At 44.8% G+C, this 56,535-nt stretch carries 67 protein-coding genes and 1 pseudogene (1 of these 68 only partly in view); 48 read left to right on the top strand and 20 right to left on the bottom strand.

The window, feature by feature from the left end:
- Positions 1-266, bottom strand: partial view of an aminodeoxychorismate synthase component 1 gene (gene pabB / locus R7R24_RS16855; protein WP_033905626.1) — the 5' end (the start) only. It extends 1,099 nt beyond the left edge of the window; only the first 266 of its 1,365 coding nucleotides appear in the window; its start codon is at positions 264-266; its stop codon lies off the left edge, out of view.
- A 270-nt stretch (positions 267-536) separates the two neighbouring features.
- Here pabB and R7R24_RS16850 point away from each other — a divergent pair, with 270 nt between their 5' ends.
- From R7R24_RS16850 to R7R24_RS16800, 10 genes are all read left to right on the top strand, one after another.
- Positions 537-2,054, top strand: coding sequence for a fumarate hydratase (locus R7R24_RS16850; protein WP_274059668.1), 1,518 nt, complete (start codon positions 537-539; stop codon positions 2,052-2,054).
- A gap of 174 nt (positions 2,055-2,228) precedes the next feature.
- Positions 2,229-2,414 (top strand): hypothetical protein, encoded by a 186-nt coding sequence (locus R7R24_RS16845; RefSeq protein ID WP_005376906.1) that lies wholly within the window; start codon positions 2,229-2,231, stop codon positions 2,412-2,414.
- A gap of 255 nt (positions 2,415-2,669) precedes the next feature.
- Positions 2,670-4,046 carry a YcjX family protein gene (locus tag R7R24_RS16840; protein ID WP_033905625.1) on the top strand — a complete coding sequence of 459 codons (1,377 nt, stop codon included), beginning with the start codon at positions 2,670-2,672 and terminating at the stop codon, positions 4,044-4,046.
- On the top strand, positions 4,043-5,083 hold the full coding sequence (locus R7R24_RS16835) for a YcjF family protein (protein WP_005388274.1): 1,041 nt from the start codon (positions 4,043-4,045) through the stop codon (positions 5,081-5,083). Before R7R24_RS16840 ends, R7R24_RS16835 begins: the two co-directional genes overlap by 4 nt.
- 100 nt (positions 5,084-5,183) lie before the next feature.
- Positions 5,184-6,728: a transcriptional regulator TyrR gene (tyrR, locus tag R7R24_RS16830; protein WP_017820442.1), complete on the top strand. Its 1,545-nt coding sequence runs from the start codon at positions 5,184-5,186 to the stop codon at positions 6,726-6,728.
- Between the two features lie 36 nt (positions 6,729-6,764).
- Positions 6,765-7,349: a ribosomal protein S5-alanine N-acetyltransferase gene (gene rimJ / locus R7R24_RS16825; RefSeq protein ID WP_054577703.1), complete on the top strand. Its 585-nt coding sequence runs from the start codon at positions 6,765-6,767 to the stop codon at positions 7,347-7,349.
- 1 nt (position 7,350) lies between these two features.
- The gene (locus R7R24_RS16820) at positions 7,351-7,938 is read left to right on the top strand and encodes an HD domain-containing protein (RefSeq protein ID WP_054577704.1); all 588 of its coding nucleotides are present in this window, start codon (positions 7,351-7,353) and stop codon (positions 7,936-7,938) included.
- A gap of 13 nt (positions 7,939-7,951) precedes the next feature.
- Complete coding sequence (locus tag R7R24_RS16815; RefSeq protein ID WP_054577705.1) at positions 7,952-8,425, top strand: DUF2947 domain-containing protein; 474 nt, start codon at positions 7,952-7,954, stop codon at positions 8,423-8,425.
- A 692-nt stretch (positions 8,426-9,117) separates the two neighbouring features.
- Positions 9,118-9,327: a cold-shock protein gene (locus R7R24_RS16805; protein WP_024703843.1), complete on the top strand. Its 210-nt coding sequence runs from the start codon at positions 9,118-9,120 to the stop codon at positions 9,325-9,327.
- A gap of 201 nt (positions 9,328-9,528) precedes the next feature.
- The gene (locus R7R24_RS16800) at positions 9,529-9,684 is read left to right on the top strand and encodes a hypothetical protein (RefSeq protein ID WP_180766682.1); all 156 of its coding nucleotides are present in this window, start codon (positions 9,529-9,531) and stop codon (positions 9,682-9,684) included.
- 824 nt (positions 9,685-10,508) lie between these two features.
- Here the strand turns inward: R7R24_RS16800 and R7R24_RS16795 are convergent.
- The 16 genes from R7R24_RS16795 to R7R24_RS16720 all read right to left on the bottom strand — a co-directional run bounded on the left by R7R24_RS16795 (position 10,509) and on the right by R7R24_RS16720 (position 23,464).
- Positions 10,509-10,667, bottom strand: coding sequence for a hypothetical protein (locus tag R7R24_RS16795; RefSeq protein ID WP_213883707.1), 159 nt, complete (start codon positions 10,665-10,667; stop codon positions 10,509-10,511).
- 65 nt (positions 10,668-10,732) lie between these two features.
- Positions 10,733-10,933, bottom strand: coding sequence for a hypothetical protein (locus R7R24_RS16790; protein ID WP_213883709.1), 201 nt, complete (start codon positions 10,931-10,933; stop codon positions 10,733-10,735).
- 119 nt (positions 10,934-11,052) lie between these two features.
- Positions 11,053-11,265: a cold-shock protein gene (locus R7R24_RS16785; RefSeq protein WP_024703846.1), complete on the bottom strand. Its 213-nt coding sequence runs from the start codon at positions 11,263-11,265 to the stop codon at positions 11,053-11,055.
- Positions 11,266-11,705: 440 nt separating this feature from the next.
- Positions 11,706-12,887, bottom strand: a complete 1,182-nt coding sequence (locus R7R24_RS16780; protein ID WP_213883711.1) for a hypothetical protein — start codon at positions 12,885-12,887, stop codon at positions 11,706-11,708.
- Between the two features lie 72 nt (positions 12,888-12,959).
- Positions 12,960-13,835 (bottom strand): abortive infection family protein, encoded by an 876-nt coding sequence (locus R7R24_RS16775; RefSeq protein ID WP_213883713.1) that lies wholly within the window; start codon positions 13,833-13,835, stop codon positions 12,960-12,962.
- A 383-nt stretch (positions 13,836-14,218) separates the two neighbouring features.
- Entirely contained in the window at positions 14,219-15,199 is a 981-nt protein-coding gene (gene hemB, locus R7R24_RS16770; protein WP_203498726.1) for a porphobilinogen synthase, read from the bottom strand.
- A 464-nt stretch (positions 15,200-15,663) separates the two neighbouring features.
- Complete coding sequence (locus R7R24_RS16765) at positions 15,664-17,046, bottom strand: LAGLIDADG family homing endonuclease (RefSeq protein ID WP_213883715.1); 1,383 nt, start codon at positions 17,044-17,046, stop codon at positions 15,664-15,666.
- Between the two features lie 464 nt (positions 17,047-17,510).
- Complete coding sequence (locus R7R24_RS16760; protein WP_213883717.1) at positions 17,511-18,746, bottom strand: site-specific integrase; 1,236 nt, start codon at positions 18,744-18,746, stop codon at positions 17,511-17,513.
- Complete coding sequence (gene xisR, locus R7R24_RS16755; protein WP_005376928.1) at positions 18,746-18,976, bottom strand: excisionase family protein; 231 nt, start codon at positions 18,974-18,976, stop codon at positions 18,746-18,748. Before xisR ends, R7R24_RS16760 begins: the two co-directional genes overlap by 1 nt.
- Positions 18,977-19,100: 124 nt before the next feature.
- Entirely contained in the window at positions 19,101-19,364 is a 264-nt protein-coding gene (locus R7R24_RS16750; protein WP_005376929.1) for a hypothetical protein, read from the bottom strand.
- A 10-nt stretch (positions 19,365-19,374) separates the two neighbouring features.
- A complete protein-coding gene (locus R7R24_RS16745; protein ID WP_140131135.1) occupies positions 19,375-19,587 on the bottom strand; it encodes a hypothetical protein in 213 nt (70 codons plus the stop codon).
- A gap of 52 nt (positions 19,588-19,639) precedes the next feature.
- The gene (locus R7R24_RS16740) at positions 19,640-20,458 is read right to left on the bottom strand and encodes a DUF2303 family protein (protein WP_213883719.1); all 819 of its coding nucleotides are present in this window, start codon (positions 20,456-20,458) and stop codon (positions 19,640-19,642) included.
- 40 nt (positions 20,459-20,498) lie between these two features.
- A complete protein-coding gene (locus R7R24_RS16735; RefSeq protein ID WP_172563576.1) occupies positions 20,499-20,894 on the bottom strand; it encodes a hypothetical protein in 396 nt (131 codons plus the stop codon).
- Positions 20,895-21,039: 145 nt separating this feature from the next.
- Positions 21,040-22,173, bottom strand: coding sequence for a hypothetical protein (locus R7R24_RS16730; RefSeq protein WP_213883721.1), 1,134 nt, complete (start codon positions 22,171-22,173; stop codon positions 21,040-21,042).
- Entirely contained in the window at positions 22,166-22,720 is a 555-nt protein-coding gene (locus R7R24_RS16725) for a DUF4365 domain-containing protein (protein ID WP_213883722.1), read from the bottom strand. The genes R7R24_RS16730 and R7R24_RS16725 overlap by 8 nt, the downstream gene beginning before the upstream one ends.
- Before the next feature lie 21 nt (positions 22,721-22,741).
- Positions 22,742-23,464, bottom strand: coding sequence for an XRE family transcriptional regulator (locus R7R24_RS16720; RefSeq protein ID WP_213883724.1), 723 nt, complete (start codon positions 23,462-23,464; stop codon positions 22,742-22,744).
- A 97-nt stretch (positions 23,465-23,561) separates the two neighbouring features.
- On the opposite strand from R7R24_RS16720, the gene R7R24_RS16715 reads away from it, so the two are divergent.
- From R7R24_RS16715 to R7R24_RS16660, 12 genes are all read left to right on the top strand, one after another.
- The gene (locus R7R24_RS16715) at positions 23,562-23,828 is read left to right on the top strand and encodes a helix-turn-helix transcriptional regulator (RefSeq protein ID WP_213883726.1); all 267 of its coding nucleotides are present in this window, start codon (positions 23,562-23,564) and stop codon (positions 23,826-23,828) included.
- Positions 23,818-24,270, top strand: coding sequence for a YmfL family putative regulatory protein (locus R7R24_RS16710; RefSeq protein ID WP_025501770.1), 453 nt, complete (start codon positions 23,818-23,820; stop codon positions 24,268-24,270). The genes R7R24_RS16715 and R7R24_RS16710 overlap by 11 nt, the downstream gene beginning before the upstream one ends.
- Positions 24,267-24,536, top strand: coding sequence for a hypothetical protein (locus R7R24_RS16705; RefSeq protein ID WP_140087547.1), 270 nt, complete (start codon positions 24,267-24,269; stop codon positions 24,534-24,536). Before R7R24_RS16710 ends, R7R24_RS16705 begins: the two co-directional genes overlap by 4 nt.
- Before the next feature lie 157 nt (positions 24,537-24,693).
- On the top strand, positions 24,694-24,894 hold the full coding sequence (locus tag R7R24_RS16700) for a hypothetical protein (RefSeq protein WP_318096920.1): 201 nt from the start codon (positions 24,694-24,696) through the stop codon (positions 24,892-24,894).
- Positions 24,891-25,184, top strand: a complete 294-nt coding sequence (locus tag R7R24_RS16695) for a hypothetical protein (RefSeq protein ID WP_047104228.1) — start codon at positions 24,891-24,893, stop codon at positions 25,182-25,184. Before R7R24_RS16700 ends, R7R24_RS16695 begins: the two co-directional genes overlap by 4 nt.
- A complete protein-coding gene (locus R7R24_RS16690; RefSeq protein ID WP_140087550.1) occupies positions 25,184-26,140 on the top strand; it encodes a helix-turn-helix domain-containing protein in 957 nt (318 codons plus the stop codon). Before R7R24_RS16695 ends, R7R24_RS16690 begins: the two co-directional genes overlap by 1 nt.
- A gap of 10 nt (positions 26,141-26,150) precedes the next feature.
- Positions 26,151-26,363 carry a hypothetical protein gene (locus R7R24_RS16685; protein WP_005376941.1) on the top strand — a complete coding sequence of 71 codons (213 nt, stop codon included), beginning with the start codon at positions 26,151-26,153 and terminating at the stop codon, positions 26,361-26,363.
- On the top strand, positions 26,357-27,052 hold the full coding sequence (locus R7R24_RS16680) for a phage antirepressor KilAC domain-containing protein (RefSeq protein ID WP_213883728.1): 696 nt from the start codon (positions 26,357-26,359) through the stop codon (positions 27,050-27,052). Before R7R24_RS16685 ends, R7R24_RS16680 begins: the two co-directional genes overlap by 7 nt.
- A complete protein-coding gene (locus tag R7R24_RS16675) occupies positions 27,049-27,360 on the top strand; it encodes an endonuclease domain-containing protein (RefSeq protein ID WP_213883730.1) in 312 nt (103 codons plus the stop codon). Before R7R24_RS16680 ends, R7R24_RS16675 begins: the two co-directional genes overlap by 4 nt.
- Positions 27,353-28,324: a DUF968 domain-containing protein gene (locus R7R24_RS16670; RefSeq protein ID WP_213883731.1), complete on the top strand. Its 972-nt coding sequence runs from the start codon at positions 27,353-27,355 to the stop codon at positions 28,322-28,324. The genes R7R24_RS16675 and R7R24_RS16670 overlap by 8 nt, the downstream gene beginning before the upstream one ends.
- Positions 28,325-28,609: 285 nt before the next feature.
- The gene (locus tag R7R24_RS16665; RefSeq protein ID WP_172563580.1) at positions 28,610-28,990 is read left to right on the top strand and encodes a hypothetical protein; all 381 of its coding nucleotides are present in this window, start codon (positions 28,610-28,612) and stop codon (positions 28,988-28,990) included.
- A 497-nt stretch (positions 28,991-29,487) separates the two neighbouring features.
- Complete coding sequence (locus R7R24_RS16660) at positions 29,488-30,195, top strand: hypothetical protein (protein ID WP_172563581.1); 708 nt, start codon at positions 29,488-29,490, stop codon at positions 30,193-30,195.
- Positions 30,196-30,202: 7 nt separating this feature from the next.
- Here R7R24_RS16660 and R7R24_RS16655 read toward each other — a convergent pair whose 3' ends face one another.
- A complete protein-coding gene (locus tag R7R24_RS16655) occupies positions 30,203-30,577 on the bottom strand; it encodes a hypothetical protein (protein ID WP_238966189.1) in 375 nt (124 codons plus the stop codon).
- A gap of 81 nt (positions 30,578-30,658) precedes the next feature.
- Between R7R24_RS16655 and R7R24_RS16650 the strand changes: the two genes are divergently transcribed.
- From R7R24_RS16650 to R7R24_RS16525, 26 genes and pseudogenes are all read left to right on the top strand, one after another.
- A complete protein-coding gene (locus R7R24_RS16650) occupies positions 30,659-31,327 on the top strand; it encodes a hypothetical protein (RefSeq protein WP_213883733.1) in 669 nt (222 codons plus the stop codon).
- A 155-nt stretch (positions 31,328-31,482) separates the two neighbouring features.
- Positions 31,483-31,674, top strand: coding sequence for a hypothetical protein (locus tag R7R24_RS16645; protein WP_213874744.1), 192 nt, complete (start codon positions 31,483-31,485; stop codon positions 31,672-31,674).
- Positions 31,661-32,140 (top strand): lysozyme, encoded by a 480-nt coding sequence (locus R7R24_RS16640; protein WP_213883735.1) that lies wholly within the window; start codon positions 31,661-31,663, stop codon positions 32,138-32,140. The genes R7R24_RS16645 and R7R24_RS16640 overlap by 14 nt, the downstream gene beginning before the upstream one ends.
- Entirely contained in the window at positions 32,122-32,604 is a 483-nt protein-coding gene (locus tag R7R24_RS16635) for a lysis protein (RefSeq protein WP_213883737.1), read from the top strand. The genes R7R24_RS16640 and R7R24_RS16635 overlap by 19 nt, the downstream gene beginning before the upstream one ends.
- Before the next feature lie 114 nt (positions 32,605-32,718).
- Positions 32,719-33,321 (top strand): terminase small subunit, encoded by a 603-nt coding sequence (locus R7R24_RS16630; protein WP_213883739.1) that lies wholly within the window; start codon positions 32,719-32,721, stop codon positions 33,319-33,321.
- Positions 33,209-35,185 carry a terminase gpA endonuclease subunit gene (locus R7R24_RS16625; RefSeq protein ID WP_005424533.1) on the top strand — a complete coding sequence of 659 codons (1,977 nt, stop codon included), beginning with the start codon at positions 33,209-33,211 and terminating at the stop codon, positions 35,183-35,185. The genes R7R24_RS16630 and R7R24_RS16625 overlap by 113 nt, the downstream gene beginning before the upstream one ends.
- Positions 35,182-35,391, top strand: a complete 210-nt coding sequence (gpW, locus tag R7R24_RS16620; protein ID WP_005424556.1) for a gpW family head-tail joining protein — start codon at positions 35,182-35,184, stop codon at positions 35,389-35,391. Before R7R24_RS16625 ends, gpW begins: the two co-directional genes overlap by 4 nt.
- Positions 35,391-36,947 carry a phage portal protein gene (locus R7R24_RS16615; RefSeq protein ID WP_005376956.1) on the top strand — a complete coding sequence of 519 codons (1,557 nt, stop codon included), beginning with the start codon at positions 35,391-35,393 and terminating at the stop codon, positions 36,945-36,947. The genes gpW and R7R24_RS16615 overlap by 1 nt, the downstream gene beginning before the upstream one ends.
- Complete coding sequence (locus R7R24_RS16610; RefSeq protein ID WP_213883741.1) at positions 36,940-38,292, top strand: S49 family peptidase; 1,353 nt, start codon at positions 36,940-36,942, stop codon at positions 38,290-38,292. Before R7R24_RS16615 ends, R7R24_RS16610 begins: the two co-directional genes overlap by 8 nt.
- A gap of 13 nt (positions 38,293-38,305) precedes the next feature.
- Positions 38,306-38,647, top strand: coding sequence for a head decoration protein (locus tag R7R24_RS16605; protein WP_005376958.1), 342 nt, complete (start codon positions 38,306-38,308; stop codon positions 38,645-38,647).
- A 40-nt stretch (positions 38,648-38,687) separates the two neighbouring features.
- Positions 38,688-39,725 carry a major capsid protein gene (locus tag R7R24_RS16600; protein WP_025500506.1) on the top strand — a complete coding sequence of 346 codons (1,038 nt, stop codon included), beginning with the start codon at positions 38,688-38,690 and terminating at the stop codon, positions 39,723-39,725.
- A gap of 64 nt (positions 39,726-39,789) precedes the next feature.
- Positions 39,790-40,281, top strand: coding sequence for a hypothetical protein (locus tag R7R24_RS16595; protein WP_193263088.1), 492 nt, complete (start codon positions 39,790-39,792; stop codon positions 40,279-40,281).
- Between the two features lie 8 nt (positions 40,282-40,289).
- On the top strand, positions 40,290-40,580 hold the full coding sequence (locus R7R24_RS16590; protein ID WP_213883743.1) for a hypothetical protein: 291 nt from the start codon (positions 40,290-40,292) through the stop codon (positions 40,578-40,580).
- Positions 40,577-41,209, top strand: coding sequence for a phage tail protein (locus tag R7R24_RS16585; RefSeq protein WP_171343091.1), 633 nt, complete (start codon positions 40,577-40,579; stop codon positions 41,207-41,209). Before R7R24_RS16590 ends, R7R24_RS16585 begins: the two co-directional genes overlap by 4 nt.
- Positions 41,199-41,648 (top strand): phage tail terminator protein, encoded by a 450-nt coding sequence (gene gpU / locus R7R24_RS16580; protein ID WP_140333131.1) that lies wholly within the window; start codon positions 41,199-41,201, stop codon positions 41,646-41,648. The genes R7R24_RS16585 and gpU overlap by 11 nt, the downstream gene beginning before the upstream one ends.
- A 2-nt stretch (positions 41,649-41,650) precedes the next feature.
- On the top strand, positions 41,651-42,154 hold the full coding sequence (locus R7R24_RS16575; RefSeq protein ID WP_140390455.1) for a phage tail tube protein: 504 nt from the start codon (positions 41,651-41,653) through the stop codon (positions 42,152-42,154).
- Between the two features lie 3 nt (positions 42,155-42,157).
- The gene (locus R7R24_RS16570; RefSeq protein ID WP_213883746.1) at positions 42,158-42,628 is read left to right on the top strand and encodes a phage minor tail protein G; all 471 of its coding nucleotides are present in this window, start codon (positions 42,158-42,160) and stop codon (positions 42,626-42,628) included.
- Between the two features lie 23 nt (positions 42,629-42,651).
- The gene (locus tag R7R24_RS16565) at positions 42,652-42,984 is read left to right on the top strand and encodes a phage tail assembly protein T (protein WP_054729851.1); all 333 of its coding nucleotides are present in this window, start codon (positions 42,652-42,654) and stop codon (positions 42,982-42,984) included.
- Positions 42,965-45,196, top strand: a complete 2,232-nt coding sequence (locus tag R7R24_RS16560) for a hypothetical protein (RefSeq protein ID WP_213883748.1) — start codon at positions 42,965-42,967, stop codon at positions 45,194-45,196. Before R7R24_RS16565 ends, R7R24_RS16560 begins: the two co-directional genes overlap by 20 nt.
- Positions 45,196-45,747: a hypothetical protein gene (locus R7R24_RS16555; RefSeq protein WP_213883750.1), complete on the top strand. Its 552-nt coding sequence runs from the start codon at positions 45,196-45,198 to the stop codon at positions 45,745-45,747. The genes R7R24_RS16560 and R7R24_RS16555 overlap by 1 nt, the downstream gene beginning before the upstream one ends.
- Before the next feature lie 10 nt (positions 45,748-45,757).
- The gene (locus R7R24_RS16550; RefSeq protein WP_225472820.1) at positions 45,758-46,210 is read left to right on the top strand and encodes a DUF1833 family protein; all 453 of its coding nucleotides are present in this window, start codon (positions 45,758-45,760) and stop codon (positions 46,208-46,210) included.
- Positions 46,207-46,629: a hypothetical protein gene (locus tag R7R24_RS16545; protein ID WP_229636717.1), complete on the top strand. Its 423-nt coding sequence runs from the start codon at positions 46,207-46,209 to the stop codon at positions 46,627-46,629. Before R7R24_RS16550 ends, R7R24_RS16545 begins: the two co-directional genes overlap by 4 nt.
- Positions 46,586-49,345, top strand: a complete 2,760-nt coding sequence (locus R7R24_RS16540) for a host specificity factor TipJ family phage tail protein (RefSeq protein WP_213883752.1) — start codon at positions 46,586-46,588, stop codon at positions 49,343-49,345. The genes R7R24_RS16545 and R7R24_RS16540 overlap by 44 nt, the downstream gene beginning before the upstream one ends.
- A gap of 54 nt (positions 49,346-49,399) precedes the next feature.
- On the top strand, positions 49,400-52,240 hold the full coding sequence (locus R7R24_RS16535; RefSeq protein ID WP_213883754.1) for a hypothetical protein: 2,841 nt from the start codon (positions 49,400-49,402) through the stop codon (positions 52,238-52,240).
- Positions 52,241-52,269: 29 nt separating this feature from the next.
- A complete protein-coding gene (locus tag R7R24_RS16530) occupies positions 52,270-52,416 on the top strand; it encodes a hypothetical protein (RefSeq protein WP_213883756.1) in 147 nt (48 codons plus the stop codon).
- A 39-nt stretch (positions 52,417-52,455) separates the two neighbouring features.
- Positions 52,456-52,850, top strand: a pseudogene (locus tag R7R24_RS16525) (VOC family protein).
- Between the two features lie 454 nt (positions 52,851-53,304).
- Here R7R24_RS16525 and R7R24_RS16520 read toward each other — a convergent pair.
- Both R7R24_RS16520 and R7R24_RS16515 read right to left on the bottom strand, forming a co-directional pair.
- A complete protein-coding gene (locus tag R7R24_RS16520; protein ID WP_213883758.1) occupies positions 53,305-54,558 on the bottom strand; it encodes a hypothetical protein in 1,254 nt (417 codons plus the stop codon).
- A gap of 717 nt (positions 54,559-55,275) precedes the next feature.
- Positions 55,276-56,247 carry an integron integrase gene (locus tag R7R24_RS16515; RefSeq protein ID WP_213883760.1) on the bottom strand — a complete coding sequence of 324 codons (972 nt, stop codon included), beginning with the start codon at positions 56,245-56,247 and terminating at the stop codon, positions 55,276-55,278.
- Between the last annotated feature and the right edge of the window lie 288 nt (positions 56,248-56,535).

Raw genomic sequence — 56,535 nt, 5'->3', positions numbered from 1 at the left:
TGTTCTTGCAACTGATGAAGCAGCGCAAATGGGTCATCTTGAGTTGAATAGGCATTCGATGGTGTTTCAACTTGTGTGTTGTCGGCAGTGGTTTCTAACGTTGCAATTGGGTTGGCAACCAATACATCGAAGCGGCTATCGATATGCGTTTTTGATGCAGAACGCAGCAACATCGCCCAAGGTAGGTGTTGAATGCGAGAAAAAAGGTGAAGAGCAAACTCTGGTGCGTATTCCAGCGCTTTAAAATCAATGAATTGATTGTCCATGTTGTTCATTTGTGTAATTTGTGACAAAGAGATCGTTCACTGCATGGCATGTCATGGGCAGCAAGAGTATCATATTCCTCTGTATAGCCAAACTCCCTCTATTCATAGGGTTTTGAGATGGTTTACAAGTAGGCAACTTCAGCGTTTCGTGTGTCGATATCAGCCGTTCGACAATTGTTTATAAAAAACGAAGCTCAAAAGAGCAATAAGCTCAACAAACACGATTGAAGCCAAGCCAATAATGGAAGCATAACTATAACGAGGCATGTAATGACGGTAATACGCAAGCAGGATGTGATCAGCAGTGTCGCTGATGCGCTACAGTATATTTCTTACTACCACCCGCTAGACTTTGTTCAAGCTCTTGAAAAAGCCTATCACCGCGAAGAGAGTCAAGCCGCGAAAGACGCGATTGCTCAGATCCTAATTAACTCCCGAATGTCCGCAGAAGGTCACCGTCCAATTTGTCAGGATACTGGTATTGTGACGTGTTTCGTCAACATCGGTATGGGCGTGCAATGGGATTCGACCGACATGACGGTTCAGCAGATGGTAGATGAAGGTGTTCGACAAGCGTACACGAACCCTGATAACCCGTTGCGTGCGTCAGTACTTATGGACCCTGCTGGTAAACGTATTAATACCAAAGACAACACGCCTGCCGTCGTACATATCAACATGGTTCCGGGCGATAAAGTTGAAATTCAGATCGCTGCGAAGGGCGGCGGTAGCGAAAACAAAACTAAGATGGTGATGCTAAACCCATCTGACGATATTGCTGAGTGGGTAGAAAAAACGCTACCAACAATGGGGGCGGGCTGGTGTCCTCCTGGCATGCTTGGCATTGGTATCGGCGGTACGGCTGAAAAAGCAGCGGTATTGGCAAAAGAATCTCTAATGGAACACATCGATATTCAAGAGCTTATTAACCGTGGCCCACAAAACGCAGAAGAAGAGCTTCGTTTGGATATCTTCAATCGCGTGAACAAACTTGGTATCGGTGCGCAAGGTCTTGGCGGTTTGACGACTGTTGTCGACGTTAAAATCAAAACTGCGCCAACGCACGCGGCTTCTAAGCCTGTTTGTTTGATCCCGAACTGTGCGGCGACTCGTCACGTACACTTCACGCTTGATGGTAGCGGCCCAGCAGAGCTAACACCACCTAAACTAGAAGATTGGCCAGATATCACTTGGGAAGCGGGCGAAAATACGCGTCGCGTAAACTTAGACACAATTACTAAAGAAGAAGTACAAGAGTGGAAGACAGGCGAAACGGTTCTTCTATCAGGTAAAATTCTGACTGGTCGTGATGCTGCGCATAAACGTATTCAAGGCATGCTAGATAACGGTGAAGGTCTACCTGAAGGCGTAGATCTCAACGGTAAGTTCATTTACTACGTAGGCCCTGTCGATGCAGTTGGTGATGAAGTCGTTGGTCCTGCTGGCCCAACAACATCAACGCGTATGGATAAATTCACCGACATGATGCTAGAAAAGACCGGCATCATGGGCATGATCGGTAAAGCTGAGCGTGGCCCTGCAACGGTTGAATCTATCAAGAATCACAAAGCGGTTTACCTAATGGCTGTAGGTGGCGCTGCGTACTTGGTGGCGAAAGCAATCAAGAAAGCTCGCGTTGTCGCATTTGAAGATTTAGGTATGGAAGCGATTTACGAATTTGAAGTTGAAGATATGCCAGTAACAGTGGCCGTCGACTCAAATGGTGTTAACGCGCACCAAATTGGTCCAGACACTTGGAAAGTGAAAATTCAAGAGATGGAAGCATAAGGCAAAGGGCAATCTTGCTGCGTCTCAGTAGAGAGAATGTGACAAGGTGCTGATTTACCTAGCAAACAATTGACAAAAGTGCAGCGAAACCTGCACTTTTTGTCTATATAATTAAGGATATAAACCTTTAGGCATAGCAATCAAACGTTATGCGAACAATAATTAGGAGACGGCATGCCTCGTTTTATTCAGATTCTACAAATTATTCTTGCTGTAGTGATAGGTGGCTTTGTTGGCTATGACTTGATTCTTCACGGTATCAGCATCTTTGATGAAAAGTACGTGACCATCACATGTGTGTTGTGGTTGATTTTGGAAATCGCTCTATTTGTTATCTATAAGTTAATCGAAGACGACTAGGCTTAAAGAAAGCGGGTTCCTGTTTAACATAGTAATCAGCGCATATAGAGTTACTAATGCTGTAGATTAAGTAAGCCTCTGAACCACTCAGGGGCTTTTCTTTTTTAACACAGCATTAAGCCGGATGTTTTGTTCATCTTTTATTAAGGTATATAAAGTTAAACTCATAGAATTCGGGATAGAACAGTATTCATAGATCGAAATTCGAAGTCGCTGACAACGTTGTTTTAAAGTGGAGTAAGATAAAGAAGCGTAATGAAGAGAATAAAGAAAGAAGTTAATGACTTTATCAACAGAGGTATGGACTCTAATGTTCGAATTGCTGTCACCGGACTTTCTCGTGCCGGTAAGACGGCATTCATCACGTCATTAGTGAATCAGCTTCTTCATACTGCAACCCATGACAATTTGCCTCTTTTGACTGCGGCTAGAGATAAGCGCCTTATTGGGGCGAAGCGTGAGCCTCAATCGAATATGATGGTGCCACGCTTTGCTTACGATGAGGCGATGAGCCAAATTCATGCCACTCCACCTCAGTGGCCAGTACCGACACGTGATGTGAGTGAGATTCGCTTAGCGCTCAAGTACAAACCAAATAAAACTACGAAAAAGCTGTTGAGTAAAACCGCAATTTTAAATGTTGATATTATCGACTATCCAGGAGAGTGGTTGCTCGACCTGCCTTTATTGGACATGGACTTTGCAACGTGGTCGCAAACTCAGTTTGATGCACTTAAAGGCCAGCGTGGCGATTTAGCCAAAGCTTGGCTTTCTGAACTGGAGAAAGTGGATCTCTTTGCAGAAGTGAATGAGAAACTACTTGAGAAAGTTGCACACACATACACCGAGTACCTTCATGCCTGTAAAGACGCTGGCCTTCATTGGGTTCAGCCTGGCCGCTTTGTATTACCTGGTGAGCTAGCAGGCGCGCCGGTGCTACAGTTTTTTCCGTGTCGTGTTGATTCGGAAAGCAAAGCGTCCAAGGGCAGTAACTTAGCGATGTTAGAAGCCCGTTTTCAGGAATACCAACAGAAAGTCGTGAAAGCGTTTTATAAGCATCATTTTGCGACCTTCGATCGCCAGATTGTACTGGTGGATTGTTTGCAGCCTCTCAATGCCGGTGATGAAGCGTTTTACGACATGCGCCAAGCGCTAGAACAGATCATGCATAGCTTCCGCTATGGTCGTAGTAGCTTTTTGCGTCGTTTGTTCTCACCAAAAATCGACAAAGTGTTGTTTGCTGCTACAAAAGCGGATCATATCACGCCCGATCAGCACCCAAATTTGGTGTCTCTGCTCCAACAAATGGTGCATCCAGCATGGCAAACGGCAGCCTACGAGAATATTGAGATGAGCTGCATGAGTATCGCTTCCATCCAAGCAACCACGACGGGGTTTATTTCCTCTGGAGATAAGACCATCCCGGCGTTACAAGGAACAACATTGGGTGGTGAGCCGATGACTATGTTTCCCGGAGAGGTGCCGAAAAAGCTACCAAATGCAGCGTATTGGCAAAACAACGGGTTTGATTTTACGTCGTTTCGTCCGATGCCCTTACCGAATGATGAGCCAGTGAAGCACATACGCTTAGACAAAGCATTGGATTACCTGATTGGAGATAAATTGAAATGAGTGAGTTGAAGCAAAAACAAGTTTTCTCTGAAAAGGTAATGGAAAAAGAGCAGCAATCGAATCAACCGGAATTGACGGCGCAGCAAACATTCGGCGAAAAAGAAACATTTGTACCTGTTGAAGTTAAAGAAGCGCACCAGGAGACCGAACAGGAATTGCAACTCGAGCATGTCATTCGTCCAAAATCGGGCAGAAAATGGCTCGCGACTGGCGCATTTGCAACTTTTGCTGGTCTGGTTGGCTGGCAAGCGGTGGACTCGGTTATAACCGCAATTCAGGCTTCTGATTGGCTAGCCTTAAGCTGGACGGGGTTTATTGCTGCGATCGCTTCGCTTGGTTTAGGAGCTATGGGTAAAGAGCTTTGGAAACTGCGAAAACTACGAAATCATTTTAGTGTTCAAGAAGAAGCAGAAGCACTTGTTAATAGTGAGAGCGTTGGGAAAGGGAAAGCCTTTTGCGAAACCGTAGCAGAACAAAGTGGTGTGATGGCAGAGAATCCGGGCTTTGATCGTTGGCAGAACAGTATTAACCCTGCTCATAGTGACGCTGAAATTCTTGATATGTATGACTCGATGGTTGTGAGCCAACAAGACAAGTTGGCAACGAAAATCGTATCACAGCACGCAACCGAGTGTGCGGCCCTAGTCGCCGTGAGCCCTCTGGCTGCCGCTGATATGTTGCTGGTGGCTTGGCGAAATTTCAAAATGATCGACAACCTCTCCAAGGTATATGGGGTAGAGCTAGGTTATGCATCTCGCATCAAGTTACTAAGAGCGGTATTTGTCAATATGGCGGCGGCTGGTGCCAGTGAGCTCGCTATTGATGCCAGTATGGATTTGATGTCGATGGATCTTGCTGGCAAAGTTTCTGCTCGTGCGGGGCAGGGACTAGGTGTTGGTATTCTAACGGCACGTTTGGGCTTGAAAGCGATGACCTTATTGCGTCCACTACCCTGGTATCCTGACCGTCAGGTTAAGTTGGGCACCATACGCAAGGCAGTGGCGGCGAAAGTTGCATCAATTACGATGAAACCGTAACGAATATCAACTTTGATGGATAGGATTGCTTGACGCCATTCCAAGCATGATAGAAACTACTGTCAACTTTTCCTGACAGTTGTGAATTGGGATATTTTAAGTGCGTCTTGAAGTCTTATGTGAAGACAGACTCGGCTTGACCCGAGAACTGCTCGATATTTTAGCGTCTAAAAGCATCGACTTGCGTGGTATCGAAATCGATATTAGCGGTATTATCTATTTGAATTGCCCAGATATTGATTTTGATACGTTTAGTGAGCTGATGGCTGAAATCCGCCGTATTCCGGGGGTGAAAGACGTACGTAAAATCCAGTTTATGCCGATGGAGCGCCACAATACGGAGCTGCTCTCGTTAGTTGATAACTTGCCCGATCCTGTTTTTGCCATTGATCTTAAAGGTGCCGTAGACATGGCAAACATGTCTGCACTTTCATTGCTTGGCCTTCACAAGCAAGAAGTGATTGGTACTCAAATCGGTGCTTTGTTACCAAGTGTTCGTTTCTCTCGTTGGTCTGAAGGTGTTAATGGTCGAACGCGGGAAAACCTTGTGATTGATGGCTTGGACTATGTTCTAGAGTTGATGCCCGTTTATATCCGAGACGAAGCGCAAAACTCGACTCTAGCGAGTACTCTAATGACGATTCGCTCTAGTCAGCAAGTTGCCAGAATTGAAGAAGCACTACCGCTGCATAATCCTCTGGGTTTTGAGCACTTTGTTGGTATATCGAACCGTCATAAAGCACTAATGAACCAAGCTAAAAAGCTGTCTGTGCTTGACCAACCATTGTTGATTGAGGGCGAAACGGGGACTGGTAAAGAAATGCTTGCTAAAGCTTGCCACAGCCGTTCTAGCCGCGCGAGCAAGCCATTCCTAGTTTTGAGTTGTGCTTCGATGCCTGACGATGTAGCAGAAACCGAACTTTTTGGTCATGCGCCGGGTTCATTCAATCATGAACAAGGCCACAAAGGCATCTTTGAGCAAGCAAATGGCGGCACGGTATTTCTTGATGAAATCGGTGAAATGAGTTCGCACCTTCAAATCAAGCTGTTACGTTTTCTACAGGATGGTAATTTCCGTCGTGTCGGTGCAGAAGATGAGATGCATGTCGATGTTCGTATCATCGCTTCAACAAAACATAACCTTGCCGAGCTTTCTGAAGCAGGAATGTTCCGTGAAGATTTGTATTATCGTCTCAACGTACTTACGCTCAGCATTCCTCCGTTACGTAAGCGCTCAAACGACGTTGCACCATTGCTTGAGTTGTTTGTGGCGAAACATGCTCAACAGCTTGGGATTGATAAGCCAGAGTTTGATGATGGTCTAGTTGATGCCCTTGCAAATTATCAGTGGCCAGGAAACATGCGCCAGCTGGATAATATGGTTCTTCGAGCGCTCACGGAAATGGATGGTGATATACTAAACGCGGATCACTTCAATTTACCTCAGCCTCAGTCAGTCGGCGCTGGTAGTGCAACGCTTAACATCGACGGTTCTTTGGATGAGATCATGCGTGATTATGAATCTCAAGTTCTGGAACGTTTGTATCAGTCATTCCCATCAAGCCGCAAGCTTGCTAAGCGCTTAAATGTATCGCATACCTCAATCGCTAATAAACTGCGTGATTACGGTATCCGTAAGAATTAATCGAATTGAACGAAAAGACGGAATTAATCATTTGTAATGGAAGATAACAGCTCATCTATCGCCGTTCATATGTTGGACGGTGACTTGCTTCTTCGTACCGCTGAAATCGGTGACGCAGATATGATTGCCGAATATTTTCAAGCGAACCGAGAATACCTGAAACCGTTTGAACCGAAACGTGAAGAGGCTTTTTTCTCAGTGAACGGTTGGTTGCAAAAGCTTATCAAGCTCAATGAGCTGCATCGAATGGGATTGGGGTATTATTGCCTTTTAGTCAGAGCCTCTTCGGGTGAAATGCTAGGTACGATATCCTTTAGTAGTTTGAGTCGTTTTCCTTTTTATTCTTGTAACGTCGGATATTCTCTCGCTGAAAAAGCGCAAGGGCATGGTTATATGCGTCGTGGATTAACCATGGCTTGCGACTACATGTTTAACGTTCAGAAACTGCATCGTATTCAAGCTGGCTACATGCCTCACAATAAACGCAGTGAATCTGTGCTAGAGCATGTCGGTTTCAACCGAGAAGGGTATGCAAAAGATTACCTTTTGATTAATGGTGAGTGGCAAGACCACGTTCTAACGTCGCTTATTAATCCGAATTGGCAGCCAGAAGGGCGATAGTATGGAACGATTGGAAAAGCAGTTAGCACTTGTAATCGAGTTCGATAAACTCAAAAGCATTTTGCGCCGAACTCGAGTTAAAAGTGCTGAAGGGCGCCTCGAAAATAGTGGTGAGCATAGTTGGCATGTCGCACTGATGGCAATATTGATGGAAGAGCATGCGAATGCACCTGTTGATATTTGCCGAGTGATGAAAATGTTATTGACACATGACGTAGTAGAGATCGACGCGGGCGATACCTTTGTTTATGATACTGCTGCGTCTCAAGAGCAAGCAGAAAAAGAAATCAGAGCCGCAGAGCGCTTGTTTGGTATGTTACCCAGCGATCAGGAGCAAGAGCTATTGGCGCTTTGGCATGAATTTGAAGCCGCGCAGACCGATGATGCTAAGTATGCAAAAGCACTCGATCGGTTAATTCCAATGCTCTTGAACTACCATAATAATGGTCAGAGTTGGAAGGAACATGGTGTCTCACGCGAACAAGCACTTACCATTAATAAACGAATTGAATTTGGCTCTGTTACCTTATGGGACAAAGCGAAAGAGTTGATTGAAGAAGCCACAGAGAAAGGTTGGCTGAAATCGTAATAAAGGAGACTGAATGTCTTATTTGCCTTTGGACGAATACCAAAGAAAATGGATTTTTACGCATCAGTCGATGCCTGTGCCAGAAGAAGATTTGGCTTTTATTAAGCCGATGAGCCAAGCCCGTTCAGCACAATTTTGGAAAGAAAATATCAGTGCTCAAAGCCCTGATATGGATAGACTTAGTTCCCAAGACTGGCCAATGAATGAGGCGAATTGGTCTGAAACTGTGGATTGGATGGTTGCGTGGGAGTCGGATGATCCTGACATGCCAGCGGAAGCTGAGGCACATATCGATTGGCAAGACGATGTAACCGTTTACTTTTGCTACGAGAAGTACAATGTCATCGAAACGAAATGGTCTATTTTTAAAAAGCACTGGAAGAACTTTCTCTTTTATGACGATGGTCCGATACTAATAGGACGTCGCCGTTCGCAAGCACTTTGGTTTGATTCAAAAGGTAATGTGAAACTCGGTGTTCGTCAATAACGAGTTGTAAAGCAAAGCCACCTTTCGAGGTGGCTTTGTTTTTCTAAAGGCTGGATAATGGACTCAACACACCGCCAGCCCCGCGCTCGATAACGTGAGTATAGATTTGCGTGGTATATACACCCACGCTATAAGTGATTGTTTTTATTGGTAGCTATCACGCCCCAACAGAAATGGGGCGCTGGTGGGACAATTCAGAATTATTTATGGTTATATGGATTAAAGTTTGCGTGTGAATCTTTGAGCATTAATTGTAGTAACTCATACTTGATACACTTCCACTGGCGAGTCACGACTGGGTCTTACTGTAAATCGCTGGTATTGCAACTCACAATTGGACAAAGGCGAGTTTGACAGCCGCAAGCAAGTCTCTCTCAAAAAAAGTCGTTTGGCGGTATTGGCTTATTGGTTAATGTTCCCAACTGTAAAACGCCGGAATCAAGATGAACCCTTTGTGATAAAATGCGTGTGAATAGATGATATAAAAATTAATTTAAAATAAAGGTATATTTTTTTTAATTAATCTGTATAGTGGTCTTTGCTCTGACACAGAGTTGTTTCAAGATAAAATATAAAGAAAGTTTTCCAGCGTCATCCCTAGCAAGTTTATCTCTGTAATCTCCTTAATGCTCTATCCTAAAATAATACCTATGTTCAGTGCACCTTAATTTTAATTTTATAAGGGGCATAATATGTCTAATCAAGTAATTGGTACAGTAAAGTGGTTTAACGAAACTAAAGGTTTTGGTTTTATTTCTCAAGCAAATGGCGATGATTTATTTGTTCATTTCAGGAGCATTTTAGGTGATGGCTTTAAGAAGCTTATTGAAGGCGAACAGGTTTCCTTTACTGTAGGTAAGGGTCCTAAAGGCCTTCAAGCAGAAAATGTAACGACTATTTAGCCTTACAATTGAATTTACACTGCCTCGTCATACGCCTGGCGAGGTAGTTGCTCTGACAAAGATTTGTTTCAAGATAAAATATAAAGATAGTTTTCCAGCGTAATCCCTAGCAAGTTTCTCTCTGTAATCTCCTTAATTACCTATCCTAAAAATACTTATGTTCAGTGCACCTTAATTATAATTTTTATAAAGGGGCATAATATGTCTAATCAAATATTTAATAATGAGAATAGAAATAATAAAAACAAATCTATTCAAAATAAAGAAACATCAATACATAAAAAAACAAAGATGAATAGTCTTCTCCAAAGGATTGCTAATGGTGAGACTGGTGTTGTTTTGGAGGAATTACTTTGAAAAAGCATGGTAGAAAGAAGATCTGGTTTAAGTTAAAAAAGTGCGAATCATACACTAAAAAAATTTTATCATATTGAATGTAAGGTTTGTAAAAGGTTGCTCATAGAAAGACTATGCTCTTCAACAGATGAGCTTTGGGAATAGCAACCACGAAATATCTGGGGCACACATCATATTATGACAAGTGGAACGTTAAGTTGCTTAAACTGTAGGGAGCGATGAAACATACTCGTAGTGCTCAGGCTTGTGAGATGAGGTAATAACCATTCTGTGATGGGTTTTTGCCGTCCATACTCCTTGATAATCAGTTGCTTGCCTAGTCAGCTTTTAGGGAGAAACCAAATCAGTTCGAACGTTTAAGCGTGAAACAATGTTATATTGAAAGCGTCACACCACTACGTCTCCTCAAAAGGAATAGGACCATGCCGACCTAAGTCACTTACTTCAACGCGAAACACACCGTGATGGATAGCGAAGCTATCTTCATGAAAAGTCTAACGAACGCCAAGCGCTCAGCTGAACATCATGCGCCAGAGGGTGCAATACTAATTGAGATTAGAGATTTAATGGATCAGATGCTAAGTCGAATGACGCTTGATGCTTGATGATAGCTGGGTAGATAGCTGTGAAGGCTGACGTTGGTTAGCAATCATGATTCGTTTTTCGTAGTAGCCTTTGACACAGTTTGGCTTGTTTGTCTGACAAGACTTGCTCACGATTAAGTTGATCTCGTAAACCTGTCAGCATGTCTCGGTCCAAGTTGCTCAGCTTTTCGGAATGTAAGAGGAGTGTCGTATTGATAAGCTCAGAGAGGTTTCGTGAACTCATAGTCCCCACTCTTTATCCCACTTTTTTTGTTCTTCAATCTCTTCTATGCGTTTGCGAACACCCATTTTTTTCAACTCTTCTGGTATCCGTTTAATCCCTTTCTGATTAATACTAAATTGCTTCTGCTTTTGTGTCAGTTTAGGTAACTTGCTCATATATCATCCTATTGATGCTAAGAAAGATGATTTTACTCAGATTAGAATAAAGCCATCTCAATTCATTATCTCTTATTAATGTATCGTTCCGCGTTTGCAAAAAGCTTATCGCATGCTTTTTTCTGTGCTAAATATTCTGATGAACCTTCAGTCATAGACTCGAGAATTTCTTTCGCTTCTTGATATTCTTTTACCATCGCAGAGAATCGTTCTTCGAAGTTGTTTTTCTGTGTTTTCTTGCTTGATTTTCTTACTGGTTTTCTCATATTGCTTCTTATCTTATCGATCCCAACATTTATTTTAATTCGTATTTCGAACGTTCAGAATCTTTATTAAACATAAAGTAAAAAAGTCTCCTCGACAGAAGAGACTTTTTGGAAATATCTTACACTAACGTAACATTATCCGCTTGAGGGCCTTTGTTACCTTGTTCAACAACAAAAGAAACCTTTTGACCTTCAGATAATGTTTTGAAGCCTTCACTAACAATTGATTTAAAGTGAACAAATAGGTCAGAACCACCGTTATCAGGGGTGATAAATCCAAAACCTTTGGATTCATTAAACCATTTTACTAAGCCTGTTGATTTATTTGACATAATATATCTCGATACATTGATTAAGTTAAAAAGAAAGCTACTAAATAAGGAATGAAGAAAAAGGTATCGCAGGATAAATATGACGAATTTAATCGAATAAAAACTGAGAAGATCTTGAACTAAATATTTTACTAATAGCTCACCGTTTGAGCTTCTGACACTATACACTATATGAACATAATAGATATCTATTTCTTGATTGATTTTTATTTTCCATAAAATCAATGACATAAAAAGTGAAAGGCTGAATTGAAATCAACAGCATCATTAAAAATAATTATTGCAAAACAGATATTCGATACAAGCATGATCCCTATTTCTAACTTTGAATGGGGCACTTCTGAGTTACGAAATGCCAACTGTGAAGGTTCTAGACAAAAGTGTGTTAGAGACGCTACCCCTACAGCCTTATCCGAGATTAAGAAAAGTAATTTGAAACCTTAAAGGCTAGCATTTTTCTGTTTAAGTGAGCTGATAAGATGCTCAATATTGTAAATGTCGTTTTCCGAAATTAGTTCATTATGCTCCAGAAAAATTTCGCCGACTGGGAGTTTGAAAGCTGATATAAACACCTCATCAAATGAGAGGTTAGTGCTAGGTCTTGCCTCCAGAAAACTGTCAAATTGACGAGAATCCCATTCTTGCTTCTGCCTTAATGTATCTCTATTTGAGAAGTACATTACGAATCCACCGCAAGTATAAAATTTAGTTGCACTCTCAATATGTTGTAGCGCAATAACACCTAACCATTCTACTTGTGATAGAAGATGACCTTGCTCTAGAATTTCATCCGATCTTCTTACATCAACAAACTTATCTTTGATTACCCAGCTAACCGCTTCATTTTGCTTCTCTTCTTGCATAAAACTGTCATAGTGCAATGTATACATCGATGTCTGCTTGTACTTTTCAATTGCATCAAAGCCAATATATTTTGCAATGAACTCGTCAGAGTATGGGTAAGTGATTGTGTCACCAGTTCTAGCGTAGATCTCTTCATCATTGAGTAACACTGGCATTGGATCGATCGCTAACCTCATTACAGCTACAGTCCCAATACAACTCTCTACATATCCAACAAATTCATCGACAAATACTTCATCACCATATTTGTCTTTGATCCGATTTAATGGGTGATTTCTACTAGCGTAGAGTTTGTCAAAGCCCTGTTTGTGGACGTACTTATTGAGACGCTTTTTAACTTTCTCTGTCTCATCAAAAAACTCTGAAAGTTTACTTTTTATATCCTTAAATTCGCTCTCATTTGATTCCAAGTGTTTAATCATACCTGCATACATTGGAAAATGTTGCTCAGACTTCCATTTCTCGAGTTCTCTTTTCCTAACTTCTTCTTCAGAGTCATAGAGGTACATCATCGTCATTGCGACTTCTAATGACTGACGTAGAGAGTAAAAGGCACAGTCAAAATAACCCTGTTCGAACAAAGCAAGACTATTGACAATTAGGTGGCTTGCTTCAAATATGAAGGTGTTTGCAATACTAGCATCGATTCTTCCAGTGAAGCTGTCTTCGATGTTAGACACATCGAGAAGTAGTTTTTCTTTGCTAGGAACTTGTAGAGGCTTGAGATGCCTCGTTTCTTTATATTTTCCAAAGTCCATACTTTACTCGACTGTTTTTCCCCTTGGTCGCTAATAGTCTATCAAGTAGACACTATACTGGGCGTATACACATTACGCCCACTCTATTGCACCCCATAGTTCAGGACGAGGTTGGACGGTGGTCCTGTTATATCTAGCCATACATTCTTCGATGTATCGAAATATAGTTACGGCTGCGTTAATCATCGCCTGTGCCTCTGGTTCAAGAAGCAGTTCGTTATTATGCGCAAGACTTGCGTGGTTACGAATAGTACCCAGAGCATTGATGGTAGCAGCCATACTGTTAAGAACATTCGCAACTTCTGATGGCCTATTTCCCTGAGGCTGAAGAGCGGGGTGATTGCTCTTCAGTTCTTTGAAAGCCTTTTGTGCTGTAACACCTGAACCCAATGGAATACTCGCTTCTTGGCAAAGGCTAACAATATAAGCATGAAGCGCAGTATGGACACGATCAATTGCACTTGCTGGCGGCAGTGTTTTTGCGTCTTGCAGTGCCCTAATGACTGTTTGAGACATTGATTGCGAAGGCTCTGGCACCTGAACATTTCCTGCCATTACCAGCTCACCATTGTTGATATGACAAGGCATTCCATGCCTAGATAGAATTTGGTTTATGTGTGCGTCTGTAGGGACGGTGATTTCCAAACGAGATAGCTGCTCAAATGCATTGTAGATTGCACTAATAAAGCCTGGGCCATTCTTTCTTGCCTCTGCCATGTACCATTCCAGATCGCCTTTTGCCCAGTCAATATTAGAACTTCTGCTGAACTCTATTCCTGCTGGTTTCGCCATGTGCTTTTTATAGATTTCAATGAGGCTTTTTTCCTCACACCTTTCGTTGAAATTGACTCGTCCTATCAGTATCTGCAATTCTTTAAAAACATTGTCAGGGATAGGAAAAGGATATTCAGTTGCAAACTGTAGTTCAGCGGGTAGTTCGAGAGGCATCTTCATCCCATTTTTATGTAAGTCGCTTATGAGAGGAATATTATCACTGATTTCAGATATGGAAGAAGCTTTAACAGATAGTTACGCTTTTTGAGTTATACATTTCGGATAAGCTTTGGTCTTACCCATTCTTTGCACATTAGTTGTATTAGCTAATCTGATGCAAACTTTACTCGTTTGAAAATGCGTGATAATGACTCGTAACTTGTTTCGGGGCAGAAGTGTTTCAGCCAGAACGGGCTGAAACCTTAAAGCTTTAAACACTTGCGAATATGCCACATCTGAAAGTTGAGTAATGTGGACAAAGAGCATTCCTTTAGTCCACAGTCCTGTTGCGGCAGAGAACTTATGTTACTTATTAAAATTCATAGTCAAATATTCAGCTAAACTTCTTCACTTAACCATTTCGCATACTGCTTGGTGTAGTAGCTGACAATTAAATCTGCTCCAGCTCGTTTTAGCCCAATAAAAGTTTCGTTCACCACTAACTTTTCATCTAGAGCACCAGCCAGAGCCGCAAATTTAATACTCGCATACTCTCCACCTACTTGATAAGCCGCTAACGGTAAATGAGTCTCTTGTCTTAAGCGGGAAAGCACATCTAAATAAGGTGTACCTGGTTTGACCATAAGGATATCAGCACCTTCAGCTTCATCAAGTGAAGCTTCGAGTAAAGCTTGTCGACCGTTGGCATAGTCAAGTTGATAGTCTTTCCTATCACCATTGAGTTCACAATCTACTGCTGTTCTAAATGGCCCGTAAAAGGAAGAAGCAAACTTAGCTGAATGTGCCAAAATTGCCACGTCATGATAACCGGCAGCATCAAGACCCAGACGAATCGCTTTTACTTGACCATCCATCATTGCTGAAGGGGCTAACATGTCAGCACCCGCTCGAGCTGCTGTTAAAGCTTGCTTGACCAAGTTTTCAACCGTAAGGTCGTTACACACTTTACTACTCTTTATTGCTCCACAATGTCCATGATCAGTATATTCACAGAAACAAATATCTGGAATGACCATCATATCTGGCACAGCAGACTTTATTATTTTAATCATACGTGCAAGTAAACCATGATCATTCCATGTGTCGCTTCCTTGCGCATCTTTAGTATGAGATATACCAAAAGGCATCACATAGCGTATACCTAAAGCATAAAGTTCTCGGACCTCATCCGCTAAATGAGACTCTGGGATTCTGCTTATGTTAGGTAGAGTAGAAATTGGCACAGCTCGCTCTATATGTTCCTCGACAAATATAGGATGAATTAAATCACCGAGCTGCACATAATTTTCTCTTAATAAATCTCGCATAGCTTCGGAACTGCGGAGGCGTCTAAGGCGTCGTATTGGGGCCGTATTCAAAATATCATATCCTAATTTAAGTTACTCGATGAAAAGATTCGTTAGTCAGATCTTATGATTTCTCTTTAGCAACAAATCACTTTCTGATCTAAAAATGCAGTTTTTTCACTCTGCTCTTCAATACAAAATCAGTCAATAGTTATTTAAGAAATGAGGTGGCAGCCCACAACGCAATACTTTTCTATATTTAGGATTCGTATAACTTTTAGTATGGAAAACATATGCCTTCAAAGTTTAAAAGAGTATTTGCACCAAATGATTTTGGGGCAAAAGTAAGTTTGCTAACATTACCACTATCGGATTTATATCAGTAAGAAGAACACTGCTTCTTTAAGCCTTTCAGTTTGCTCACGTAACTTTAGATGTTACCCATTAAGGACCCTGTCACACTTATAGGTATACATTACATTTGCGTACCCAATCATTGCATTTGTTGAAGACATTCCACCCTGTTTAGCACTTTATTATTCAGCTCTCGATGCAGCCCTTTGACGTAATAAGGCGAGTTGGTCGTTTAACTCATCCAGTGAGTATTGTCCAGACTCTAGTCCACTCAATGTTAACGTTAGCATCGAATATGATGGCATGCTGTCAATGATCTCTCGAATTAGTTGATCTCCCTTTCTGGTTTTTCGCTCAAGATGGAATGGAGCGTAGTAGTACATAACAAACAGTAGTGATAGGGCTCGCCAAGTCGTGGTTGCCGATACTTTGAAATGTTCTTTATTGTTTTTCGTTTTGTGAGAATAAATCGCCATTGGTATGCCGAGTCTGGACTCAATCTGTGCTTTCACATCATTACAAAAATGCTCGCAATGTAGATCAAAATCTAGATGTAATCGACTTACCTGGCCTCGAGTTAGGCCTCGAGTAATGCACCCATCTCCGGCAAAGAGTCCAGCCAGATAGCTGAAAAAATATTTGTCAGGCAGTGATAATATCTTGTCTGATAGATGAATAACGTCCCGCTCTTTGTTTTCTGGTATCCCTAGTTCTGATAAAAATGCCGCAAGGTGGGAGTCCTCGAGATGCGCTCGTGCGACCGGCTTAGAGTTTTCATAGGCAGTATCATTGTGATCGGAGTGAGCCATAATTAGCTCTGGCCCAACGTTACCTTCTATGCTGTGATCTAGTAGTGACGTAATGCAATAATCTGACAGATAATAGCCATCGGTTTGGGTTATCACTAGAGTCGTTGAACCATCATTTATCGAGCCGTCTGCAAATGTGAATCCAATGGTGGTCCAAATGCGCGATAGGCTCGCCTCATCAGATGAGAGTAGAATGCAATCCTTAAGATTGAGGTATTGGTGCAATCTTTCTTTACGCCTAGTCTTGCGGGTCTCCCTCGCATCTCCTTGATGAGTGTCGATAAACCAGGATCTTGCCCGTTTCTCTCCGTGAACAGACAAATGACTTTCAGTAACAGCGTAGATGTATGAATGTCCCTGAGCAATCAAGTTTTTGAAGCGCTCAAAACTCGCGTTCGTATGATGTTGGCGAACGCTTAGGTTCATCTCTTGTAGTAAGTCACGAACAGTCTTGTATTTGAGGTCATGCTGTACGAGTTCATTTTGAATTACACTAATAATGTGATCTTTGGATAGGGTCTCGACGTCATCAATTCTCTCATAGACATCTTTAATCAAATTCTTGGTGTAGAGTTTTTTATTAAACCCGATCTTGCCCAATTTCTTACTAACTGCGGCCTTCATCGAGGCCAGACTAGCGTAACCTAACTCCTCATAGCTATGCTCTTTGCACAAGGTTTTCACGTCCGCTAAACTGACATTTTGTTCACATTGGTGAATATAGCGTTTAACAATGATATCTATGATCTCGTTCATATATGACTATCTCTACACGTTATCCTTCAACAGTGTAATATAACTTCAGTTTCATTTAACAGCGTAGTATAAAATTTTTCTTTTAATTCTCAGTGCTTACCACGAGCGAAGATTGAAAAATCTTGTATAGCTTTCTGGAAAAACCATGAATTTTTCAGCAAAAATAGGGTTGAGCCTTGCACCCAAGGTTACGCCACCCGTTTCAATTGCAAGTTGTAATACATCATCAACTAAACCGCCAAGCTTACCGGGTCGCTCTAATCTAAAACGGTTGTAATGACTATTGCTATCTTGTGCTACGACTGCGTTGAACAAATTGGGGGGAGGGGGAAGATAGCGGGTTTCACAAGATCTTTCGGAAAGGCAAACTAGTGTAGCGGATCTTACCATTCAAAGTAGTTAAGCTGCGAAAAAATACTGTATCTGTTCCGCAAATTGAAATGTACATCATAATTCGAATGGCCTTATTTATTCGAAGTCATAAGCCCATTTAAGTATTCGATCTGCTCATGCGAGTGTGATTTCATGAATCGGCCGTAAACGCGTTCCAACATCATTGTGCTTTTGTGTCCCATTTGCTCAGCAATAAAGGATAGGTTTGCGCCTTTGGTGATCAACCAGCAAGCGTAGGTATGTCGAGATTGATATGAGCAACGATGGCGAATGCCAGCTCGCTTAAGTGCGCGTGACCATAGTCTATTGTAAGTTGTCGTCTTGTAGGTTTCACTCGGTGCTTGGCCATTACGACGTTCTGGAATAAACACGAATCGAACGCTTTCCTGGCGAAACGTGTTGGAACCTTTTACTTCCACAAAAATATCTCTCACCGGACTAAACATAGTTAGCTCTCTTTGAGACTTAAGGGCGAGGAGCGCAGGTTCAAGCAGGTGAATGGTGCGCTCTGACTTCTTATTCTTCGGTGTTGTGAACTTTCGTTCAATCGTGACGTTGCGAGTAACCTCGATCGTACCTTTCTCAAGGTCGACGTCTTCCCATGCTAACGCACAGAGCTCACCAGTCCGCATGCCCGTGTAAATGGCTAAGGTGAACATATTCCGCTGCTGTAAGTTTGTCGTTGACTCGATTAGCTGGTGGAACTCTTCTAGTTCTAATGGATCCGGCTCACCAGAGCCACCACTTAGTAACTCAACATGCAGAAATGGGTTGTCATCGATAAATTTTGATTTCACTGCTAAATCAAAACATCGGCGCATTAGTTTGATCATATTATTGATCGTCTTTGCGCTTCGTGGTCTTCCATTGCGAGTAGGGGAGTCGACCATTAACTTTTGGCACTTTAGTGCATCCATAATCGTGATGGTGGAGATAGTACGTTCCTCACCAACAAACAAGCAGCATGCTCTTGCGGTAGTACTCAATACATAGAGTGACTGCGAAGCCATAGTCGTTTTCTTCAATTGAATATAGTCATCAAACAACTCGCGAACAGTAAGGTTCTTACCACGCTGTTCTGGAGTCGCAAAGAGTTGTGCTTTCTTTGATGTTGGAAATCGAGATAAGTAATCAAATGTGCCTAATGAAATTTCAGAAAGTATAGAAGCGCGTAGATGGCTAGCTTTTTTTAAATTACCTTTGGTGACTTCCCAGCCTTTTAGGGTCTCTCGACAACGCATCTCGCGGTAAGTAAAACTAATGCGGATAGACTTACCGCGGATTTCTACACCTTCTGGTGTGTTCATTATGCAACCCTTTCTCTTGCTGAAAACTCATCAATGGCAACTCGGTCATACTTATAGCCTTTACCACCATCACTACTCTTACCGGACGACTTTTTAAAATGAACGCCTTCAATCCAACGAAACTGACGATAGTCTTTGATTTCATTGGTCGACATGCCTGTTAAATCCATCAAAAGATCTTCTTTCACCCAGCGACTAGGTTCTAATTGAATCACCGTAAATGTTCTCATCGGTAAACTCCTATATAGTTGAATTGAGAGAAGAGCAGGGCAACCACCTTACTCTTCTTAATTTGGTGGTTGACGGGTTAACAGCAGTGAAGTAGTGACAGATAATGTAAGTTAATGAGGGCCATTACTTCACTCCACCAGGATATCGATTGAAGTTCAGGTTCTTACGACCACCTTTCGTTATGTCCTGATTACAAAAATAGAAAGCGGAACCTAACACGGGTTCATTTTCCATAATTGCTGCCAGTTCCTTCTGAAACTGCACATCATTCATTCGTTGTTTAACGGCTGAGTCCTTGGGTTGCTCTTTTGGTAAACGCGCACCAGTTGGGCGAAGTTCCATCACACCATCAACCGCTCTATTGATCTCTTCTTGTGTCATGCTCATCGCGAAATCCTTACATTACTTGTGCTGCATCTCTGGCGAACATGTTTAGAAATTGATTGGTGAGCGAGACATTGGAAGGGCACTCTCGGCTAATGCCCCAGCCGTTGCTCTCGTTCTCTGGTTTAATCAGAGTTAGATTGATCACTTCACAACCTAGCTGGTGACTAAAGTAAGGGGCCGATGTCGTGACCTGCCCGAATTGAGTATCGATGGTTGCCGCCATAGATATTTCCTCGCAAGATACACCCCCTTTAAGAAGAGGGCGCCAATATTAGTTAAGAGCTGAATGAGCCAATGAAGGTATCAATTTCGATCTCACCGTTTTTAAAGCACGCTTGAAGCTTGGTTTGGAACTCTTCGCCCATCTCTTCTTCGTGTTGTTCCAGCTTCTTGATACGAAGGACTAGAGTTTCATTACCTATCGTGCTCATGCGCAGTTCAAAAGTGCGCTCTGCTAAACCCAAGCAAGGCACACACGTGAACTTAAACACCGCAGGCATTGGGAACTCTTCCTTGGTGCGAACCGCAACAGACTCGTATTCAGATTGGTGATGGCTGAAGTCATCTACATTGGATTCGCGCCCAGCTTTCGCTTCAAACTTCATATTGCGAATAGCTGCAGACGCGACAGAGTTTTCAATGACTTCCCCAGTAGTGGAGAAGACCTGAACAAATTCGCTGTAGTCTTCGACCCACTCAGCCAGTTTCTTTTGGCCAAGGCGTTCTTCGTTAATGTTTAGCAGGGCGTTAAACGCTGCGGTACGGCGTAGAATCAAGTTTGCTTGATGCTTACAGTGCCCAGGGAAGTTATGAGTACCAAGGTCAAAAATAGTCACAGCAGCCATACGCTCAGCATTAATAAAGCACTGGTTACCTTCGGTTTGATATTCTCCGTGGTAACGCACAAACTCGTCGATATTTGCCGTCTTCATTGTGCCGCGGAATTGATTACGGTTTGGCATGAACTTCTCCAAGTCATGCAAATCGAAGGACTCAGGTAGGGCGGCAACAGGGAATCCCGCTTTCTCTAACTGTTTTAAAAACTGCGGAGCATTCGCTGATTCTTGGATCTGTTGGATTGCTGATTTATCCATTTATCTATTCTCTCTTTGAGTGAGTTGCTGGTGGAGTGGATTAGCTGCGTACTTCTCGCAGCATGCCTTCTTCAATAACGGCTTGGCCGTGAATATCTTCTTTTGGTCGGTCGTAGGTAAGTTTGCCGCCTTTGCCCACGTACGCGATTGAGGTGTATTGGAAGTCTTCTGACTTGGTACCGAATCCGGCTTTTGGCTCTTTTACCGACATGTTGACGGTGATTTCGACCATCTCGTTGTTGGTGCCCATAGGCTTAAGCTTTAAATCCATCTTCACGTTTCCCTGCTTATCGCTGTAGGACACAGCTCGGGCTACGTTAGATAACGCCAAACCGACGACATTGGAGACAACGCCGCCGTCCAGTTCCTGCATCAGTTTTGGGAAGTTAGTAGTTCGGTCCTCAAGACTGAGGTTTCCTGCTTCTTGGTTAGACATGTGATTTCCTCGCCATCCACATTATGTGTATCAATAATGTACACATAATGTGTTTTTTGTGTCAACACGAAATGTGTTCTTTATTTGGCGAGGTATAAAAAAACCGCCATGTAAGGGCGGCTTTTCATTTGGTCACATTAGTTTTTTAAGCATCAAGTAATGATAAGTTTTGACCTTTTTCAGAACATATTGAATCTATGGATAAGCTGTAATGTTGTTTTGAAGCTGTTTTCTCAATCCATGCGGTCCCATCAATCATCACAGGTTGTTCGATTTTTTCTCCTAAAGCTCTCATCAACTGCTGAGCTGTTTCCAAATTAATTTCAGCGTCACAGGTTCGCTCTGCGCCTTCAATAACCACTCTTAAACGTATCTCTGCATGTTCAGGCTTAAGAACTAGTCTACTTAAATGAGCGTTAGCATTTTTTAAAGGTAGTGATTTTGTTGAGTTGAATTTTTCCTTCAACTTTCTAACCTTCTCTTTATGAGAGCGAGTGAAAACAAGCTTGTTAGATTTCAGTTTCGGCGCTGGCTCAGAATCAGACCAGTCGAATGTGCACTCGATAGTTTCAATATCATTGCTAAAAAGGCCAATAAAGTTAGAACATATACTTTCATTCAAGCCCTTCTGGATTAAAGATGCAGTTGTTACATTATCTACTTCAATTGTATAAAGTTCGTTTAATGCGCTTGCTAGTTTGGTGTTTACGTATCTTTGCAAGCTTTCAGCTTCTTCAAAGCCATCTACTTTTTTAAGGTCGATATCTAAGTTATAGATAAATGAGCCTCCAGCAGGAATCACGGTATTCACGCTGCTTAGGTAAGCTTCTATATATTCAGCCTTGCTCGGGGTTTTATTCTTTTTGCTCTGTTTTTTTGTTTTTAAAATGAATGAGTTAGCTGCTGTCTTTATGATCGAATAGATTGCTGTTTCAATCTGATGATTTGTTCGAAAGTTTATTCTTCCATGCTCTATGGCTTCACCAGCCGCGCGAATATGAATGTGATCAACTGGTGGAGTTGATAAATTCAGCAATAGTTCTTTTACATCAGACGCAGGTAAGTCAATGATATCCGCAAGGTCATCTAGTGCTTCATCAATAGTCTTTTCTGCTCGTTGATGCTTTAGGCCTTCTTTTGTTGGTAGCCTGATACTTTCATTTAGGAGAGTGTTTACCCACAAAGAAACAATAGACGTTGAATAAGAGGTATCTATCGACCAGCCATTTGATTTTAGATATTTCTCAAAAGATAAATGAAGAGTTTCATAGTTAGACATAAACACCTCCATTATTTTTGATTGTTTTTTTGTTAGCAACTTGCTTCATTATCCATACCAAAGCTTCTGGTGTAAGTCTTTGACCTAAAGGAATCTTTAAAGTTTTACTTCCTCTTGAGAGCTTTTTTTCTCCCATCAGACTATACCAATAACAATTGTATCTCAGGCTAATACTGTGATTGTTCTGTGCTACCCAGTTTTCTTGGTTTGATGGGACTGTGTTTATAACCAGTATGCTTGGGTAGTTTAAATCCGTCAATTCATCATAGTTTTCTTTCTTTAAACTGAAGGACAATGTGCCAGCTTTAAAGTCAATGTTAGATCTTTTAAAGTTTGTGCATTTTAGTTGTATGTCTAACTTGGGCTTTGACCACACGTATCCCTTATAACCCTTTCCGCGAAGAGTAATATCAATTCCATCATTATCAATTATGGGATCTGAGAGATTCAATCCTGCATGCGCACAAAGTGCATACATATAACTGATACTAACCAGCTCCTTTGAGTGGGAAGTCGCTGCGCCACCTTTCCCTCTAGTGCTACTCATTAATTTGCGACCCCTTATTCCTTACAGCAACACCGAATACCAAAATACACGACCAACGATAGTGATTTTTTGTTCAAGTACTTGTTCTTCTGTGTACTCTCTTGGGGGGTACTCTAGCTCATTAAAGCTATAGACTCTGAGACCACCACCAGGCAATCGGTATAGCTTCTTGATAAAAAGCTCGCCATTATGGTTGATGGCAAAAATTTTTCCATCCATGAGAGTTTTGTTCCCACAATCAATACCAACCGTAGAACCGTCTGGTAAAACTGGTTCCATACTGTTTCCATGGACGGCTACGCAAACCGCGTTCTCTGGTGCTACGTTATAGCGACGTAGCGTTGACTTGGCGAAACGTAATCGAAACCCGTTGTCATGTTCTAAGTCGTTTACAAATCCATTTCCGGCAGAAAGCCTTATTTCAGATAAGAATGGAACTGCTACTTCGTCATCCCCTATTGGAGTCTTGCTATCCCAAACCTGCATATTACCGAGAACTTCTGCATTTCCTTGAAGTGTTTTTTCGGTATTTGAACTTTCACCAAACAGTAGAGTTTTGGGTGAAATGCTCAGTGCGTTGGAAATGATTTCTGCGTCATCCAAACTGATGCTTCTTATGCCAGATTCATAATTACTTATACGCGAAGGCCCCCAACCACATTTAGTGGCTAGGGCTCTCTGGCTAAGGCCGCTATTTTCTCGGATCTGCTTAAGTCGCAGTCCTACTTCAACTTTTTTTGTCATGACAAAAAATTTAACACGCTCCGTGTGTGCTGTATGCACACTTTTCGTGTTTACTTGTGAACACGAATCGTGTACTTTTGCTGGTGGAGGGAACAGAATGAACAAAATCTCAGAACATCGAAACAAAGCAAAAGTCAGCCAAGCTGGCTTAGCTAAAACTATCGGAGTAACACCATCTACTATCGGCAACTACGAATCAGGTATCCGTAACATCAACGTTGAGATGTGTTGGAAGATAGTTAAAGCACTTAATCAACTGGGAGCCGAATGTACGTTTGACGATGTATTTCCTGACCCGCAAGAAGATTGTGAAACAAAGGGCCACGCAGTTAAACCACCAATCAAAGGAGAAAATGGTGAATAAGAAAGAGATGGTGAATAAAACCATTGCAGGCGTCACTGGTGGTAAAGAGGCGGTTGCTGCTGTTCTTGGTATGTCGATCGACAGTTTTAACAATCACCTATACGAGAAGAAGGGTTCTCGCTTTTTTAGTGTTGATGAGCTGGTGGAAATGGCTGAGCTAACCAACACCCCATATGTAGCAGAGTACTTTGCTAACCGTGTTAATTGCATGGTGGTAGAGCAGCCTGATGTCGCTGAGCTGGATACCGTGGATATGTTCGATTGCCACTTACACCTTAATGCTGTGAAAGGGCTTTTGGATAAAACCATTGAAGAAGCAAAAGCAGATGGTGTGTTTGATGCTCGCGAACGTGCGCTCATCGCTCAATTGAAAGCAGAATACCACGCGACTTTCGAAGCCTTCATGCTGAAGCTCGATGCGTTGTATGCGGAGGTTGTATGAAAACAGAAATATTTTGGCAAACCGTTTCACAGATGGCAGACATCACCTGCAGCTCGGCAAAGCTAATGGTGGCGCACGGCCAATCGTCAGAAGTCTACGAACGTGAGCAAATTCAGCTGTTGAAAGCAAAGTGCGAACGTCGATTACGAGTAATAGATGAGGAAGTGGCTTTAAACCGCGGCAACGGTCTAAAGCCGGGTTGTGATGATTCTCGCGAGGAACAATCACAGCTCACTCAGTCACCAGCAAAGATCACGGAGGAGTGATGGAAAGAATAACACTCAATTATTCATTGTGGTACCACCAAAACCAGTTTTACAAGGTGGAGAAGGGCCAGAGCATCATTCTCACCCATGATGAATTAGCAGACTTGTTTGAAGCAAAGCGCATTTACGTAACTGCTGTTTATAAGGGGAGGGCTATTTGATGCTAAAGGCTACGTTTTTTGACTATGACGGCCAAGAGCTAACAACAGGCTGCTTCTCCCTGCTCACTCGTTCTCTATATAAGGCTTTGCTGGACACTCAGACGATAACTGGCTTCGTGCTGATTTTATTTGCGAACAACTTTGCTGTGTTTGGAAAAGGTAAGGCGCGTTTGGTTGTAGGGAAGGTGGAAGTATGAATCTGTTGGCGTTTGATAAAAGGTGCGCGCTCGAGCGCATCAAGCAATTAGATGTTAAGCCGTTCTTGACCAGTGAAGAACAACGGGACTACCAAAACAGAGTTGAAATTGTCGAAGAATACGACAGACAGTTTCGGAAGAACTGGAAGTCGGATCGCCGTGATTGGATAAAAGTTCAGTTACGCAAAGGGTACTTAACAATTGAGCAATCGGAAGAAAAGTTTTCACAGCTTGATAATGACGCTGATTTGATTCTTGGAAAGCCAAAATACCCATGGGGGAGCGCATAATGTCAGTCAAAGTAATGAGCTACGTTTGGGACATTCCGAGTTTTAAGGGCTCTGATAAGTTGGTGATGCTTTGCCTAGCTGACCATGCGGATGATCGCGGTCTTTGTTGGCCGTCTATCGATACCATTGCTCGCAAGTCTGGTGTTTCACCTACCACCGTTAAATCGACGCTCAAGAAACTGGAAGCTGCCGGATGGTTATTCAAAAAGAACCAATTCAAAAAGGCGGATACAGGTCGTTTGGTTCGTTCGAATAATCAGTACCAGTTGCCTGTGATGCTTTTGAAGAAGAAAGCAGATGAACAGACAGATTTTGAACAGTCGAATTTCGTCTGTTCAAAAGTCGAACGTTCGAAACTCGAACAGACGAAACAACCAGAGGGGGTAGGTCAAATTCCGACTGGGGGTAGGTCGGAATCTGGCTATAAACCACCAATAGATCCACCAATAGAACCATCAAGTAAAGATCTTGCTCCAAGCGAACCGCTCGAAGCCGAACCGGCACTGTTTGAAATTCCTTTGAACAGGAAAGGGCTGTTTCATGGGGTAACTCAACCAGACATCGACCGCTATTCGGATTTGTTTGGTGCAGTGAATGTTCGTGCTGAGCTAAAAAAAATGATCGCTTGGTGCGATGCCAATCCTCGTAAGCGGAAAACCAAGCAGGGCATTGAGAAGTTTATTCAAGGTTGGCTTGGCAGAGAGCAAGACAAGGGGCGTTATCTGCCACCACAGCAAGGTGATGCTTCAGTGGATACTCAGGACGAAGTGACCGTGATTCAGCGTGAAGTGGCTTTGCTAGAGAGCTCTATCAACTCAGAAAATCAGCGCATGCTGTACTTGATTGATGCTAAGCGACCTCAACATGAAGTGGAGCCATCAAAGCGAAAGATCGCAGATTTGTCGGCTAAGCGCAGAGAGTTATTGGAGCGTGTTGCGAACCTAGAGGCGGTGTAGGGGGGCGAGAATGGCAAGTAAAAAGGATTTGGTTGATGTAATGAAATCTCGTCGTCGGCTTTGGTCTCCGAGCGAGCTGTGTGATGAATTAGGTATTCACGTTTGTGACTTAGTTAGATTGGTTAAGGCGGCTCGCCGTTCTGGTGTGGATGTCCGGCATGAGAGTAGTGAACTTACGGGGTTCTCGAGTAAATACTGGTTAGCGGAGGGAGTCGAATGTTAAGTATCAGCGCCCAAACAGAGATGACAATGAGTAGTCGAGAGATTGCGGAACTGACAGGTAAGCAACACTCTCACGTTAAACGAGATATTGAACGAATGGTGGCTGAGTTGAACCATCCAAATTTGGAGGGTTCCCAATTTTGGCATAAAGGTAATCAGTACACTCAATATCACTTGAATCGCGAGCTCACGTTGACGTTGATTTCTGGTTACAACATCAAGTTACGTCATTCCATTATCAAGCGGTGGGATGAGTTAGAAAGCGCAGGTAAACCATCTATACCGACAACGTATGCTGAAGCATTGCAGTTAGCTGCTAACCAAGCCAAGGAACTGGAAGAAAAGAACCAGGCATTAGCTATCGCGGCACCAAAAGCCGAGTTTGCAGATGCTATCGCGGGCGCGGATAAAGGTGTGAAGCTCGGTCAGTTTGCTAAAACAGTAGGTTTGGGGCCTGTCACTATTTTCCGTGTACTGAGAGAGTTAAAGATCTTTATGAGCCGTGGTGACTCTTACAACTTGCCGTATCAGGAGTTTGTAGAACGTGGTTACTTTACGGTGAAGCAGGGCACTTACGAAACAAACTCCCAAACTCGGATCAGCCACACGGCCTTGATTACTGGAAAGGGTGAAATCTGGCTGCGCAAAAAGCTGTTGGAAACAGGTCACCTTAAGGCGGTAGCAGCGTGAGTCAGTTAGAGAAGTTGTTATTGCAACATATAAGAGCATTGAAGTTGGAAGCACCCGTGTCTGAGTATCGATTTCACGAGACACGCAGATGGCGCTTTGATTTTGCCTATCCCGATCAGCAGCTGGCTATCGAAGTAGAAGGTGGGACTTGGAGTAATGGTCGCCATAATCGAGCGAAAGGTTTTGAAGCAGATTGTGAGAAATATAACACGGCAGCATTGAGAGGTTGGACGGTTTTGCGCTTTACCGGAGATATGATTAAAAAGGGGTTAGCAATACAGATGATTGAGGAGGCACTACGTGATTAAGGTCGATATCGATATTGTACCCACTCTTAACGCAGCGGTGATCGCGCTAACACCAAATACTCAATCGTTAAAGTCACTGCTGGTGGACGGTAAGATTGGTTTAGTTTCTCCCAATCAGCGTTTGGCCACAAAGACCGCGGGAGGGTTGTCTTCGGATGACCTCTCTTTGGTGGCGTTCTTCGCTCATGAACACGTGCAACTGCTTATCGGTAGTACGGCTAAGTACGTTGATACGATTTCCGAGTGTCAGCTGAAGGATGAAGGCTACTGCAATCATAATCTGAAAACTCGAGTAACCGGCGAGGGAGCTATTCGTTTGTGTTGGCACCATGACAATATGGCCGACGATAGTCACCAGGCGTATTCAATCGCCCGAAAGAATACGGTTCGTCACGGCTTGATGGTTGTCTCTCGCCAGCTGCATGGTGAAGTAAGGCGTATTACAGGTGTTGATTTATGCTGGTGGTCCGTTCGCAATGACGTGTATTCGTTATTGCCGCAATCTGTTCTCGAGCGTCAGTTCAAGCGAGAGGAGGGCAGCAAGCGAGTGGGTGTGCTTGGAAGCGTGGATACAGATACCAGGTATGCATTCGAAGGTCAGCGTGAACAACTAGAACGTTTGGCTAAGCCAGTTCTGAAGCTGGTCATTGATGACGATCCACCAGCGATGTATCTGAGAAAGCCTAAGCCTATTCGTTGGGAAAGTGAAAAGTACTTATCGTTCATCCGAAAGTTACCCTGTCGCGTATGTGGTAAGACTGCGGGTATTGCTCATCATCTAATCGGCCACGGAGAAGGGAAGATGGGAAGTAAGGCTTCGGACATGTTTACCTTCCCGTTATGTAATGAACACCATCAAGAACTGCACCGCGATATGAACACTTGGGAACACCAACACGGCGATCAGCTGTGGCATGTGAAGGAGACGATTAACAGAGCGCTGATGGTTGGGGCGGTGGGGTAAGAAAATGAATTAGAAATCAATCCGTCAAGCCCACTAATTAAGGTTGTTCGAAGTAGTCTTGAAGTCAGCTGCACTAAAAGTGTGTTCTATTTAACACGCTAACTTTGTTTACTTTCCTATTAAGCTATTGACTATCTATTGGTGCGCTACATAAAGGCAGTATCGTAAGGGGCAATAAACAGATTTTAGCCTGTTAAAGGCTTTTTAAGGTATTGAGATAAAAAGGTTTTGAACTTTTTTGTTTGCTGGTATCCTCGTTGATTGTCGTTTTTATGAGTGATAAATATGAGTGTACTTTCGCAAGTTCAAGTTTTGAAGAAGATACTTTTAGGCGCAGCAAAGAGCAAAAGAACGGTTTCTTATCCAGAGATTTACGATATGTTTGATCAAGATACAGAGCAAAGTGTAGTGTGGGACACATTTGAAAAGGCGTGTACAGAGTTGGCTAATCCACAGGTTGCAATTTATGGAGCACTTCTTGCCCAAAAATCAACCAAACTACCTCACAATGGCTTTTTTGATGTATTTATGAACACTCGTTACGAAGAGTTTTTGCATATAACGAACAACGATGTTGAATCTAGCAATGCGATACCGCGCGATATGCAGTTAAAGATTGTAATGAAGGAACGCGAAAGAGTTTACGAACACGCAGCTAGCTTATAACAAGCGCCTAAAGCTTCAACCTATGTTTATAAACTTTTTATGAGTACTGCACTTTTGGTTAGTTCACTACTAAGTAGCTAAAGGTTCGCGGCCTCAGAAATAAGCGGTTAATAGGGCGCTGATCTTTGTAGAGGTGGGGTAAGAGTCTAAATTAGTTAGAACTTAACCTGCCCCCAAAAAATTATTTTACGAGTAGAACTGACATATTATATAAGTCGGTTCTATTCCTAGGAATATATCCATTTATCTCCAGTTTTGCTCACTATTAATTTAATTGGGGCTTACCTAAAATCTCTTACCAGGTCAGCTTTAGTGGTCACGTTCTTCTCAATGTTGGCTATTTGTCCCGATGTAAATTACGTGCCGTAATCAAAATGTGTTTTTAAGCACTTAATTCCTAAACATATTATTCCTGCAATTGGAATTCGATATGAGCATGATCTCATTTGTGGGTGATTATGACTATACTTCTATTTAATTTCTGATGGAGGTCCGAGATGATAAAGATGTCACCGAGATTAGTGTTTATGGTTCCAATATCTTTTTTAATGGGTTGCTCAAGTACTATCGATTCTTTCTATAATCGTCACGTTGTAGAGGACCAACTTGTAACATCACATACACGTGAACAAGAAATTGGTACCGTAGCCGTTACAGCCCAACGGCGATTGATAATCGCGAATCTGAAAACAGGAAGCTTTTGCTCAGAACCACCTCCTGAGGTTGCTGACTCTATTAGTTCTGCAATTGCTATGGCATTGGAAGCAAATATTTCAAAAGGCAAGGAGGTAAATGCTGAACTTGCTAGTAACTTCGCTCGTCACGTAAATCAGTTGTATAAAAGGGCACATACGGTTCAACTGTTCAGGGATGCGTCTTACCATTTGTGTGTAAACTCGGTAAACACCGCTAATGGTAGAAGTTCTTATGACTCCTACAAAGACGATTTGAAACATATGATGGATAGTGTTCTTCCTATACTGGAGAAAGAAGTTACTGCTTATTATGAGGTTGAAAAAGAAAGAGCTAAAAACCCTCCACCAACTTATCAAGATATTATTCTCTGTAATTCCGGTGCGGGTATTGATAGAGCAAATGATGAGAGTGCGAAAAAACTTTCAACTTCCGTAGTTTGTAGACCAATAACCAATGAGAAAAAGCAAGATATTCAGAAAGAAAAAGAAGAAGTAAAGAGTACTAGCTAGAGTATTCTTATAACCAAACCACATTGTTCTTAGTGTCTTGGTCGGCGTTTTTGTCTAGGTAGTGTTTCACTTCACCATCATAAAGCAAGATGAAACACTTCCCATTTAGGTAACTCCCCACGAGGTAGTGGTTTCTCGGAATGGTATAAACGATTTTGTGACCGTCATCATCAGAACACAGCGCACACACATCCATTATCTTCAGGCGCCTTACACCTATAACGTTGCCCACTTCCATAAAGCCGCCAAAAGGGATGGCTTCCCAGTCGCCATTAGTTATTAGCACCGATACGTTATCTTCAGTGCTATCGCAACCGCATGGACCATCAGGACCGATTCGGCAGATGTGATGTCCTACTAGGCGTTGAATCGTTTTGTACATACTTCAAATTAAGAGTTGTACTGTGTTTATATACAGTATAACTCTATGTAATCATGTTTCCAAACTCGTACAGGGAATATTATGGGATTAGCGACAAACATTGAAACGTGGCCGATGCCAGCGGCAATTGGTATGGCTACGGAAGGCATCAAAGCAAAGTATAATGACGGTTCTGGTGGTGGCGGTGGTTTCGGGGCTGCTGACTACCAAATGGCATCTCTAATTGATGGTGCAAAAGTGCTTTTAACGATTGATAGAATGCAGAAGAAAGCAGCGCATTTAGCCGATTGGAGCCTGTACGCCTACGCCTCACCACTTTGGAACTCTAAAGAAAACAAGACGCGTCTGGTTGAAAGTGTGTTGAATGACTGGGTCGTTCATTCATCTGAGCAAGGCGTGATTGTTCAGAAGCGAACCTATCTCAAAGTTAAAGCTCTCATTAGTACTATCGCTGGTAATATTGCGCTTGAGCAATTGGCTGGGGCTCAGACTTACTTCGATCATGATGGTATTCAATATAGGCCCAACGTTAGCCGTCAGTTTCTAATCAAAGCGCTGGTGGAAGTAGATTGTAAAGACAAGAATATTGAGTCTGATGCGTTCAGAAAGAAACGTACTCGCTACTACCAAAACCACTGGTCTGAATGGGAAAAGCACATTGAAGTGATTCGTACCTTGCTGGTTAACTACGACAAGTCTGCGCGAAAATTATTCAAAAAAGAGCTTGAAAATAAAAACGGGGCAATTTAATGTATATATATCCATTATGGATAAGTACACAGTATTGAAAGTGACCGCCACTTAGGCGGTTTTTTTGTGCCTATCATAAATTCTCGAAAACCTCGCCTCGGCGAGGTTTTTTCATTTTCACCCAAGCAAAAGGGCACTCCAGTACGGGGGTGAGTATGCGTATGAACGAAAAGATATCCAGCGCCCTATCTTATTTTTGGAATGGGGTAATAGGAGTGTTTGGGTCTATATCTGCAGATGGTTATACGGTTCTGATTGCTTTGGCTGGCATGCTCTTAACTGCCTGGATTAATAACTACTGGCAGAAAAAGCGCTTTGAAAAGGACTATGGCGATGAAGCACCTTAATTCTGCCGTCAAGATGTTAGCAGCCGCAGGGGCTTCGGCTCTTATTATGGCGACAACAATGGTAAAGCCGATGGAAGGCGTTCGGTTTACTCCTTACATTGATGTCGCTGGTGTTCAAACTGTTTGTTACGGCCATACAGGAACAGACATCATCCTGGACAAAGTCTACTCACAAACGGAGTGTGATGAATTGCTTGAGTCTGATCTGGCTGATGTTAAGCGAATGGTCGACCCAATGATTCACGTTGATATTCCTGAGACGACACGAGCTGCTATCTACTCTTTCACGTTTAACGTTGGCATAGGCTCATTCTCACGCTCGACGTTACTAAAGCTGCTCAACAAAGGTGAGTGGCATGCAGCATGTGACCAGCTTAAACGATGGGTATATGCAGCAGGCAAACCGTGGAAAGGATTGATGAACCGAAGAGATATCGAGAGGGAAGTATGCCTAATGCAAAGCTGACAGTATGGGCGACAGCTATTGCGGTAGTAGTGGTTGCGACGCTCTCGGCAGCATTGTTCGTGGAAAGCAGTCGGGCTGATATCGCTGAAAGCCAGCTAACCTTGGTAAAGAGTGAGATTCAGGGCTATATCGCAGTGTTACACCAGCAGCGAGTTCAAATTCAATCCTTCAACCAATTGGGAGAGAAGCATGCAGCAGAGTTATCCGCAGCAAAAGAAGAGATTGATCGTCTTAGCGATAGTCTCAGCACTGGCTCTAAGCGGGTGTATGTCCAGGCAGATTGCCCAGCAGTGTCCGAAGCCACCAGCACCAGAAGCGTGGGCAATGCAAACACCCCAAGACTTGGAGCCGCAGCTGAACAAGATTATCTACGTCTCAGGCGAATGATGATTGAGAACGAGCAGCAGACAAAGTATTTGCAAGATTACATCAGGACTCAATGCCTAGCAGAAGATCAATTATGATCGCGGGTCCTTTCGGGCACCCTGAGCGACCACGGGGGCTTGACCTCGCAGAAAAGCTCTCGTTAAAAATTTTTTTTATTTTGGAGGTTTCCGGTTTCCGGTCAAAAACCATGAATGAGCGAACTATTCAACCCGAGCAAAAAGTTCACGCAGTTGGACATAGCGACGCTTCTTGGCATTTCATCTAGACAGGTCCGAAACCTTACGCAACAAGGGGTTCTGCCTGTCGCTAAAGGGCGAAATGGTATCGATCCTCTTGCGTGTATCCATGCTTACATCACCTATAAATCGCAAGCAAAAGCCTTCGATTCAAAACCGGAAACCGAGCAAGAAGATGAGGAAGCTTTTGCGAAATTAGAACGCGATCTCAAGATAGAGGAACGGCGCGAAAAGTTGGCGATGCTAAAAGCCAAGCGCGTACTGTTTGAAAAGAGTTACGCACCAATAGACATCATCGTCGATACCCTAGAACAGGTATGCGCCAGAGTGGGCACACGCCTCGACACCCTCCTTCCGAAACTAAAGAACGCATGGCCCGACATGCCACCCGAAGCGGTGGAAGTTTTAGAGGCCGTGATTGCTGCTGTATTAAATGAGTGTGCCGATGTTCAACCAAACCTCTCCGATTACATTGACAGCGATCCAGACGAAAGTCCGTCGTGGCTTGATGGGGATGAGGAGAACAATCGCCATCAAGGGAGCGGAGTGGGCAAATAAGCATTTCCGGTTAGCTGCTGGTTCTTCTCAGGAAGAAGGCTTTTGGGAAACACTGCCTTTGCAGGTTGTGCCACTCAACATGATGTGCAACCGCGCTATATCCGAGCTGACCATGCAAAAGTCGGCTCGTGTTGGCTGGTCCAAGTTGGTCATAGCAGCAAACTCTTGTCTGCATGCTCAGTTCAAAACCAACACCGTGATTTACGTACCGACAGAGAACGACGCAAAAAACATCTCTGTCACCGAGATTGATGCTGCTTGGCAGGAAATGCCAATCATGCACCAAATCTTCCCAGCCTTATTCGCTAAGGACCACCGAAACACCGTTTCTTACAAACAGGGAACAGGCTGGTCGCTGCATGTCCTCGGCACATCCACACCGCGAAACATGCGAGCTCTGACTAAAGGCGCGCTGTTCGGTGATGAGATTGACGGATGGGATTGGGAAGTCGGTAAAGAAGGTAACCCTATCGATCTTGCGCGAATGCGTTTGGAAGGCGCTGCTTTCCCGATGGCAAGGTGGGGAACCACACCAACCAATACAGGCGAGTCGCACGTTGAACGCCTAATGGCAAAGATGGAGCTGACTTTCCGCTTTTATCTGCCATGCCCACACTGCGGAACCGAGCAGGTTTTAGAGTGGGGCAGTAAAGAAGATAAACACGGCTTCAAGTGGGACAACACTCAGCCAAGTATCGAGAAAAAATCAAAGACGGTTTATTACAGCTGCGTTCATTGTGACGACCCTATCTACTACAAGCACCTCTACAAGATGGAGCTTGCAGGTCGTTGGATTGCTGAAGATGGCACATGGACACGCGATGGCCATGAGTTCTTTGATATAGACGACAACCCAGCGCCAACGCCAAGCAGCGTCGGCATTCACATTTGGTCAGGATACAACACCAAATTGAGTGCAGGTTGGCGTGGCATAGTGCGTGACTTCCTCAACAAGAAAGACGACCCAAGTCAGCTCAAAACGTTCGTCAATCTAACGCTCGGTGAGCTTTGGGATGGTGAGAACGGAGAGAAGCTGGATTGGGAGCATCTCAAGTCGCGCCGTGAAATATGGTGGGCCGAGAGTCGCACCAGTAACCCAGTGCCTGAGCGAGCCGTGGTTTTGACCGGAGGCATTGACACTCAGGATGACCGCATCGAGCTCTTTGTTTGGGCGTGGGGACCAGGTGAGGAATGTTGGCTTGTTGAGCACATCGTTCTTCTCGGGGATTTATCGAGCCAAGTATTAAAGGATGCCGCTGGAAAAGCGCTGTATCGGACCTACAAAAAGCGCAGTGGCCAAGTGATGGACGTTCAGCTTTGGTGTTGGGACGCCATGGGCCATAAAACCGATGATGTTTACCAGATGAGTCGAACGCACGGCGTGATGTGGGTGATCCCAATCCAAGGTGAGAACCAATACGGCAAGCCGATACAAAACTTTCCTCGCAAGAAAAACAACAAAAAAGTCTACCTCACTAGGTTAGGTACCGACGGCATCAAGCAACGACTTTACAGCCGTTTAGGTTTAACCCCGAAAGGTGATGAACCTGTGCCTGGATGTGTTCACTTTCCATTGGACGATGACATAGCCGGTGATGAGTTTTTCAAACAACTCTGCTCAGCCAATAAAAAGTTGGAGCATGACAAATCAGGGCGACAAGTTTGGCGATGGGTGAAGCAATACCACCCATTTGATGAAGCGTTAGACGGATGGGTGTATGCGTATGCGGCACTCAACATTCTCACTCAACGGTTCGGTCTCGAACTGGAAGAGCCGCAACCCCAACAACCTCAAGAACAACCACAAACATCCGGTCTCAGCATCGCTGAATTAGCCGCGAGATTGAAAGGTGGATCAAGATGACAAAACAAGAAATGTTGCAACAGGCCGAAGCCGCCTTTCATAGCTTGCAAACAGGAAAGATGGCGGTTTCCGTACAGAAAGGAGACCGCAAAGTTGAATACAGTCGAGCCAACATCCATGAACTTCGCGCCTACATTGATGACTTGCGTGGTCAGTTAGGATTGAGCTCAGTTCGTCGTCGCGGCCCTGCAGGAGTTTCATTCTAATGACACACACCGGACTACTGGCTGCAGATGGTCAAACACCATTAAGAGATGCGGTGTATCGAGCTGGCGGTTCAGGGTTTGGTGGCCAGATGAGCGATTGGAACCCTCCGTCAAAATCGGTAGACGCTGCTTTCTTACCTGTCATGAGACAGGCGAACGCCAGAACAGACGATGTCACGCGCAATAACGGTATTGCTGCGAACGGCATCCAGCTACACAAAGACCACATCATTGGCTCTGAGTTTCGCCTCAGTTACAAACCAAACTGGCTATTGCTCGGCATCGATCCAGACAAAGGGTTCGTGCGTGAAGTGGAAGCCATTTTTCGTGACATCGCCGAAGACCCGAACTGCTTTATCGACGCAGAAGGTCGCCGCACGTTCACCATGATGATGCGAGAGGGCATTGAAACCCATGCTCACACGGGCGAAATCATGGCGAAGCCCGAATGGATAGACCGTCGCCATTCGCACTTTTCAACCTGCATTCGCATGGTCGCGCCACGCAAGGTTAACAACCCCAACTACATGATGGACAAACCCCATCAGCGTGGTGGGATGCGCTTCAATCGACATGGCGAAGCCATTTCCTACTTCATTGAAGAAGGAGCCGATAACTTTGGCTCGCCAAAGAAATGGCGTGAAGTACCGAAGCGTTTACGCTCGGGGCGCATGGGGTTCTTGCATATCTTTGAGCCATCGGAAGGTGGGCAATGTCGTGGCGTGAATAAGTTCTTATCGTGTTTAGAGCAATTGAAGATGCTCGACACCTTACAGAACACCACGTTACAGCGAGCGATTGTCAACGCCATGTACGCCGCCAGTATCGAGTCAGAGCTTGGAACGGACCAAGCGATGGAGTACTTGTTCGGTGCGCAGCAAAATGGCGCGGTCGAAAAGATGCTAATGACCTACGGCGATTACTACGCCAACAACGAGGTCAAGTTCAACGGCGTCAAACTACCTCACCTCATGCCAGGTGACAAAATCAACCTGCACAGCGCAGGGAATGCTGATAACGGATTCGCGGCCTTGGAGCAATCCATCATCCGCTACGTTGCGGCTGGATTGGGCGTGGATTACGCGCAGCTGTCGCGCAATTACGCGCAAATGTCTTACAGCACCATTCGTGCTTCGCACAACGATTCATGGCGTTACTTCATGGGTCGACGAAAAATCATTGCTAACCGATTCGCCAGCCAAATCTTCGCACTCATGTTCGAAGAAATGATCTTGCGTGGCTACATCAAGCTGCCAAGCAAAGCGCGGTTCAACTTCTACGAACGCCGCAATGCTTGGACCAAGTGTGATTGGATTGGCTCTGGTCGATTGGCCATTGATGGATTGAAAGAAGTCAAAGAAGCCGTACTGCGTATCGACTCAGGTCTATCGACGTATGAGAAAGAGCTCGCGCTACTCGGTGAAGACTATCAAGAAATCTTTGATCAACAGTTGGCAGAAATGGAAGAGCGCAAATCGAAAGGTTTGCCACCGCCAAGCTGGATGAAGCTACAAGCGTTAGCACCGGATAACCCAAGCGAGAGTTCCAATGAATAATTTACAACACCTAATCAGCAACACATTCAACAGGCCGCTCGCCTTAGAAGCTGGTTACGCTCGGGTATTTTTCTCGGCGCTCAGCCAACGTCTAGGCAACGTGGTCCAGATAACCGACACCGAAGGGCAAATCCTGCGCGAGAACGACATGAAAAAAGTCGCTTCTGGCTTTTCTCGGACTCGTAGCAGTAACCGTAGCTATCAAGTCTCTCAGGGTATCGCCATCATTCCGATTGATGGCTCGTTGGTTCATAAGTATGGCCACATCAAACCTTACTCGGGGATGACAGGGTACGACGGCATTATGCACCGCTTGCGAGAAGCGGTCGCAGACCCCGAAGTCAAAGCCATTTTGCTGGATATGAACACACCGGGCGGCATGGTCGCAGGTTGTTTTGACTTGGCCGACAAAATCGCAGAGATGCGCAAAATCAAGCCTATCTGGTCCCTCGGTTACGACATGCACTGCAGTGCAGGCCAAATGATTGCGAGTGCGTGTTCAAGGCGCCTCATAACTCAAACGGGCATAGCAGGCTCGGTGGGCGTGATTATGGCGCACACCAACATCGAGAAGATGCTGGATCAGCAAGGCGTGGAAATCACCCTTGTGACGGCAGGTGACCATAAAGCCGATGGCAACCCTTACCAATCTCTGCCGAAAGAGGTGCGAGAGAAATGGCAATCCGAAGCAGAGAGCACACGTCAAATGTTCGCAGGTAAAGCCGCCGAGTACATGGGCGTCGACATTAAAACCATTCTATCGACTGAGGCGCAGGTCTACGAAGGCCAAGCCGCAGTGGATGTTGGCTTCGCAAACGAAGTCGTCAACGGTCTTGATGCGGTTCAGATCATGGCTGAACAGTTCAAGAAACAACAAACCACCTTTGATATGGGAGCCGCTATGACGGTGCAAGCAGAACAACAACCAGTCGCAACGGGTGAGCAAGGCAATCCTCAACAAGCCGCCGCTCCAGCGACTCCGCAAACTCCAGCTGAAGAACAGCAATCCACTCCAGAGCAGCCACAAGCGAGTGCACAAAGTGATGAGTCCACGGACCCAGCCACAAAAGAGCGTAAACGCTGCATGGGCATTATTGGCCTAGAAGAAGCCAAAGGGCGTGAAGCGCTCGCGCAGCAACTTGCCAGTAACCCAAAGATTAGCGTCGATGAAGCCAAGGCCTTACTTGCTTCAGTACCAGTTAGTGCTACTGCGCAAAACGAGTCGGCATTAATGGCACTGGCCTCAGAGCACGGTGAGCCTCTTGGTGATGATGTTGGTTCCGGTAATGTCACCGAAGAACAAAAGAACATCAAAGCGCTAGCGTCTTCATACACACGCATTTAACAAGGAAACTCGCATGTTAGAACAAACAGAATACACACCAGATGAGCTGTTTATTAGCGCACCAGTCACGGCGCGAGCAACCATCAAAACGGGCGTATCTTTTCCTGCTCGAACCCCATTAATGGTCGACGCGACTGACGCCGCCACTTTGGTGGAATGGGACGGTACACCAGGCAAAGCCATCGCTATCTCGGCTCGTGATGTGACGAATACAGGCAGCGACCAAGAATCGACAGTTTACCTACAGGGTGGCTTTCGTATCGGTTTTGTGAACTGGCCAGATACGGTCACAACCAACAAGCAAAAACGCGCTGCTTTCCTTGGCAGTCCAGTTTTCGTAGACGACGAATACTAATTCGTCGTTTTCTTTGAATTCAGAAAAAAAAGAGCTTCTTATGCCTGATAATTACACCACTCGCGAACTGCTTGGAGCCATTCAAGAAGCAGGGATTCGTCGCGACAACTTCTTCATGCGCTTCTTCTTCCGTGAGATGTATACCTTCGATACGGAAAAAGTCGACCTCGACATGATCCCAAATAAAACCAAGATTGCAGCATTTTGCTCACCGATGATTGGTGCCGCAATAGACCGCAATCAAGGCTTTAAAACCTCAAGCTTTAAGCCTGCATACGTGAAGTCAAAACACGCAGTAACGGCAAACCAAAGCGTTAAGCGCCGACCAGGCGAACCAATCACAGGCTCTATGTCGGCAGGTGATCGTCAAAACGCGATTGTGATGCAAAACCTCGACATCGAAGAGCAAGCGGTTCGTGACCGCGAAGAGCTGATGTGTGCCGAGATGGTCTATGACGGTAAAACCGTGATCGACAGCCCTTACATTGATAAGCCTTACGAAATTGATGCAGGCCGAAATGCGGACAACATGATCACGCTTCTTACGGCGGCTCAGTGGGCGAATCAAGACTTTGCTACCTACGACATCGTTGGTGACATTGAAACTTGGGCGGCGATTTCTGAAGGCCTGACGAATGTCATCATTACCGATCCTAAAACGTGGGCGTTGATGCGCAAATTCGAGAAGTTCAATGACGCGCTGGAAACTCGCCGTGGCTCTAACTCTCAGCTTGAAACCGCGCTAAAAGACTTAGGTGCAACGGTTAGCGTTAAAGGCAATCTTGGCGATGTCACCATCATCGTGGTGGATGAAGAGTACATCGACCGTGACGGCACAACGAAGAAAGTCCAACGCGACTTCACGTTGATTCTGGCGCATACCGAACTGCGCGGTGCGCGTCTGTACGGTCAAATCCAAGACTTATCCGCTCAGCGTGAAGGCTTTGATGAAGCCGAACGCTACGTGAAAGATTGGACGGAAAATGGCGATCCAGAAGTTCGCTACACCAAAACGGAAGCCGCCCCTGCGATGTACCTCATTGACGTTAACAAAGTTGTTGTCGTCAAAGTCGGTTAATCCTGACCACCACTAACGAAAAGCAAAATGGGTCCACGGACCCATTTTTACTTTGGAGCCAATCATGAGCCGAAAAGAAAACCTGAAAAAACGTGTTGATGAGCTTTGCAAAGAGCTCGGTATTACTGAACCGCAATATTCAGACAAAACGACCGAAGCCCAGCTAAATAAAGTCATTGACGATTTGGAAGCCAAGTTACCAGACATGGACGAATCCGATGATGAAGCACAGTCGCAAACGCAAGGAAATGACGCTAACCATACTGCCAGTGATCAAAGCGAACAAACCGAGAGTCAAGCCAGCGAAAAATCGGAAGTGCTTATCGGTGCTGCGGTCGAATTACCCGACGATGCCACGGTTCTAGACGATGGTGAGCCGCCAGAAGTCAACGCCGATGAAAAAGGTAATGTGCAAGTTCTCGTGGATAAGCCGTTTCAGTGTTTGCAAGGCCAAAAGACGGTGCTGCTCAAACGTGGCGATAAGCCGTTTTTAGATGAAGAAACCGCGATGGAAGCGGTAGACGCAGGCTTGGCGTATTTCGTCGCGACGATGTAAGGCCGCTTATGTTTGATAACGAATTCGACCAGTTAATGGAAGAGGTGGATAACACGGTTTCTGAAGCGTTTGGTGTCTGGGTGAAAGTCAATGGTGGAGAACCTATCAAAGCCATTTATGACGAATCCCTAAACCAGTTTGACGCTATGGCAGGCATCGCTCGCAAGCTGACATTTAAGAAAGCAGACAATGTCAGACCGAAGAAGGGAATACCTATTGAGTTCGTTTCCTCGGGCAGAAAGCTCACTGTCACCAGCGGCCCTTATCCAGAAGACGGAAATATTGTGGTGATCTTATGAATAGCATTGATCGGGAATTGGCGGTAGCCGTTAAAAACCTTTCTTCATTACAAAGTAACGCGGTACCGAAAGCCAGTGCAATGGCGATTAACCGTGTGGCTGCTCGAGCTGTTTCTCGGTCAGTGAAAGACACCGCGAAAGCCGTTCGTATCAAGCAAAAAGTTATTCGCCCTCGCGCGTCGATAACAAAAAAGGCCACAGGGAAAATGCCAGTGGCTTTTGTCAGAGTGCGCAGGTTCGATGTTCCTGCCATCTCTATCGATACGGCTAGAACCCAAATTCGGCGCAAGCGAGGGCAATACCAAATCAGCCGAGTTAACCGAGGCCGAAATGGTCGTTACCAAAAGCGAGAGTTATCCGGTAACACCGCCATTGTTGTCGGTCGGCACCGCTTCGAGAACGCCTTCTTACAAAAGCTGAAGAACGGTCGTTGGCACATCATGCAACGTGTCTCGGATGCAAGGCACCCCATCAAAGTGTGCAAGGTGCCAATCGTGAATGAAATCACCAAAGCATTTAAAAAGCACAGCGATGAGTTGCTTCGAACGGACATGAAAAAAGAGCTGTCCAGCGCGATGAAGCAACAAATCCGCTTGGTTATTCGCAGAGAGGTTGGTCGTGGAAATTAACAACGCCATACGCAAACAAGTCGTTGCTGATTTGAAAGCAGGGTTAGTCGATGAGACTGGCGAGTCAATCATCGCAACGTTTTTTAATGGCAACCCCAGATACATCGCGGTTCCCGAATTTGAAGCTGAAGAGAATGATACTGACATCCCTGCCATTTCAGTCTCCGTTTCTGAAGGTCAATGCGTTGAAGAAGATTTTGAAGAAATCACATGGCGCTCTGAGCTGACTATCAGAATCTATCTGGTGGCAGACAACAACACGGAGCAAGAGCTCGACGCATTAGGTGAAGAAGTTCTCAAGATCATCACCAAACACTACACCGCCAACGGTCTTCTCGACCTCTGTAATCGTCAATCGTTTGGATACGCACAAGACGAAGAGCAGCCATGGGGAACGCTGGACTTGGCATTTACTATTGAATACACCGAAGAGGTTTAATCATGTCGGACCCAACTCAAGCAATCAAAGGTGCTGGAACCTCGTTTTGGCGCAAAAAAGACGACCAAGAACTGCTTACTACTGCAGATTACCTTGATGACGCCAAATGGGAAAAATTAGGCGGCGTCAAAGAGATTCAACCAGGTGAAGTTACGGTTGAAGATGAAGAAGATAACTACCTAGACGATCCTGATGCGGACTGGGCAAAGACCACTCCGGGTCAAAAGTCAGCAGGTGATACGACCATCACGTTAGTTTGGAAACCTGGTGAACCAGGTCAACAACAACTTTCTGATGATGTAGTGAACGGTACTGTTACCGAATATCGAACCAAGTACCCGAATGGCACTGTGGATGCGTATTCTGGTTACCTTAACTCATGGGGTAAAGCGGTAACGATTAAAGAGAAGATCACTCGAACACTAAAAATCAAAAACGTTGGCAAACCAAAACTCGCGGAAATGATTTTGGCTGAACAAGCGCAGCCTGCTGAAGGGGGCGTTTAATCTATGGCTACATTCCTAAAGCAAAAGACAGTTCCAGTGGGTGACTGCGAAGTCACCATCACTCAGCTATCTGGCCTAGATAGGCTGAACTACATGGACTATTGTACAGAAATCTCCGAACCGAACCGACCAAAAGAACCAGCTGAAGATGCAAGCCAGGAAGAAAAAGAGCGTTACCTTATTGATTTGAAAAAATACTCAAACGCTTGGCTCCGTATCAACTTCATGGCTCAGGCTCGCTTGGTCGCGTATGCCTATCGTGGTGATGTCGATGACCTAGATGAGCGTCATGAGCAGATCATGTCGATGATGACGCCGCCGCAAGTTGAAACGCTTTATTTTGAGATAGCTGACTTTTCAGGGTTATCTACGCCAAAGGAGTTGGATGCCACTGAAGACTCATCGGATGCCACCACTGATAGCGCTACAACGGAAGAAATGACAACTCAGGAACCCACCGACCCAAAAGTCTAATTCGGGATGAAATTGAGTTTGCCATGGACCTTGCCCGTGAGTTCGGGCAAGTCTGTTGGCGAACCCTGTTGGCTTCCATTAGCGGCGAAGCTGTTGTGGAGTGGCGTGAATACTTTTCAAAACACGGTTTTAAGCATCAGATGGACAACCTGCGTTTTGCCGTGACTTGTTCTTCAAACTGGAATGTCACTGCGATGGCCGCAGGCTGCAAGGACGAAAGTGTCTTTAGAAGCTACCAAGACTTCCTGCCAACTTTAGAACATCCCGAAGAAGAATCGAAAGAATACACCGAAGAAGAGCTGATGGCGTTGAGTGCGTCGGCAGGAGGAGTTCGCCTTGAGTGCCCAAATAGCTGATTTTAATATCCGCTTCAATACTGAAACCGCCAAGTTTCAGAAAGATGTGGATTACGCCAAAAAGATGCTGCGTGGCTACACCAAAGAAGCCAGAGCGGCGAACGACTCAAACCTATCATTAAGCCGTTCTTTAGAGCACACCGCAGACCGTGCCAAAAACGCAGGTCGCGGCGTGTTAGATGCTGCAGGTTATGTCTCGGCAGGTATTGGTGCCGTCACAGGTGCCACGGCTTATCTCATTACGCAGCAGGCGCAACAAGCGCGCGAAATCGAAAAGATGGCCACTGTTGCTCAGGTATCGGTCCAGCAAATTCAAGCCTTGGGATACGCCTCTGAGCAGTTCAATATCAGCGGCGAAAACATGGCCGAGATACTGAAGGACGTGAACGATAAGCTGGGCGACTTTACCGAAAACGAAGGTGGTGAATTCGCCGACTTCATGGAGAACATCGCGCCAACAGTCGGCCTGACTATTGAAAAGCTGCAAGAGCTGTCGGGTCCCGATGCGTTGATTGCCATCAAAACGGCGATGGACGAAGCCAACGTTCCAATGAAAAGCCAGATATTTTATCTGGAGAGTATCGCGAACGATGCCTCGGCCTTAATGCCATTGCTCGATAATCAAGGCAAAAAGCTCTTTGAACTGACCAAAAAGTACGACGATTTGAACGTCTCCATGTCGGAATATGACATTGAGAAATTCAAAGAGATGGACCAAAAGCTCAAAGACACTGGGCTTAAGCTGCAGCGCTCTTTTGCTAATGCCGTGCTTGGAGCCAGTGATCAGATTGATTGGTTCAGCGATAAGCTGGCTTACTCAATCAACTATTGGGGAACGCTGTTTGATAGTTGGTCAGACACACCAAGAACGGTCGATGGACTAAGCAAAAAGCTGTCAGAATTGAGATCTGAGAGAAAAGAGCTTAGTGACGAGTTAAAAGAGGTAAACCGTACCTTTAAAGAGTACGAAGGTATTGATGTTGACAGCTTACTGCCTATTAACCCTCTTGGTCGTAGTGAAAACGAGCTATTCAACCTTAACTCTGATTTTGGTCGATTAACAAAGCAACTTGATGAGCTCGATGCCGAGATAGCGCGTCAGCAAAAACGCTACAACATCATGCAGACTGGCATGAACTATGACGCGCCGCAACCAGGTTTAAAACCTGAAGGCGACACGCCAGACAGAGTATTACCGAAAGACACCGCAGGTTTAGAAAGCAAGCAAGCCTCTGGCGCATCGCGCCTAGCATCGCTCGATATGCAGTACGCGAGTGAGCGTGAAAAGCTCATGTTAGCGCACGAGCAACGCTTGCGTGATATCGAAGAAATGCAGGTGTCCGAGCAAGAGTTAAAGCGTCGTGGCTTTGATACCTTGGAATCGCTACAAGCTGAGTATCGTGACCGTGAGACAGAGTTCTATCTAAATGCAGAAAAAACGCGTAAAGATTTAGAAGATGATGCATTGGAAGCATCAATCGAGTCTTTTGCTAAGAGTGAAGAAGCCAAAACCGAAAAGGCCAAAATCGAAGCTGAAAAACGGGCGTATCGTGAAGAGCGCTTGATGCAAGAGCGCGTTCGAGGCATGAGCAACTTCCTCGGTCAAATCTCTCAGCTGCAAAACAGTGAAAACAAAAACGCCGCTCGTATTGGTAAAACCGCAGCGCGTTTCCAAATCATGCTCAACGCTTATGAGTCAGCGTCAGCCGCCTACAAATCTTTAGTTGGCATTCCTTATGTTGGGCCTGGTCTTGCAGCTGCTGCCGCAGGCTCAGCAATGGGGTTTGGTTTATCCATGGCCAGTAAAGTCGATTCAATTTCGAACATGGCGCACAACGGGATATCTGAAGTTCCGATGTTGGGTGGACGTATGGAATCCGACTGGACGTTAAAAGCAGGTGAGCGCGTTTATACCAACGAGTCCGCTAATCAAGTAGACCAAATGTATAGCGCAATCATGGCCATGCAGCGTCAACGGTTTTCTATGAATGACCCGTCAATGGCCTACCAAAACCGCATGGCCGCGAACGGGAGCGGAGCGAGCGCCCAACCTTGGACCATCATTATTCATGAAGCCGAGCCTGGTACTCACGCTGAGATTGATGACGAGAACAAAGTCCTCAACATCATGATGAAGGATGCGCAAAGTGGTGGGAAATACTTTAGCTACATCTCTAAAACGCTTGGCGTTCAGCCAGGAGGATTCAAATAATGGCAACCATCAAACCTGAAGTGTTGGCACAATTGAACCCGAATGTGATCCTTTACCCATGCAAGTATTTTGGTAACGGCATTTTGCCGTTGCCAAAATCCAAAGGGTATCAGTATAAACATGGCCAAACGGTCATACGCTCAAAGATGGATTTGGGCTTGGCCACCATGCGTCGTCGCTCTCGCATAGCCCCTGCTGAATTTGTCTTACCATTCCGGTTCACCGGAGAGCAAAAAGAGGTATTCGAGAGTTGGGTATTCAATGAACTGGAAGCAGGCGTGGAGTGGTTCTATTTACCGCTTCGGACGGGCGACTACGACCTTGAAGTACATAAGTGCCAGTTTACCGCCACACCAGGCGAGGACACCCCATTCGATTATAAAGGTGGTCGCAAAGACTTTGGTTCCATATGGGAACTTAAAGCCAAAGTGCAAACCTTCCGCGCTTTAAAGCTGGAGCGCTACACCGCTCGCGTACTTTCCCGAGATACTTTATCTGGCATCGAAAAGGCCGCGTTAGCTGCCGAAGAGGCCGTATTCAAAATGCCATAGCGAGGCAAACGTGATCATAGCAACGATTGAATATCAGCACCCCTCCTTACCAGGAGGGGTGTTGCGTTATGTGAAGGACGGAATTGACCTACATGCCGGAATTGAGTCAGGCGAGTGGGTGTGGTTCACAGCAGGCCAGTTTGCTTTTCAGTTGCCCGACAAGGCAACCAAAGGGCAAGAAGCTCTCACCGTGGCCGCGCCCAATACCGACCTCACGCTCTCCAAGGCGATTGAAACCGCCAAGCGACACGAACCCGTGATTCCAGTGGTGAGCATTTACCGCGAATACGACACCGACGACTTGAGTAAGCCGCGCAACAAGCGAATTCGACTCACCATGTCCTCGGCCAAAATTACCACCATGACTGTGACCCTCACGAACTCATGGAAAGATTTGACCAACCGACGCTTCATGCGCCCGATTTACAACAACGTTACGCACCCAGGATTGATGTACATATGAGTAAACCATCCATGATTGCTTACTTTAAATCGCTGCCAGATGGTCACTTTCCGGTGGACGGTTGCGTCCTGCTGGTGCGTGAGGCATGGCAGCGTTTCTTGCACCTTGAAAATCTGCCCAAGCATATGGACCAGTTTGTCACACCAGACTACGCCCATGAGCTGATTGATGGCTATCAAGGCCAGTTAATCGAACCCATTCAAAAGCCAGAGCACCTGTGCATGGTCGCCGCCTCTGGTAAAGGCAAATGGCATTGCGGTGTATTCAGCGCCGAGCAAATGCCAGGTTATGTCATCCATACCCTTGGCTGCACCGTCAAGATTGAACCGTTAAACCAGTTCCGCCGCCGATTTGATACCGTGGAGTTTTATCGTCATGCCACACATTGTCGAGTTTCAACATCCGATTCGAAAGGATAAACGCAAGGTCCACACCGTCGATGCTGGCACTCGCTTGTCGGATTGGCTAGAAAAACACTTCCCAAACCAGACCTTCAATGCCACTTTAAATTTTAACCGGCTCGATGATTTAAATGTGATCATCAGCGAGCGTGATGTGGTGAGTATTCGCCCTAAAATCGGCTTTGGTGTGGATTGGCTTGTCTATGCTGCGTTAGCCCTGTCAGCGGCCTCTGCTGTCTACATGTACATGAACATGCCAGACATGAGCGGCAACCAGAATACCAAGCAGTCCAGCTCGGTGTACAACTACAATGGCCAAGGCAACAAGCCAAAACTTGGTAACCCCGTTCCAGTGCGTTATGGGCGCATGCCGCATTACCCTGACATCATTGCACCGGATTGGTGGGAGTACGAAAACAACGAGCAGTATTACTACCAGACCTTTTCTCAGGGCATCGGCAAGTTTCTTTACCATCGCCACGTTATTGGTGAGACGGAAATCAAACCAGACAACCCCGACATTGAAATCCGAGAATATAAGCCTGGTGAAGTGGTGGATCATTTCCATCACATCGTCTGGACTTCCAAAGAGGTTGGTTCATCCGATGGCCAAGGCGGCTTAAAGCTCGATGGCGTGACCTCGGATTGGGTCGCAGAGACCAGCAGCAACGAAGCGCGTTTTCGTGGCAAGGTGGTTGAGCTGTGGTCTAACTACAGCATTCATACAGGCAATGGTGATTACACGTCGACATTGCGCCGCGATAAGTGGCCGTGGGATGCAGGTCAGCATGTGGTTATCACCTCTACTTCTCAGGAAAGTCTCTACTTTGAGGGCAACATCCACTTTCATGATATGGGCGATGATGGTGACGTTATCGACCCTGAAGAGCTGCCAGACGAAATTGAAAACCCATTAGGTTGGGGGTCGTTAGCGGTGAATGATCGGATGATAATCACGGGCGCAGGGATCAACTCGGGTACCTACATTGTCACCGCATTGCTTGCAGGAAATCGTATTCGGGTCAAACCGGATGGTGGTACTGAAGTTACGCGATTCCATCCTATGACCAACGTCTATGTTCGGATTTATGAGGCGGTGGGTAATGATGGTACCTACGTGTGTAAAGACAGTAACGGCACTCTAGCCTTGGTGGATTCCATCACATTGGAAGAAGTACCTGGTTGGAATGGCTTTATTACCTTAGATACGCCTAGCGCAGAAATTTCGGTGTTAGAACGGGACAGAGAAGCTGAATGGGTCGGTGACTTTCTTTGTGTGCCTAGCAATGCGACCGCGCTTGATGTGGGACTGGATTTTATCTTCCCTCGCGGCCTTGGCACCATGAACAAGAATGGTGACATCAACGCTCGAACGTGTGAATGGCAAGTGCGTGTGCGGCCAGAGGGCACGAATCAGGCTTATCAAACCCATAAGTTAACCCTGACAAAGGGCGATAACACGCCGCAGCGCATCACCGTTTGGCTGAGTGAGGAAATGGGACTCGCACCAGGGCGTTGGGAAGTGGGCTGTCGTCGTCTGAGCACCGTCACCAAAGCGACTAAAGTGTTTGATGAAGTGCAGTGGATGGGGCTGAAGTCCGTCATTCAGAAAACCTATACGAATGAAAAAGAGTCCATCATCACGCTGAAAATCAAAGCCACCAACTCGCTCAGTCAGCAGGCCAATAGCCAATACTGGAATGATTCGACGCGCATCTTGCCTGTTCGCCAAGACGACGGCAGGTATGTAGAAGAGCCAACTCGCTCCATTGCGGATGCGGTCATTGATGCTTGCCGCAATGATGTGTACGGGGCAGGGCTAGAAGACGATGCCATTGACCTAGATACCTTGCTGGCTTACCGAGATAAATGGGAATCGCGAGGTGATAAGTGTGATGGCTTATTTGACCAACCGACCACGTTTTGGGAAGCGCTACGTAGGCTACTCGAAACGGGACGCGCTTACCCTCGCATCGAGCTTGGCACGGTCAGCATGTGGCGCGATGAGCCAAGAGAAACGCTGTGCAAACCATACTCCCCCGTGAACATGACCCCAGACAGCTTTTCTGTCGACATCGACATGGTGAAGGAAGATGACTACGACGGCGTCGAAGTCGAGTGGTTCAATCCTCAGTCTCGAAAATCTGAAACCCTATTGTGTACCTTACCAGGGCAGAACGGCTACAACCCGAACCCACTTAAGCTGAACTTTGTCACCAACGAAGAGCAGGCCAAAAGGGAAGGGCTATTCCATGCCGCTGTGCAAGCCTACCGCCGCACTAACATCGACTTCACCACGGACATGGATGGATGGGAGTCGAACTATGGTGATGTGATCCCGGTGGCGCACGATGCGGTGAGCTGGGGCGCATCAGGTCAGGTGATCGAAACGCTAAACGCCGCCGATGGCAATCAATACCTGCAGCTTTCGGGACTGTTGGAATGGGAGCCAGGTAAGCAGCATTATTTACTGTTTAACCGAGGCAACAAAGGAACGCATGGCCCGTATCGAGTCGAGCCGACTGAGGCGCCAGATATTGTCATTCTGGTCGATGAGCCAACCGAAAAGATCATCGCCGTGGGTGAAAAGGGCAAAAAGCCAAGCGAATACATGTTTGGCCAAGCCGACACCATGTACAAGAAATGCATCCTGCAGCAAGTCAAACAAAAAGGGGAGTTCGAGGTTGGCTGCGCCGCTATCGAAGACGACCCTCGCGTGGATGCCTACGCATAAACTCAAGCACTCAATGCCCAGCCCTCGCGCTGGGCTTTTTTATGAGGTTTATTCATGACCCAAAATATTGAACAACGCACTTTGGCCGCAGCTAAGCTAATCGAGCAATCAGGACTGGCCTCGCATGAATATGTCACTACCGAGAGCGAACACTACACTAAACCTACGGGTGAAAAGGGATTGTCGGTAGCAGGCATTAACAACATCGCTCTGCGAACGATTAGTAGCAATCAAGCGGCTTTCGATAGCCAATCCAAACAGAATCAGACTAAGTTTGATACTCAGGATGCAACACAGAAAAATGACTTCGCGGTTCGAATGGCGGAATTCGAGTCCAAGTTTCAAACCCAGTACACCTATAAGAGAGTAGGACCGTGGGTAGCGAACCTTGACTTAACTGTTGACGATCATAAAGACGTTGCTTTTGAATACCCAACAGACTCCGGTGAGTGGTATGCCCCTAAGTTAAGCTTGTTGCCGTTTAATACGGGCAATGTCTTTACTAAAGAGCAGTATTCATTGGTCAGTGCCGCAGATCAAAACTTCACGCAAACAGTCGCCAGCAAGTCAGCTCGATTGGCTGCCTCTGAGCTCATTGCGCCATTGGGCTCTGTTGATAGTTTGAGGGCAGGAGACATCATTCCAGCCGTTGTTGGTAAAGCGGTTATCAGCGATAAACTTCACAGTGTTTACCCAATCTCACTTTCAGATAGAACCGTTTCTCACTTTGAAAATGGCCGTTTGTACTTTACTGACGGTTCAATGGCTCATACAGCTGAAATCAAAAATGAAAAGAAACTAATATTCAATAAAACTAACACGATAGAGCGTGACGTTTCTTTTACGGACTTCATCATTGAAGCGATGCTTGACCATGAAGAAGTGATCATTGATGGCGTGGAAGTATGGCTTTCAGAACGCACTGTGCCTAAAGCGGCCAATATCCGTAAGCTCACGGTAAAAAACGGTGGGTTGGTCCGCTTTGACGATTTGGAACTAACCATTGAGGCTGAGGGAAAAAGCTTTGTTGTTGACTTGAGAGATGGTGGGAATATTCACTGTGGGCTCAGAAAAGCATTAGTAGCCCGAGATCATGCTCCAGGTGAAACGGTGATTGATGTCGTCGATGCCAGTGACTTACGTGTTGGAGATAGCCTAGCAACTTCGATGATGGGGGATGATGGATACGGAAATAAATGGGCTAATGCGCTCAGAAACCCTGGCGATTCATATAACATCATCACCGATATTCAAGGGAATAAAGTCACGGTTTCTAACCCTGTTGGAATGCGTGGCCTCGTTAAGAATACCTGGATAGGAAATGCCAAGTTCGGCAAGGCAGGTTTGTATTTTAAAGGCGCAAATCGCTCAATGATGGCCACCATTCTTGGCGGGAACATGGAAGAGGCTGCCGCTGGATATTATGTTTCGATGGTTACAGAGATAGGAGAAGGCGTTGATCCAGCTTACCTTTTTGTAAAGGGGACGAAATTTAAGGGACAGTTTCTTGATGGGTTCTTGCTTCGTGGCGAAAAAGTTAACGCGTATTTTGATGAAGACTGGGATATCTATCTCAGCTACGACAACGCCAAGCAATCGTTCGTACAAGATACTGGAGGTGATATTGAATTAAGAAACGGTAAGTTGAGACGTGGTAACTATGATGTTGAATTTTACCCAACTAGCCGGATCAATAAACTTGGTAAAGTTAAAATGCATAACGTCGAGTGTGATGGGCGTTCTACGTTGCTTGTTAAGCCAGACCAAATCAACACAATTACAGGTAAGCCATTAAGTGATACATGGACAAACCTGGGTGATAGTTTGCACTTTACTCAGTGGTCTATCTCTGGAAGCGCTCTAACGGTTGACGGTTTTGAAGCCACGAAATGTAAGTTTAAAAACTATCGTCGTTCAATTATTGGGACCACTTTTGTTGGCATCGCTGAAGATCTTATTGTCGCGGATGATATCAAGATGACCGATTGCTACATGGACTGTGCTCCTCACTTTATTCGAGTGGATGGTGGTCGTGGTTTCTATATGTATGGTGATTGGCAGTACAACAATCTGACCATGAATATTAAGTATTCCGATGTGTATTACTTATTAGGGTTTGTTGGGGCAGAGATTGAAAGCGCACCGAAACCAGTATTCTCTGGCATCACAACCTTAAAGACGACGTCTGAAACGCAATATCCGAACAGCTGTCGAGTTGGGACAATGCAAACCCTGCACTGTATCGGTGATGAGTCTGGCACCTCTTCAAAAGTTCGTTTGGTTGAGCCTTATGATGTCGATAAGGTAATTGCAGAAAACGTATCTGTATTCAAGTTGGCGCTAGGGCAAGATAACTACCTAACCCAAACGGTTGCAATGGGGCCTCATGGGATATTTGAAGGGCAGTCTTGGCGAAATAAAATTGATCCGGTTTGGACTGATAGCAGTGATTCCATGCTGACCGATGGTGGGTATGTTGGTACTGTCCAGAAAAAGTTTTACCGAAAGATAGATGAAATAGCAAACTGGATGAATGTTTGCAAAATAGCTTCACTGAATGCACCGATCGCTTCTTGCGAGTTGTGCATTAAGCCTGCTAAAGCATACAGTGGGTCTGGTTTTATCGATGCAAAATTCCTTCTTTCTCTGAGTCCAGACAATGCGATTGTGGATGCTGAGCTGCCTCTTCAAAGTGAAGGCCTGTTTACTATTGGGAACAATGAAGTTAAAGCCGTCGCGGCGGGGTTAGTCTGTATGTCTAACACAGGTATTGCAGACATCAGTGAATTCAAGTTCAGACTTACTGATCAGAACGTTCTTCAGATTAATGTGGGAGGAACAAAAGACTTAGGGATGCTCATTACAGTTAAAGGCAACGTTGTAGATTTCAACTAACGGGTGATTTATGAGAAATAGGAGTCATCATGGCAAAACTTAAAGCCCTGTTTATGCGCATCCTGTTGGCGCTGAACATGTTTGTGCTGCACTTGCTTACCGGTCAGTCTGATCTCTCGATTAGCGGCTGGAGCTACATCCGTGTGCGCAAGGTAAGCGCTCGCCCATCAAGCTGATTGATTGGCTGTTCTTGAAGCTATTCAGCAGGAGAACCACTGCCGAAAGGGGGGAATGGGAAATCGAACAGGCACGAAAGTTTTACTTTGAACAACAACCCTACGAAAAGTTATCTGAACTCTGCAACTGTCGAGTTATGTGATACAGAGGTGCACCACAATTCTTTTTACCTGCTAGAGCAAATCATCATGGATTCAGGTTGGATTACAGGTGAGTTAGTAACTCTGTTAGGTCGTAAGGTTAGTTTTCAAATAGAGCTTTCAGACTTAGAACCCTTAATCGAAAGGCCAAGGTACATGCCTTCCGAGACTTAAAGGAAATATGGTATGGCATTGGTGAAAAGTTTTCTGGTGAACGAGAATTTTTGATACAGGATCTAGACGCTTATTTATTACGGTTTACCCAGCACCTTGGAGAAAAAGAGAAGCCTTAAAACGGGTTTTATATAAACATTTAAGTCTGCTCCCAACGTTTGGTGTTTATAGTGCCACCGCTGGTTTATGTGCGTAGCTAGTAGTAATCTTCTCCAGATAAACTAGAGGTACTGAGTTAAGAGAGTTTGCCATATTTGTACAAATTCGTGATTTACTAATGCTTGGGTTCTCGAAACTTATCTTTTGCCAGATTCGAGCTGGAGGTCCCATAGTAGACTACCTCTGATGCGTTGCTTCTTAGCTATTAGCGTGTTACTAAACTGATTTTATCTTGCCTTGTCGCCTTTACATTCTGTGTTACTGTAAAGGCTATACTTCTGATACTTTTACATTTTTGGTGGGCGAACTCGAGTATCCCACACTGTTTATTCATACAATCATAAAATGAGGAAATAGGGTTACGTAACGCGTCACCAACTGGTTCTACAAAAAGAGAAAACGATCCTTTGGACCTCAAAACAGATTAATCGACGTCACTCTATGCTCTGGCCACATCGTATAATAGGTCTTTGAGCTACGTATGTAGTTTCTTCTCTTCGCATCCTTAAGAACGAGATAATCTTTACATCCCGCGTCCACATGGGGCAAGGTATTGATGTATACATCACCGCTTGAGCTGTCGCCAGTATAGCGGTAACCGTAGTAACCAAAACAACAGTTGGTTTTTGGACCGCTGGCAAGCAGTTGCATTGGATCAAACCCACGGGACTTAAGATTTGCTTGTAACGATTCATAAGCAGCTAAAGACTCTGCATTATCAGCCATACAAGCTTTAAATTCCTCAGTCGCATGATATGCGGCCTTACCTAAGCTTTTGAACTTATCACTTTGGCTCCAATCATTATGGTCAGGGTGCTTTTTCGTATATGCCAATAAACTAGCAATCGCCCGAATAAAATTTAAATATTCCCGCTCTGTTTCCAGTACTGAAATCAAGTCGTGCTCTCGCAATCGATGTAGATGGGTGCTACGCCACTCAACTGGCAGGATATAATCCTTGTTAAAGCTGCCATTAATTCGTTTTTCGAATTCCTTGAATTCGCACTCCATAAGTCGCACCCATTGGGCCAAAGGGGCCAGATTTTTAAGTAAAGAGGCGTGGTTTTGTTTGTGGTCATAGCTTGGGTGAATAAGCCATTTCAGATTGTTAACCAATTTATTAACCGCAGGCCAATGTCGGCCGTCCGATAGGATGTACTTGCCAAACAGTGTGAACTGGATGTAATGGTCAAGCGAAAATTGCCTATACTGCGCGATAGTCTCATCGTCATAGAGTTCGGTAAGGTAATACTTTCGCACCAGCTCCGGCATCTGGTTTAATTTGTCTTCCAGATCATCCCAAAAGAGTATGCGGACATTATACGGTAAGGGGGTCTTCTGTAAGTATGTTTTCAGTTCTGTCTGAAGGTTAATGTCACGCAGCTGTGTCGTCACAATATATAGACGTTTGAACGGAGCCTCGGCGAAATACTCTTTGGCCTTTTCTGCCCACTCGACAACTTCCTTAATAGTTATGGGGTTTCTTTGGATTGCTCGTTTTTTAGCCTGAATGACAATGTTATTATTGGCATCAACCAAATCGATACCATATTGAGCTTGCCCAGAACTGCCAGAGATCTCAACATCAAACTCAAAGTAGAGGTCGCGAAGCATACGTTCGAAATCTTGCCAATTGGCTGGCGAGGGGTACTGAAAAGAAATTGTCATAGTTTGACTAGACCTTGTTACGTTTATAGCGATAGCGTCGACAACTGGCGCCAAGAAGGTTTTTAGGAAAAATCCTCAGATTTTGTAATGCCACTTAAAACACCGATAGCCGCATCTGACTATATGAGCCCCCAAAGGGTGCGATCTGCATATTTCTACAATATCATGCCACATTGTCGACTAAAAGCTCGCTAGAGATTAAAAAAATTTGGTCCTCCAATAACAGAGAAATGAGTTATTTGCTGATTTAGGGAAATGATATTGACGTTCGCGTGGGTGATTGTGTGGTTGACATATTTGTGCCTATATTGGGACTAGTTTCGATTTTTGATACCGCCCCCTCTGTATAACCATTAACTAGCGCACGTTTATTCCAAGCTCGCACTCGAGTGCTTTTTTGCTGACGAATGGCCTTGGAGTGGATACGAAACGGATCTTTTCAGTTCGGTATTCATTACTTGGCAACTCGACTTTATGTTCATTTTCTGGAAACAAATAAGTTAGGTAACGTCGTGCGTTTAGATCTTCCAAAGGTGGTGGTATAGAGGTGTCTGAAATTAGGGGGAGATGATGTGGTATCGCAATAAATGGGGCAAATATGGGGCAATAGTGGGGCTAATTAAGCATACAGTTTTGAATATTTAGTATTTCATTTGATTATCTAAGAATTGATGTAGAGCATTTTAATGTCGGGCAATTTGTTCAAGTTGTTGATTTTTATTTGTTTATTTTAATTTCACCAATTGCGATGGACTTTTTGAGGTTGACACGATGAACTACAGTATAAATTTGCGTGGTTTTTACATCAGTATGCCCTAATTGTTCCTGAACAGTTCTAATGTCTGCGCCAGATTCCAATAAATGCGTGGCAAAACTGTGTCTTAGTGTGTGGCAAGTTACAGTTTTCTCAATACTTGCGTCGCTTGCCGCGCGCTTTACCGCTCTTTGTATTGCGCTTTCATTGATATGATGCCTTCTGAGTTCACCAGTGTCTCGATCTGCGCTTAACTTTGTTGATGGAAACAAAAAGTGCCAGTTAAAATCTAGCTCCGCTTTTGGGTATTTACGTCGTAAACCTTCAGAGATGTATACCCCCGCATAACCAGGCATATGTCTATCTTTAAAATAGTAATCTCTTGCTAAATTAACCTGAGCTTTAAGCGGCTCATGTAGCTCTTTTGCTAACGTTACGGTACGATTTTTACCTCCTTTTCCTTGCCAAACACGAACTGCGCCATAATCATAATCGATGTCCTGAACTCTTAAGCGCAAACACTCCATGACTCGAAGCCCTGAGCCATAAAGCAGCTGAATATGGAGTTTATACCTCGGGTCGATATGTTGAACGAATCTTCGGATCTCCTCCCTGGTTAACACAACGGGAAGTTTCTTTTCGGTCAAGGATTTCTGAAATCTCATATCAAGTGATAGTGGGGTTTTAAAATAATCACGATATAAAAATGATATTGAGTTCAGCGCCAAAGCTTGCGTTTTTACCGCAACTTTTTCTTCTACCGCTAAGTAACTCAGAAATTGAATGACATCATCTTCTGCTAGTGTTGATGGGTGTGCAAGCTGGTGAAAAGTGATAAAGCGTTTTATCCAAAATAGATAACTTTCGATAGTTTTATTCGCATAATGACGAGTAAGCATGTGTTCTTTTACACTAAGTAAAAACTGACTTTTCATGATAAATTAACCTGTTTATTTATACAGCTCCGTTAATGTATCACCACTTTTGAAATTAGCGTGCTGTGCGCCGACTAATTGCGCGCGCTACCACACATATTCATACTGTTTTTCTATTTGTTTCATACATATAAGTGCTACGATTGATAGCGCTTTTGATAAGAAAGAAGGCGGTAGCCTGCCAGAAAAACGGCAAATCGCCGTATAGAAAGCGTTATTTCCGCAACGGATCTCTCAGGCTGAATGTACGTGATTGTAGCCTAAGAGTGAAAGTGGCGGGGTAATAGG

This window comes from Vibrio sp. 704, from assembly GCF_033339295.1.
This window is presented reverse-complemented; position numbering and strand designations above follow the sequence as displayed.

Coding starts and splice junctions, on each gene's coding strand:
- R7R24_RS16740 (WP_213883719.1), bottom strand. CDS start 20,458: ATGGATAAATCAGCAATCCAACAGATCCAAGAATCAGCGAATGCTCCG.
- R7R24_RS16795 (WP_213883707.1), bottom strand. CDS start 10,667: ATGAGCAAGTTACCTAAACTGACACAAAAGCAGAAGCAATTTAGTATT.
- R7R24_RS16665 (WP_172563580.1), top strand. CDS start 28,610: ATGAGTGTACTTTCGCAAGTTCAAGTTTTGAAGAAGATACTTTTAGGC.
- R7R24_RS16535 (WP_213883754.1), top strand. CDS start 49,400: ATGACCCAAAATATTGAACAACGCACTTTGGCCGCAGCTAAGCTAATC.
- R7R24_RS16845 (WP_005376906.1), top strand. CDS start 2,229: ATGCCTCGTTTTATTCAGATTCTACAAATTATTCTTGCTGTAGTGATA.
- xisR (WP_005376928.1), bottom strand. CDS start 18,976: ATGAGAACATTTACGGTGATTCAATTAGAACCTAGTCGCTGGGTGAAA.
- R7R24_RS16635 (WP_213883737.1), top strand. CDS start 32,122: ATGCCTAATGCAAAGCTGACAGTATGGGCGACAGCTATTGCGGTAGTA.
- R7R24_RS16690 (WP_140087550.1), top strand. CDS start 25,184: ATGTCAGTCAAAGTAATGAGCTACGTTTGGGACATTCCGAGTTTTAAG.
- R7R24_RS16595 (WP_193263088.1), top strand. CDS start 39,790: ATGAGCCGAAAAGAAAACCTGAAAAAACGTGTTGATGAGCTTTGCAAA.
- R7R24_RS16710 (WP_025501770.1), top strand. CDS start 23,818: ATGGTGAATAAGAAAGAGATGGTGAATAAAACCATTGCAGGCGTCACT.
- R7R24_RS16545 (WP_229636717.1), top strand. CDS start 46,207: ATGAGTAAACCATCCATGATTGCTTACTTTAAATCGCTGCCAGATGGT.
- R7R24_RS16540 (WP_213883752.1), top strand. CDS start 46,586: ATGCCACACATTGTCGAGTTTCAACATCCGATTCGAAAGGATAAACGC.
- R7R24_RS16685 (WP_005376941.1), top strand. CDS start 26,151: ATGGCAAGTAAAAAGGATTTGGTTGATGTAATGAAATCTCGTCGTCGG.
- R7R24_RS16730 (WP_213883721.1), bottom strand. CDS start 22,173: ATGTCTAACTATGAAACTCTTCATTTATCTTTTGAGAAATATCTAAAA.
- R7R24_RS16520 (WP_213883758.1), bottom strand. CDS start 54,558: ATGACAATTTCTTTTCAGTACCCCTCGCCAGCCAATTGGCAAGATTTC.
- R7R24_RS16720 (WP_213883724.1), bottom strand. CDS start 23,464: ATGACAAAAAAAGTTGAAGTAGGACTGCGACTTAAGCAGATCCGAGAA.
- R7R24_RS16575 (WP_140390455.1), top strand. CDS start 41,651: ATGTCGGACCCAACTCAAGCAATCAAAGGTGCTGGAACCTCGTTTTGG.
- R7R24_RS16530 (WP_213883756.1), top strand. CDS start 52,270: ATGGCAAAACTTAAAGCCCTGTTTATGCGCATCCTGTTGGCGCTGAAC.
- R7R24_RS16650 (WP_213883733.1), top strand. CDS start 30,659: ATGGGATTAGCGACAAACATTGAAACGTGGCCGATGCCAGCGGCAATT.
- R7R24_RS16835 (WP_005388274.1), top strand. CDS start 4,043: ATGAGTGAGTTGAAGCAAAAACAAGTTTTCTCTGAAAAGGTAATGGAA.
- R7R24_RS16660 (WP_172563581.1), top strand. CDS start 29,488: ATGATAAAGATGTCACCGAGATTAGTGTTTATGGTTCCAATATCTTTT.
- R7R24_RS16850 (WP_274059668.1), top strand. CDS start 537: ATGACGGTAATACGCAAGCAGGATGTGATCAGCAGTGTCGCTGATGCG.
- R7R24_RS16715 (WP_213883726.1), top strand. CDS start 23,562: ATGAACAAAATCTCAGAACATCGAAACAAAGCAAAAGTCAGCCAAGCT.
- R7R24_RS16750 (WP_005376929.1), bottom strand. CDS start 19,364: ATGAGCATGACACAAGAAGAGATCAATAGAGCGGTTGATGGTGTGATG.
- R7R24_RS16800 (WP_180766682.1), top strand. CDS start 9,529: ATGTCTAATCAAATATTTAATAATGAGAATAGAAATAATAAAAACAAA.
- R7R24_RS16655 (WP_238966189.1), bottom strand. CDS start 30,577: ATGTACAAAACGATTCAACGCCTAGTAGGACATCACATCTGCCGAATC.
- R7R24_RS16555 (WP_213883750.1), top strand. CDS start 45,196: ATGGCAACCATCAAACCTGAAGTGTTGGCACAATTGAACCCGAATGTG.
- R7R24_RS16645 (WP_213874744.1), top strand. CDS start 31,483: ATGCGTATGAACGAAAAGATATCCAGCGCCCTATCTTATTTTTGGAAT.
- R7R24_RS16765 (WP_213883715.1), bottom strand. CDS start 17,046: ATGAACGAGATCATAGATATCATTGTTAAACGCTATATTCACCAATGT.
- R7R24_RS16790 (WP_213883709.1), bottom strand. CDS start 10,933: ATGAGAAAACCAGTAAGAAAATCAAGCAAGAAAACACAGAAAAACAAC.
- R7R24_RS16815 (WP_054577705.1), top strand. CDS start 7,952: ATGTCTTATTTGCCTTTGGACGAATACCAAAGAAAATGGATTTTTACG.
- R7R24_RS16680 (WP_213883728.1), top strand. CDS start 26,357: ATGTTAAGTATCAGCGCCCAAACAGAGATGACAATGAGTAGTCGAGAG.
- R7R24_RS16820 (WP_054577704.1), top strand. CDS start 7,351: ATGGAACGATTGGAAAAGCAGTTAGCACTTGTAATCGAGTTCGATAAA.
- R7R24_RS16630 (WP_213883739.1), top strand. CDS start 32,719: ATGAGCGAACTATTCAACCCGAGCAAAAAGTTCACGCAGTTGGACATA.
- R7R24_RS16735 (WP_172563576.1), bottom strand. CDS start 20,894: ATGTCTAACCAAGAAGCAGGAAACCTCAGTCTTGAGGACCGAACTACT.
- R7R24_RS16640 (WP_213883735.1), top strand. CDS start 31,661: ATGAAGCACCTTAATTCTGCCGTCAAGATGTTAGCAGCCGCAGGGGCT.
- R7R24_RS16570 (WP_213883746.1), top strand. CDS start 42,158: ATGGCTACATTCCTAAAGCAAAAGACAGTTCCAGTGGGTGACTGCGAA.
- R7R24_RS16760 (WP_213883717.1), bottom strand. CDS start 18,746: ATGAACACACCAGAAGGTGTAGAAATCCGCGGTAAGTCTATCCGCATT.
- R7R24_RS16565 (WP_054729851.1), top strand. CDS start 42,652: ATGGACCTTGCCCGTGAGTTCGGGCAAGTCTGTTGGCGAACCCTGTTG.
- R7R24_RS16780 (WP_213883711.1), bottom strand. CDS start 12,887: ATGGACTTTGGAAAATATAAAGAAACGAGGCATCTCAAGCCTCTACAA.
- R7R24_RS16785 (WP_024703846.1), bottom strand. CDS start 11,265: ATGTCAAATAAATCAACAGGCTTAGTAAAATGGTTTAATGAATCCAAA.
- R7R24_RS16590 (WP_213883743.1), top strand. CDS start 40,290: ATGTTTGATAACGAATTCGACCAGTTAATGGAAGAGGTGGATAACACG.
- R7R24_RS16745 (WP_140131135.1), bottom strand. CDS start 19,587: ATGGCGGCAACCATCGATACTCAATTCGGGCAGGTCACGACATCGGCC.
- rimJ (WP_054577703.1), top strand. CDS start 6,765: ATGGAAGATAACAGCTCATCTATCGCCGTTCATATGTTGGACGGTGAC.
- R7R24_RS16840 (WP_033905625.1), top strand. CDS start 2,670: ATGAAGAGAATAAAGAAAGAAGTTAATGACTTTATCAACAGAGGTATG.
- R7R24_RS16725 (WP_213883722.1), bottom strand. CDS start 22,720: ATGAGTAGCACTAGAGGGAAAGGTGGCGCAGCGACTTCCCACTCAAAG.
- R7R24_RS16705 (WP_140087547.1), top strand. CDS start 24,267: ATGAAAACAGAAATATTTTGGCAAACCGTTTCACAGATGGCAGACATC.
- R7R24_RS16515 (WP_213883760.1), bottom strand. CDS start 56,247: ATGAAAAGTCAGTTTTTACTTAGTGTAAAAGAACACATGCTTACTCGT.
- R7R24_RS16775 (WP_213883713.1), bottom strand. CDS start 13,835: ATGCCTCTCGAACTACCCGCTGAACTACAGTTTGCAACTGAATATCCT.
- R7R24_RS16695 (WP_047104228.1), top strand. CDS start 24,891: ATGAATCTGTTGGCGTTTGATAAAAGGTGCGCGCTCGAGCGCATCAAG.
- R7R24_RS16625 (WP_005424533.1), top strand. CDS start 33,209: ATGTTCAACCAAACCTCTCCGATTACATTGACAGCGATCCAGACGAAA.
- R7R24_RS16600 (WP_025500506.1), top strand. CDS start 38,688: ATGCCTGATAATTACACCACTCGCGAACTGCTTGGAGCCATTCAAGAA.
- R7R24_RS16605 (WP_005376958.1), top strand. CDS start 38,306: ATGTTAGAACAAACAGAATACACACCAGATGAGCTGTTTATTAGCGCA.
- gpW (WP_005424556.1), top strand. CDS start 35,182: ATGACAAAACAAGAAATGTTGCAACAGGCCGAAGCCGCCTTTCATAGC.
- R7R24_RS16805 (WP_024703843.1), top strand. CDS start 9,118: ATGTCTAATCAAGTAATTGGTACAGTAAAGTGGTTTAACGAAACTAAA.
- R7R24_RS16585 (WP_171343091.1), top strand. CDS start 40,577: ATGAATAGCATTGATCGGGAATTGGCGGTAGCCGTTAAAAACCTTTCT.
- R7R24_RS16610 (WP_213883741.1), top strand. CDS start 36,940: ATGAATAATTTACAACACCTAATCAGCAACACATTCAACAGGCCGCTC.
- R7R24_RS16615 (WP_005376956.1), top strand. CDS start 35,391: ATGACACACACCGGACTACTGGCTGCAGATGGTCAAACACCATTAAGA.